Source organism: Paenibacillus lautus, assembly GCF_050482385.1.
Taxonomy (GTDB): Bacteria; Bacillota; Bacilli; order Paenibacillales; family Paenibacillaceae; genus Paenibacillus_AQ; species Paenibacillus_AQ lautus_B.
On the sequence record NZ_JBCNHV010000002.1, the window covers coordinates 115,344 to 157,946 of the forward strand.

Sequence of the window (42,603 nt, forward strand, 5' to 3'; positions counted from 1 at the left end):
ACATGCTGAACGAATTCCGGCGCCATGATAAGCTGTGCGGTTTCGTATTTACGGAATTCCGCGACGTGACAAACGAATTCAACGGCTACTACCGTTTGGATGGAACGGACAAAAAATTCGGGTATGGGGATTTTGTGCCGGGCATGACGATCGCCGACCTGCACACGCCCGACTTCATCGTGATTGACGCACCGCCTTGCCAGACGCTGGAGCAAGGGGCTGAGGCCGTCATACCGCTACTGCGCTCCAGTTATTCGGATCAATACCATGGACAGAAGCTTATTCTGGCTTGGGAATTATCCTATGATCAGCTCGGAACGAAGGTGGTCGCTGATCAAGGGACCTTGGAAGTGGCCTGGGACGGCTACGGTGTTGCGCCACTAACGGAATTGAAGCTCCGCATGCCGAAGACCGATGCGGTTGCGATCCTCGGAGTTCGCCTCGTGAATGCAGCGAACGGTGTAGTAACGCGAAACTTTACGACGTTTGACGTGCGTGGCGGAGAGGGACAGGGGAACGATGGAACGGGTACCAGAACCGTAAGCATCCCGGTTAACACATTCCGTGAGCAAAGCTTCGCCTACATGTGGGAGGCGCTTCAAGGCTCCAAAGTGAATGGCGGCGGAGAGGGCCGATTCGTCTATGAGGTACAGCTGCCGGATCATAACGAACAGCCGCTGATCCGCGATATCGAGATTTTCTTCGAAGCTGGCGCGAAACGCTTATTAGCCAGAAATATCGAGGGTGCGCGGCATCGCACGCACGGAATCGACTTTATGCACGGGGCGTCGGCAGACGTGGAGTATAACCCAAGCACTTACTATATGACGGATGAAGAGCTGCATGAATCCCGTATATCCGTATGGGTGGACGATGTCCAAATCGGCGAGGCTGTGCTCACGGATGATCCTGCCGATAGCCGAGGCGTTCTCTCGTGGCACTATCAGCCGGTCAACAACCTTCTGGAAGAGGCCGGTTCGTACGGATACCTGTGCCAGGCGCAGGTGCCGGGAAGACTCGCGGCTGAGCTTGACCGCAAGCGCAGCTTCAGACTGGAGCTGCGGGCCGAGGAGGGCGGCATCAGTCTGTATGGTCGGAATGCGGGCCGCTATCCGATCGATTTGCTGGTGCGGTGCCGGTGATCATGAAATAAACCATTAATGTAAAGTATAATACGAAGTGGGCTGTCCATTTGTAGTGAATAACTACGTGCCGGGCAGCCCATTTTCTTATGGGGATTTTTCGTCTCGATGGTCCTAAGGTTGGAAATATGGTGTTATCGGATATTCTCGTCTTCTAATGGCATGGGAGCCGTGCAGAGCGAACATACATACAGACCATCAAAGCAATCAAATTCATAAACTCTCTGATTCGTTGTCGACCGACATCCTCCTTATACCATTCTAAAATAGAAATCAAATTAATATATTGAAATCCAATACCTAAAAACACCTCTTGATTATATGAGCAGTGACCACAGCTCAATTTACATGCCTCTCCCATAAACTCAACCACCGATCAAGAATAATCTTGTATAGATGTCAACTGATTTTTCTAACAACTATTTTTCTATACATCCCATTCAGCATGACGGGTTTATCTTCTTCTATACTTAAATTATTATTATTTCTTAGGTATAACTCCTCAAAATTCAATCCAATATCTGTCCCTAAGACTTTAATTAGTGGTCTAAACAACTTTTTTGATATCGAGAGTTTATGGTTACTAGGGGTAAATTTATCGAAAATAACGATCCTTCCTTCTTGTTTTAAAACTCTGCCCATTTCCTGAAAACACTTGTCAGCATCGGGTACTACGGAAAGAATTAGACTTCCAACCACATAGTCAAACGACATATCGTTAAATGCCATATTTTGAGCGTCCATTTCTAAAAACGTAATGCGAGAATTCTTAAATTTCGCTCTTGCTTTTCTCAACATATCTGGTGAAAAATCTATAGCCGTTATATCTAAATCATAATGGTTCAATAACTCTAAATCAGCTCCTGTGCCTACGCCGACAAAAAGTATCTTTTGTGTGTTATTGAAGGGGGTCTCTTGAAATATTTGTTTACGTGCATGGAGAAAAATGTTTGAATTGAAAATTTTATCATAAATAGGTGACCAGATTTTATAAATAATTTTATTCCAATTGTTATTCATTAGTTGGTTCTCCTGAATGTGATTAATGTTACTTCTGACAATCAAGGGGCTAATGCACGTAGCGGAGTTTTCGATATTCCTTTATGTATTCCATGCTTTGATTCATATAACAATTTCACCTAACATTCTTGCATTCACGACGCCGAGAGCCTTAGAGGGCTGCTCTTAGGCTCTCATATGTGTCCCGGCATACGTTTCCTCGCTCTATTCTTCCGGGACCGAGGTTCGCTAGGACCACAGCATGAGTGCGGTGTTATCTGATTTAAATACGCTCTTCGATTAAGCTGCGTTTTTCTTTTAGTATAAGTTTAATGGAATTCGCTTCCGCGGCCATTTGTTTATGTACTGTAATAATGCAATCAAGGCGGGTAAGTTTTTCTCTGAGTTTAATATTATTAGGCTCGTCTTCTAACTGAGCCATAATGGAAAAGAACTGTGGGACCTCCCACACACTTCTTATAGCAGTGCTTAAACAGAATCCATACCTCACTAATCTTATGTCACCCTGCCATCCCATATCTCGCAACCCCTCCAGGTATGCATTATATAAAGAGTTCTGAAACTTCATATATTGGTCAGGCGGAATAATTCCAAGACTCATGTTCACCCCGAATAACTTACCCAAGTCTTCGCCAATACCGGATATACTCATGAACTGCCAGTCGATTAGAACGAGTTGACTTTCGCTCTCTTCTTTTTTAACGAGAAACATATTCATCTGGCTCATGTCTTGATGTGCCAATACTCGCGGCAGCTGTTGGAGCGAGTCAATTGAAGAGTCAATGTTACCGAGCAGATCTTGATACCAAGCCCAAGTACTTCGCACATTGTCTGTAGCTATTCGATTTACATACTCCTCCACATTAGGAGCATACATGCGGCATGCAATCGACCATGATTTGAGCCAAGCCCTGCATATCCACTCATGTTTAGGCATCATTTGTATTCCTTTAAGATAGGCCCCATTAAAACGGCCTAATTGTCGGGCGATATATGAAAATTGCTCAACTGTTTTTGCGTATTCGCCCTTAATATATTCCATCCAGATCCATATGGTACCATCATGTTGTTCTTCAACCAAATAGCTCTCTGCACCATAAATAGAATCAGGAAGTTCTCTTAAAACTCCTGACTCAAATACAAGTGCTTCACGTCTCCAGTAGTTGTGATGTTCAAAGTTATCTTTCTCGGGTGTGTCTGGCTTAATGATTTTTAAGATAACGCACCACGGCTTCAATTCGTTATATAGCTTTACCAACCCATGCAAACGAAATATACCAGAGGTTGTGAAGTTTGGAGTCTTATAACCAGTATTATCACAAGTTATTGACACAAGTTCAGCAGCTGAATTTCCATGTATGGATTCAATACAAGCGTTGATCTGGTCAATCTTATCCTCTATAGGTATGTTGGAATTATTCTTCAATATAATTTCTGAGTGCATTTAATCTATCCCTTTATTTAATTTTTACTTGCATTGATTTTAGATAATGTTTTCTCTACGAATTCACCCATTTCCCACATAGAACCCAATGGACGAATTCGTCTAATATACACATACAGTATATTAGACAAAGAGGAGGTCAATCCTGCTCCATCTCCGATAAGGTTGCTTCAAATGAAAATCAAGCCCTTATAAAAAAGCCAGCGTCATCCGAAGGTTGGATAACGCTGGCTTCTTTTGCCTGCCGTGTGACGAACCTGTTTCACCGCTTCTTCCAGAACAGCTGCAGCGCCATCTTCGCGCACCATAGGGAGAACAGCAGGAACAGCAGCGCCCAGACGAAGGCCGGGAGCACGGTCATGTTGGCCAGGTTGGAGGCGTCGCCCGCTTGCTTGGGCTGGGTCAGCGCCATGGTCAGGAGGGTTAGCGGACCGACCACGGACTCTTCCAGCACGAGAAAGGCGAGCAGCAGGTAGTAGAAATTACGGACCTTCTCGCCAAGGAAATAGAAGATCAGATTCACGATCATAAAAATAATGAGCCACCATAATCCATAGCCGGCGCGAACAAAGAAGAGGATCATAATGAGGGCAAGCACGGTAATGGTGATCAGGCCGGTGTCCTGTTTTTTCTTGGCATAGCCGTAGAACATCAGAATGGCGAATAGGGATGCCGACATATAGCCTGCAAGCGAGACCACAATCGGACTCCAGCCACCAGAAGCCAGCATGGAATAGGTCACGCCGCTGTGATCGGGATTCAGCTCGATGCTGAGCACGCGCCCCGACATCAGTAGGGTCATGACGGCATGCCCCAGCTCATGGATCATCGTATCCAGGATGCGGAACCAGGAAGAGAAGGGGATCAGCCTTGTCAGAATAGCCGCACCCACTAGAAATAACAATGCTTTCAGCCATTTATTCATTCGAAGGTCCTTTCAGCATAAAGTCATTCGCTAGACTATCATTCCGTCCATTATAATACAGATGAGAAACATGTGAAAATCGGTTAGTCCCTATAGGTTAAATGGTATAATTGAAGTTGTGACGGAGGTTCATATTCGATGAAAAACGATAAGCCTAACAACGACAATCACATAGAACATATAAGACATACTACGCTCGTGAATGACCAAGGGATTCGTTTTGCTGAATTTGAGCTGGCCGGCGACGAGCAGGACGTCTCGTTACCGGACAAGCAATCAGATCATCAGGGGCAGGAACCCGTTGATTCTGCTGCCAGAGCGAAGGAATCCCTGATTGTGAAGCCGCAGGAGCCGCTGGATATGAATTGGGGCGAGGACTTCCGCTACGTGACCAAGGAGCAGCAATTCGTGCAAAAGGCAAGGGAGCTCGCATGGCATGTAGAGGGAGAGGCCCCTTTTGTAGCCTTCAAAAGCTATTGGCCGACCTACGACCAGATGGCCAGCGACCAGTTCAAATGGTATTTTTACTGGCGGGAGGAAGTAAGGTCCGGGCGGTACCCGGATACGGACTTATCCTATTTGTTTGTCTATTTTTACGAGCTGATCCATGGCGTGGGCTGGAGCGATCCCCTGCAGGGCTATGCATTGATGGAGCAGGCGTGGACGGCCTACCGGAAGCGTTATGCCAAGCTGGATACGTACCTGCGGGAGTGGCTATATGATTTTATGATCGTGCATGGCCTGGATATGCCGATCCGGGAAACGTATCAGCGCTTCCCGCGCGTCTTGTCCGCTGAGCTGAAGGAGAAGGAATGGAAGCGTCGGTTCTCTCTCCAGCCCGTGGAGCTATCATGGGAGTTGCTGCTGGATTTGCTGGATTATGACGTGGAGAAGAGCCGTTTTTACCAGGAGAATGGCCGCAAGGACCTGGAACAGTACGCCCCGAAGGTGATTGCGCTCGTGGACAGTTACTTAGCCAAAATGAAGGGGCAGCGCTTCATCGACCGCTTTCAGCCACGGCCCCGGCAGGTGAAACGGCATTTATTCCGCAGTGCGGTTTACGATCATGGGTTATACGGGCGAAACGTCGTGCTGACGGTGGTATCCTTAAGCGAATACGCTCCTCTGCGTTCTTATATAACGGGGCTGGTTCGCTTGACTGAGAATAAGCTGCGGGAATTGAGAGGCTTTAAGGGACGGCTGCGCGGCCAGGATGCGGTTGAGCCCGAAGTGAAAGAGATCATTACCCGTTATTTGAAAAAAGAGGTTCAGGAGCAGCTGGATGCCCAGCGCAAACAGGCGATACCGGAGGTTCAGATCGACACGGGGAAGCTGCACAGATTACAGCGGGAGTCGGACCAGGTCCGCGACATGCTGCTTACGGAGGAAGCCGGGCAGCAGGCTGAGGTGATCAACAGCCAGCCGGCACTGGAGCCTGCTTCGTCAGTTGGTGCTTCTTCAGGCCACTCCGAAAGTGCGGGAACAAGCACTAACATGGCTTCGCCTTCCAAAGGCCGGTCCTCCAGAAAATCAGTAGCGAAGAAACCGGACGTGTTCCAGGCGGTGATGGATTTTGATGCGGATCCTTATGAGCTCGACGCCATAGAGGTAAGGGAACAGCTTGACGATGCAGATGTCATCGTTCGTTCCGTGAACACGGAACAACCGGAATCAGAAGCAGCTAACGGAAGGTCTATGGAACCTTCAGGGAGCGCTGATAATCGCTTGATGCAATCCATGGGTTCTCTAGTAGAGCATTCATCTGAAGCTCGGGGTATCCATGTTATGGCCCCGCACGTTGTAGATGAAGATGCCCTTACAGTGATGCCCACAGTAGGAGAGCAGTCGTGGCAATGGGAGGTAGAGGATGAGGAATGGCAGGAACTCGCAGAGCGTCTCAATCCCATCCACCTGGAAGTTCTCCATGCCCTCAGGGCGGGACCGAACCGCTCGGAGCTGCAGCAAATTGCGGAGAAGGCCGGTTCTATGCCGGCGTTATTGCTTGATGAGATCAATGAAACCGCGATGGATACCATCGGTGATCTTCTGATCGATGGAGAGGCCATTGCGGATGATTATATAGATATGCTGGAAACATTAAAGTCCGTGTAATCGGACGGATTGAAATAGACCATATAGATTGAACTAATGAAAAGAAGAAGCTCAACGGAGAAGGCGGAATTATTCTGGAGAAGCGGTAGCGGTCGCCTTTGCACCCGGATTTCAACCATTTTTAATGGATTGATAGAAATCTGGGGGCAACAGCGATCGGAAGAATAATCCGTATTCGTAGTGATGCTCGGGCTGAGAATCTTTAGTTCAACTTATATAGCTCTTTATGTTTTGAGAGATTCTTGTAAGATGCTTGAAAGAGGTGGAACTATGACGGAATTAAAAATACCGAAACGGCTCACAACGGCCCTCGTAAACTCTTTAACGGCAGGGGTTGTGCCGCGGGTGGGGCTTGAGTTCATCGCCGTCGGCCGGAAGCCGGAGGTGGAGTCCATCCTGCGCGATATGGATAATATCGCCGAAGGCGGCGCTGCCTTCCGCCTGATTACGGGCCGCTACGGAAGCGGCAAAAGCTTCCTGCTGCAGATCATCCGCAACTACGCGATGGACCGCGATTTCGTGGTGGCGGATGCGGATCTTTCGCCGGAGCGGCGGCTGGTGGGCACGAAAGGGCAAGGGCTTGCCACTTACCGTGAGCTGATGACCCATCTGTCCACGAGGACGCGTCCGGACGGAGGCGCTCTGGAGGCCATTTTGCAGAAATGGATCGCCGCGATCCAGCAGGACATCATGCAGGAGACGGGTATCCGCCCGGATGATCCTGCCCTGAACGATCGGGTGGAGCTGCAGATATATGCGGTGACAAACGGCATGCAGAATCTGGTGCACGGGTTTGATTTTGCGAAGGTGCTGGCCGCTTACTGGAACGGCTATAAGCTTGGTGACGATGACCGCAAAGGGGCGGCGCTGCGCTGGCTTCGCGGGGAAGTCCCGACGAAGACGGAGGCGCGCAAGGATCTTGGGGTTGGGGTCATTATCGATGACGACAATTGGTACGATTACATGAAGCTGTGGTCCGAGTTTACGGCTGCCATCGGTTATAAGGGATTGCTGCTGTTCATTGACGAAGGGGTTAACCTCTACAAAATCACCAACAGTGTGTCTCGCCAGAGCAATTATGAGAAGCTGCTGACCATGTTCAACGACACGATGCAGGGCAAAGCGGAGCATTTGGGCATCTACATGGGCGGAACGCCGCAGTTTGTCGAGGATGAGCGCCGGGGGCTGTTCAGTTATGACGCGCTGCGATCCCGCCTAATTGACGGGCGTTATGGCAGTGGTTCGCTGAAAACCTACACCTCGCCCATTTTGAAGCTGGACATGCTGTCGTACGAGGAGATTCTTATTCTCCTGCAAAAGCTGCGGGACATCCACGCCCTGCACTTCAAATATGAAGCGCAGTTGACGGATGATCAGCTCATCGCATTCATGCAGACGGCCGTGAATCGGCTGGGGGCTGAGGAACTGCTTACCACCCGCGAGGTGGTGCGGGATTTCATGGATCTGCTGCATACGCTGCATCAGCATCCAGAGGCCACGTTTGAAGAGCTGCTAGGCGAGCGGGCCGCAGCGCAGCCGCAGGGCACAGGGACGAACGATGCCGATTCGGACGATTTGGACGATCTGCTGGCGGAGTTCGAACTATGAGCGTGAATCCCTTTTCCAGACTGGCTCCATTCATTCAGGAGTTTATCTATAAAAAAAGATGGGATACGCTTCGCGAGGCGCAGGTGGAAGCCTGCCGCGTCTTGTTCGATACGCCCAATCATCTGCTGATCGCTTCCGGTACGGCATCGGGCAAGACGGAAGCCGCGTTCTTCCCGGCGTTGACGGAGCTATATAACGAGCCTTCCAGCTCGGTAGGAATTTTGTATATCGGCCCGCTTAAGGCACTGATTAACGACCAATTTGAACGCATCACCGATCTGTTGAAGGAGGGCCAGGTGCCGGTATGGCATTGGCATGGCGATGTGTCCCAGGCCGAGAAAACCAAGCTGATGCAGAAGCCGTCTGGCGTACTTCAGATTACGCCCGAGTCGCTTGAGGGGCTGCTGATGAACCGGCCAAATGCCATCCCGGCGCTGTTCCAGGATTTGCGGTATGTCATCATTGACGAGGTGCACGCCTTTATGGGAGCCGACCGCGGCATTCAGGTGCTGAGCCAGCTGACCCGGATCGAGCGGATGGCTTCCTGTTCGCCTCGCCGCATCGGGTTGTCGGCAACGCTTAGCGACTATGAGACCGCAGCCGGCTGGCTGGGTGCGGGCACGAAGAACGCGGTCGAAGTCATCGCCCCGCAAGGGGGGCGGAAGCTGCGGCTGTCGGTCGAGCATTTCTCCTTCCCCGATGCGCGGGATGAGAAGCAGGCGGAGCAGCTGGAGCTTGCACGCAAAGCCTATTACGACTTCGTGTACGATAACACCCATCTGAAAAAAGCGCTGGTCTTCACGAACAGCCGCTCGGATGCCGAGCTGACCACGCTTGAGCTGCGGCGGATTGCGGCCAAGCGCGAGCAGCGGGATGTCTTCCATGTGCACCATGGAAGCATCTCCGCGATGCTGCGCGAGGAAGCCGAGGCCGCGCTCCGCGAAGGCCCGGGGCCAGCGGTTGCGGCGGCCACCCTGACGCTGGAGCTCGGCATCGATCTCGGCGAGCTGGAGCGGGTGATCCAGCTTGGCGCGCCGTACAGCTGCTCCAGCTTCGTTCAGCGGCTCGGCCGCTCCGGACGGCGCGGGGATCAAGCCTCCGAGATGATGTTCCTCTGTCCGGAGGATGAGGACGAGGAGGCGATGCTGCCTGCGCGCATGCCATGGATGCTGCTCCGGGCCATTGCGGTCATTGAGCTGTATATTCGCGAGAAATGGGTCGAACCGCTGGCCCTGCGGAAGAAGCCGGTGGGCGTGCTTTATCATCAGACGATGAGCACGCTCAAGAGCATGGGCGAGGCTGAGCCGCCGGATCTGGCGCGAGCGGTGCTGACGCTCCCGGCCTTCCGCGGCATCGAGCCGGAGGAATACAAGGAGTTCTTGCAGTATTTGCTCCAGACGGACCATATCCAGCGTACGGAAGAAGGCAGTCTGATCATCGGCCTTGGCGGGGAGAAGATCGTGAACAACTACCGCTTCTATGCGGTGTTTAAGGACGATGAAGAGCATGTCGTATATAACGGGTCGGAGGAAATCGGATCGATTACGACCGTGCCGCCGCCGGGCTACTGCTTCTCGCTCGCGGGCAAGCTGTGGAAGGTGGAGGAAGTCGATACGAAGCATAAGGCCCTGTATGTGAAGTCGGCCAAAGGCAAGGTTGATACGTTGTGGCTTGGCGCAGGCGGTGATGTGCATACCCGCGTGGTGCAGAAGATGCGGGAGGTGCTGGCGGACAGCGCCATCTATCCGTATCTGGCACCGGGTGCGGTGAATCGTCTGGAGCGGGCTCGCCGTCTTGCCCGGGAAAGCGGGCTGCTGAAGCAGGTGGTCCTACCGGCGGGCGGCGATTCCCTGTTCATCCTGCCTTGGGCGGGCAGCAAGCAGTTCCGCACGTTGGAGCGATTGCTGAAGCATAATCTGTCCGAGCGGCTGGCGCTGCGCTCCATCGTGCCGATGGAGCCGTATTACATGGTTGTCGCGGGCAAGGTCGATCATAAGACGCTGATGGAGGAAATTAAGAAGGAATTGATGGATTGTGAGGACGCAGGCTCGCTCCTCGATCCGGATGAGGCCCCGTATCTCGGCAAATATGACGAGTTCGTTCCGCCGAAGCTCGTTCGCACCGCTTTTGCCGCCGATGGACTGGATCTGGAGGGACTGGCTGAGGTACTGGGGATGGCACATGGAGCAGCGGGAAGGGGAGCTATGGATGTGTGACAAGGAAGAAGTACTTCCCGGTGGCAATGTTAACGAAGTCGTACGTATCGGAAATAACGTTCACCGTACTAGAAATTGGAGTTCTTTCGTGCATGATTTGCTTCGACATTTGGATAAGCAGGGCTTTGATGGCGCTCCCAAGTTCATAGGTATTGATCATAGCGGTCGCGAGATCTTGTCCTTTATTCCTGGAGAGGTGCCGGGAAACCAATATCCTGATTTTAAACCCTATATATGGTCCGACCATGCCCTTATCCAGAGTGCAGCGTTGTTGCGGAGTTATCATGACGCCGTACAAGGCTTTGCAACTACTTCAATCCAAACGGAGTCTGAACATAACCCTCAGGCTTCGGGGGAATGGGACGATGAAGTGATCTGTCACAATGATGCCGCTTTGTACAATATCGTGTTTAGAGACGAGGTACCGATTGCGCTGATCGATTTTGATATGGCTGCACCAGGTCCACGAATCTGGGACATCGTTTATATGCTGTACACCTCAGTCCCGCTAGCAAGCTTTGCAATAAATTACACTACAGGGACATCGATACCTTATCGATCGGAATTACATGCTGCGGATCGCACTCACAGAATATCGCTGTTCTTTAAGTCTTATGGTATAGCTCCGCCTCCTAACATGAAAGAATGGACTATAAGACGCATTAAGGCATTATGCGATACACTTACAACCGGTGCGGCACAAGGCAACAAGGCTTACCAGAAAATGATCGATGAGGGGCATGTGGCCCATTACGAAAAAGAGATTCAATTCCTGCAGGCACACTTTGAAGAGTGGTACCGATGAAGGGTACCGCTTTGAAGAGTGCCTGTTTTTTTCATATCCTATCCCCCCAAGGGTTGTTGAGTATAATCGAAAAAATATTTGTAACCCCTTCCAAAAAAGCATTGTGTTCATCTCACATGTATGGTAACTTATGTACATAAAAACGTTTTTATCGCAAAGGAAGAATGGAATGGTTATATGGGTAAAGTAACAATCAAGGATGTGGCAAGAGAAGCCGGAGTCTCCATTTCTACGGTTTCGAATGCATTAAATGATGTAGATGTATTAAACCCGGAGACCAAATCCCATGTGCTGAAGGTGGCAGAGCGGCTCAATTACGTACCTAACCTGAACGGAAAGCTGTTGAAGTCGGGGAAGACCAAGATGTTGGGCTTCTTTACGACAAGCGTGTCAGGGCCTTACTTCTACACACTGGTGGAGTCGATGTCACGGGAATGTGACCGTCTGGGTTATGGTTTGAATGTGTTTGTGACAAAGGATAAACAGGTGATTATGAGCAATATTATGGGCGGCCGGGTGGATGGCGTCATTATTTTCGAAGAGCTGAAGATCGACGATAGAGACATCGCCGCTATGGAGAAGGACAAGATTAAGGCCGTTTTCCTGGATCGCGAGGTTCAGAACGAGACGATGGGCAGCATCATATTCGACTCTTACATAGCCGGTTATGAAGCAACCAAGTACCTGATCAGCCTGGGGCATAAGAAGATCGCCTACATTTCCGGCGTAGATACGATGTTTGACAGCGTGCAGCGGAAGGAAGGATATCTGGCTGCGCTTAGGGAGTGCCAGTTCCCGATCGACGGAGACTACATACTGCAGGGTTATTTTGAGGAAGAAGGTTCCTATAACGCCGTCAAATCGTTTCTTCACTTACACCCCGGGAAAGTACCGGATGCCTTTCTTGCCGGTAATGACGTGAGTGCCATCGGCTGTATTCGGGCTTTGAAGTCCCATGGATACGAGGTTCCGCAGGATGTCAGTGTCGTGGGCTTCGATGATATTGATATCGCGCAGTATTTTACGCCGCCTTTATCGACCGTACGCAATCAGATTGCCAGACAGGGGATTATGGTCGTGGATCATCTGGTGCGCATGATTCAGAAGAAAGAGAAGGGCAAGATTCAGAAGCTTCCAGGGGAGCTGGTCGTTCGCGGCTCCAGTCACGTGAAGATCAATCGGAACGAATCGGTTTAAGTGAAGAAACGGAATTTTTGTATCTGTTTTTTTAAAATGATCATCATATCAGGGTGGTTTTTTCGCCAAAAATAAAAACGTTTTTATTAGGGCTGATTATTTTATCGATTTTATGATCAAAGGAGGCTAAGCAGGTGAGCAAAACAGCTGCAGTTCAGTCAACCGGCACGGGCCCGGTTCAACCAACCGGGAAGAAGCCGTTGGGGCAGAGGGTCAAGGAATTCTTCATTGATTACAAGCGGCAATGGGAGCTTCAATCGATGATCATTCCCGGCGTTATCTTCATGTTTATCTTCTGCTACATCCCGATTTACGGTTTGACGATTGCTTTTAAAAATTACACCGTGATCGATACGCTGGATTCTGCTCCATGGGTTGGCTTCGATAATTTCAAAATTATTTTATCGGATAAGTATTTTTGGGATTCCGTGGTCAATACGCTGGGCATCAGCTTCCTGAAGCTGGCGATCGGTTTTGTCATTCCGATTATTCTGGCCATTATGATTTACGAGGTGGGCATGGGGCGGTTCAAGAAATTCGTCCAAACGGTTTCCTATCTGCCTCACTTTTTGTCCTGGATCGTATTGGGCGGCATGCTCATTACCTGGTTCTCGACATCCGGCCTATTCAACGAAATTTTGCTGAGTCTCGGTTTAATCTCGCAGCCGCAAAATATATTGCTCGACCCGAGCAAGTATTGGTGGATCGCAACTTTATCGGATATATGGAAGGAAGCCGGGTGGGGAACGATTCTGTACTTGGCGATCATGGCTAAGATTGATCCTACCTATTACGAGGCTGCCAAAATTGATGGGGCGAGTCGGCTGAGACAAATCTGGAACATCACCCTGCCGAACATGAAGATGATTATCAGCTTGAATCTGATCCTGACTGTAAGCGGTTTATTGGGATCGAATCTGGATCAGACCCTGGTGCTCATGAATTCGCAGAACCGGGAAAAGGCCGAAGTCATTAACTCGTACGTATACCGGATGGGTATGACGCAAGGCGATTTCTCATATGCCACCGCCGTTGGTTTGGGTGTATCCATCATATCTGTCATTCTGCTTGTTACGGCTAATAAGGTGACCAGTAAATTGAATGATAATCAATCCGTTCTATAGGTCATGCAGAGGGAGGTATTACGGTGAATTTGAAAGCAGCAAAAGGGGATCTCGACAGCAAGATCTTTGATACGATCAACATCATTTTACTGGTTACGTTTACGATCATCATCGTCGTTCCGCTGTGGAACGTGGTTGTTTCATCCTTCAGCTCGGGCAGGTCCCTGGCCGAGGGCGGGTTCATCTTCTGGCCTACCGAATTCTCGCTTGAGAATTATCAGGCCGTGTTCAGGGATGCAAACATATGGAACGCCTTCTTCATCTCAGTGGCCAAAACCGTCATCGGGGTTATCACGCATGTGTTCTTCTGTGCCATGGTGGGTTACGGCTTAAGTAAAAAATACGTCCGCGGTCGCAAATTCTATGTCGCAATGGGTGTCGTCACCATGTTTTTCTCGGGCGGCATGATTCCGACGTACTTGTTGATGAAGGACTTGGGGCTGCTAAACAGCTTCTGGGTTTATATCATTCCGGCTCTATTAAGCTTTTACGATGTCATTATTCTGATGAACTTCTTCCGAAACGTCCCGGATTCGCTGGAAGAGTCGGCAAAGATCGACGGCGGGGGCGACTGGAGAATTTTCTTGAGCATCTTCATTCCTCTCTCCATGCCAGCGATGGCGACAATTGCCTTGTTTAACGGGGTCGGGCAGTGGAACGATTTTATGACCACCAAATTGTATATCACGGACCAAGCGCTCTATCCGTTACAGATGATGCTGTATGAGATTATTGTGCAGTCCCAGACGCAATCGATGCAAAACATCGGGTCCGTCGCGATCCAGACGACCACCAAAGGGGTCCAACTAGCAACCATTGTCGTGACAACGCTGCCAATTGTTGTGATGTATCCAATATTACAGAGATATTTTATCTCCGGCATGATGCTGGGGGCTGTTAAAGAGTAGAGCTGCTGCTCTTAGGGGAGTGGAACAGAAACAAACCTGTACAGGCTAGGGTCTGGAAAGAAAGCGCTTTTATTTAAAGGGAGGGTTACAGGATGTTGAAGAACAAAGCTTTGGGTAAGAAAGGACTTACGCTGATTACGGCACTGATGGCAGTTGTGCTGGTTGTGAGTGGCTGCGGCGGATCTGGCGGGAATTCCGGCTCCAAGAAGGAAAATTGGGTTTCGATCGAGGATCGTTATACACCGAATGCCGAGACGCCGGCTTGGCAGCTTGATAAAAAAGAAGAGACGACCGAGCTTACGTGGTACGTAAATGCGGATTGGTGGAATACGGATTTCGGCAAGGACGTTGTAACTAAAAAAATCAAGGAAGATCTGAACATCAACATCAAGTTCATTACGGGTGACGACACCAAATTGAATACGTTTTTTGCCGGCGGGGAAATGCCGGATCTGATCACAACGTTTGACTCCAACTCCCCGGTTGTGCAGAAGGCGGCGACATGGGCGCTGCCGCTGAACGATCTTGCCGAGAAATATGATCCTTATTTCAATAAGGTAGCGGCGCAGGATACGATCAACTGGTTCCAGTTGAAGGACGGCAAAACGTACGGATATCCGAACTATTCCAATACGCAGGAAGATTATGACAGCGGAAACATTCCGGCTAAAACGGCATTTATCATCCGCAAGGACGTATATGAGGCTATAGGGAAGCCTGCTATGGGAACACCGGAAGAATTCCGAGCTGCTCTCGCGGACATCAAGAAGCAGTTCCCTGCTCTGATTCCACTGGGCTTCAACTCCATCGGCGAAGGCACCGGCTCGCTTGGCGACGTGCTGCAGGATTTCATCGGCGTGCCGCTGGAAGACGAGAACGGCGGCTTTTATAACCGTAACCTGGATGAAGATTATCTGACTTGGGTGAAGGCGTTTAATACCGTATATCGTGACGGAGCCATCAGCGATGACAGCTTTGCCGATGACGGAACGGCTTTTGAAGAGAAGGTCAAAGCAGGCAAATACGCAACGATTATGCTGGACGGTACACCGCAGCAGGGCGGTAACCTGCAAAGCTTCTACAGCAACAACAAAGGGAAAGAGTACATCGCGATTGACGGACCGCAAAGCACGGTCGGACATGCGCCAACCCTGAACCAGTCCGGTATTACAGGTTGGATGATTAGCTTTATTACCAAAAAGAATGCAGATCCTGCCAAATCCATTCAGCTCTTCACGTACCTGTTAAGCGAAGAAGGACAAATGCTGATGAACTATGGGATTGAAGGCGAGACCTACCAAGTGAATGCAGATGAAACGGTAGAATTCCTTCCTGAAGTGAAGGATCTTCAGATGAACAATCCGGATACGTTTAAGAAGGACTATCGAATGGGTGAATTCATGTTCTTCGGCCATGACCGCCACAAAGCGCTGAGCGGAGATGCATTCCCGGATGCCATCAAGCAAATGCAGGAATGGGGTAAAGGCAAGCTGGTACCGCACTTTATTTTGGAGAATATCAACCCGGACCAAGGAACACCGGAAGCGCGCTCTCTGACGGCCATCAATACGAAATGGAATTCGACTCTCGTCAGTATGATCCGTTCGAAGGATGATGCAGCATTTGATAGCCTTTTGAATGAATACAAAAAGTTCCTGAACGATAACAACTGGGATAAAATCGTCGAAGTCCGCAATGAGAAGATGAAGGCGAACAAAGAGAAGCTGGGGCTGAAATAAGTTAACGTTTATGGATGGGAGAGCCCCTTTCTTGACAGGAAAGGGGCTCTTTCCAAGTCAACTTCCAAATATAAGGCGGGATAGGAAAACCACAAGACCATAAGAAACTTGGAGGGAAACAGCATGCTGAACATGACAATCTACCAGTCAAACGGGGAAAAGGAATTATTCGTTAGGAAAGACAAGGAGCAGTTAGCTCCCGGATCAACGGACGCACAGCAGCATACGGTTGTGATCGATGAGGAGCAAACGTTTCAGGAGATGGACGGCTTCGGCGCATCCTTCACGGACTCCGCTGCCTATCTCATTCATCAAGTGCTGGAAACGCAGCAGCGTTCGGAGCTTATGACACGACTGTTCGATCCGAGCGAAGGGATCGGGTTATCCGTACTCCGCCAGCCGATGGGCGCATCCGATTACGCGCGTGACTTCTACAGCTACAATGATATGCCTGAGGGCCAGACGGATATAGAGCTGAACCAGTTCTCCATTGCGCATGACGAGGAAGACATCATTCCTCTCCTGAAAGAAGCGCTGCGATTGAATCCGAATGTCAAGTTGATGGGTTCCCCATGGAGTCCGCCAGGCTGGATGAAGACGAGCGGTTCGATGATCGGCGGAGAGCTGAAGCCGGAATACTATGCGGTGTATGCTAATTATTTTGTGCGTTACATCAAAGAGTATGAAGCCAACAGGCTGTCGATTTATGCGATCACTCCGCAGAATGAGGCATTGTATTCGCCAGGACATTACCCCGGCATGATCATGCTGCCCGAGGCGCAAAGCGAGTTCATCAAGAATCATCTGAAGCCGCAATTCGTGAAGAACGATATCGATACGAAAATTCTCTGTTATGACCATAACTGGGACAAGCCGGAGTACCCGTTGACCGTTTTTGAGCAAGCGGGTGACGCCGTGGATGGCGTCGCTTGGCACTGGTACGGCGGAAAGCCGTTGGCCCAATCCGAAGTGTTCGAGGCATTCCCGGGAAAAGAGGTTCATTTTACAGAAGGATCAGGCGGAGAGTGGATTCCGCCGTTTGAGCAGGCCTTCTCCAATGTGATGCGAACTGGTATCGAGATTCTCCGCAATCACAGTAAATCCTATGTGCTGTGGAATATGGCGCTGGACGAGAAGAACGGTCCTACCGTTCCGGGCTTTGGAAAAAGCACCTGCCGCGGCATTGTCACGGTTAATCAGCAGACGAAGGAGCTTGCCTATACGTTGGATTATTACGCGCTGGCGCATTTTAGTAAGGTGATTCGTCCGAAAGCGGTTCGTATTGCTTCTACCAGCAATGAGTCCATTCGTTCGGTAGCATTCAAGAACACGGACGGCTCGATTGCCATCGTTTTGTTCAACGACAGCGAGAAAGAGGAGATCGCTGCATTGCATATGCAGGAAGCGGAGCAGCTTAACCTCCGCCTTGCACCGAAAAGCGCCGTGTCTGTTTTAATGGAGGCGTAAGTCTGAGGTAACAGTTCATAGGTTGGATAAGGCACCTTATGTCGGCGCCGTTGGCCTTTCGGTCGATGGTTGACTCGGCGGGGGTGCCTTTTCATATATAGAGTTGGTTATTTCATATAGAAACGGTAGAATAATAACAAGAATAAGGTTGACCAAAGAAAATATAGGTGACAATCATGACCATTAAAACGTTATTTATTGCTCCGTATCCCGCTATGAGCCATTTAATAGAAGAATGCCGGAAGGAAGAGCCGGAGCTGGAAGTCCGAGTCGAGGTCGGCAATTTGCTAGAAGCGGTTCCTCTGGCAAAGGAAGGAGAACGCCTGGGATATGACGTGATCATTAGCCGGGGCGGTACGGCCAAGCTGATCGAACCCGAGGTGAGCATACCCGTTATCGACGTCCATGTTTCAGGCTATGATATGCTGCGCGTGCTTACCTTGGCCAATCATTTTCCAGGTAAAAAAGCCATTGTGGGCTTCTCCAATATTACGCTTGGAGCCAAAGCCATTACTGATGTGCTGGATATTGAGGTTGATGTGTTCACGGTAGAGAAGGCGGAAGAGGTAGACCGGCTTCTGGAGGATCTGAAGGCGAAGGGCTTCGAATTAATCATGGGTGATGTGGTAACGATAGAGGCAGCAACCAAGCACCATTTGGAAGGGATTCTGATCCAATCCGGGCGCGAGGCTATCTTTGATGCGTTTCAAAAGGCCAAATCTGCATTTCGGTTACATGAACGGACGCAGTGGGAAATATCCTTTTTGCAAGCACTGCTGGAGGAAACGGCCGCGAACCTTGCCGTATTGGATGCTGAGGGGCAGGTTGTATATGAACAGTGGCCGGATTACGGTTCCTGTCCGCTCCAGGTGGAAGGTTTACAAGCCGATCTTCGGCTAAACCGGGAGACGGAAGCCTCCATCCTGATTCAGGATGACGGAACCCGGAAGCTGAAACAGAAGAGGACGCTGAAAGTAATACAGGGGAAACGGTACTACCTGTACACTTTTTCCGAGGTGAAGCAGAATGGGGAGGCCGCAGGCTATCATGTCGAGGCGGTGACCCAATTGCCGATGATGATATCGCAAAGCGAGGCGATGCGCGATTGCCTGCAGCGGATCGAGGACCATCTGGACAGCCGTGCCCTGATTCTGATCGGCGAAGCCGGAACAGGCAAGCAGCTGCTCTCCCGGTATATTCATTACCGAAAGAACGAAGAAGGTCTATATGTTCGGCTTACCGGAAAGCAGGCCATGGCCTTGTTAGAAAAAGACGAAAAAGAAGCTTGGGACAGCGATATCCGCACACTGTACATCCATAGATTGGATGCGATCGCTCCACAAGATATGACGGATTTGAAGCAGTGGATGAACGAGATGAAGGACCGGGGATTCACGATCATTCTCTCGCTGGAAGAGGATGATTCGAATTATCATCCCCTCCTGCTGGATGAGGAGGCGTCAAGGATCGCCGTGCCGGCTCTGCGCGAGCGCAAGGACGACATCAAGCCGTTGGTGACTTATTATATTGCATCCTATCATGGAACGCTAGGGACTTCACCGATCAAGATCAAGGATGAGGCGATTCTCCTGCTGACCCAGTACGATTGGCCGGGCAACGTGTCGGAACTGAAAATCCTGCTCCAGGACGCAGTGACGGAGGAGAAAGGCTACGTAATCGGCAAGCAGCTCATTTCCCGGCTTCTAGCCAAGAAGGAAGAACATCCGTCAGCGGCGATGAGTCCTGAGTTTCTTCGCGGTACGCTGGATGAGATCGAGAAGAGGATCATCGACGCAATTATGGAGGAAGAACAATTTAATCAGACGAAGGTTGCGGAACGGCTGGGTATCAACCGTTCGACCCTGTGGAGAAAGCTGAAACAATAGTTTCAGCTTTTTTTGATTTGCGATCAATAGATCCCTCCGTTTCGGCAGATATTAGGGGAGTAGGAATATATTTCAACAAGCTAGAGGTAACAAAGTTATTGATTGTTTAAATTTGCAACAATTAATCTTTAATTTGTTGCAAATTTAATTGAATGCACTTACAATAAATCCTGCAAGCGATTTCAATATGAAATCACTGTTTAATATTGAAACAATTATTAGAGGGGTGTTACAATAATGAAGATTAAAGCGACGTTGGATCGGATTCCTGGAGGTATGATGGTAGTTCCGTTGCTTATTGCAGCAGTAATCAATACCTTTGCACCGGATTTACTCCGGATCGGGAATTTCACGGAGTCTTTATTTGTAAACGGTTCAAGTACATTGATTGCACTGTTCCTCCTCTGTACGGGAGCACAGATTAACGTCAAGTCCTTTGGTGTTTCCGTCGGAAAAGGGGCCACGCTGCTTGTAACGAAGTGGGTGGTCGGCGCAGCGTTTGGTCTCATTGCTTACCTGTTTGCCGGAGAGAACGGATTGTGGCTGGGTCTGGCTCCAATTGCCGTCATTGCGGCGATGACCAATAGTAATGGGGGATTGTTCGTAGCCTTGGTAGGCCAATACGGCAGCAAGGAAGATCGAGCTGCATATTCGCTGCTAGCCCTGAATGACGGACCTTTCCTCACGATGGTGGCCTTATCGATCTTCGGCGCCATGGGATTCGTGGACGGCATGTTCTCCTTCGTGTCCTTCATCTCGGTTCTCCTTCCGATTATTGTAGGGATGGTGCTGGGTAATCTGGATGAAGAGATGCGCAAGTTTTTGGACAAAGGCAGCTCCATGCTGATCCCGTTCTTTGCATTTGCGCTCGGAATGGGCATTGACTTCGGAGCGATTGTGGATGGTGGCTTGTCAGGTATCATTCTTGGACTGCTGACGGTTTTCGTTACAGGTACCGCAGGGTACTTTGTGTTTAAAGCGTTGAAATGGAATCCGATCGTGGGAGCGGCGGAAGGCTCCACAGCCGGTAATGCCGTGGCTACACCTGCAGCGATCGGGGCGGCGAATGCATCCTTTGCGGCATTTACCGATATCGCGACGGTGCAGGTTGCGGCGTCCGTGGTAACGACCGCCATCCTGCTTCCTTTATATGTCGGATTTTTAGTGAAGCGTCTAGAGAAGAAAGGGCACTCATTTGATACAAATACAGCAGATGCCGAATCATAGAAGGTGTGATGAAATGTGATAAAACAAATTGGAATCATCGCGGACGATCTGACCGGTGCGAATGACTCGGGCGTACAATTGGCGAAGAAGGGACTGGTTTCCACCGTCGTGTTCGATCATCGCCATTACCGTCAGGACACCCGTACCGAAGTGTTGATTGTGGATACGGATAGCAGGGCGAAACGCAGCGCGGATGCCTATGAAGCGGCGTACGAAGCCGCTCAATTCCTTGAAGAACAGGGCTGCCGCCACATCTACAAGAAGCTGGATTCGACCTTGCGCGGGAATGTTGCAGAGGAATTGCGGGCGGTGCAGAAGGTGTTCCGGCCGGATCTGGTGCTGATCGCCCCGGCTTTTCCCAAAATGAACCGTACAACGGTTCAGGGACATCACTATGTTCAAGGTGTCCTGATCACTGAGACAGAGTTTGCCAAGGATCCCAAAACGCCCGTAACGGAAAGTTATATCCCGAAGCTGCTGCAGAAGGAAGGAGAGCCTGAGGCGGTGCTGGTTTCATCAAGTCAAGTGCGGCAGCCCGCGGCGCAATTTCTGCCATGGCTCCAATCCAAGCTAGCGGAAGGTCAAACCTGGTTTGTATGCGATAGTGAGACGGAAGCGGATTTACAGGCGATATCGGCATTATTTTCACAGCTGGACAAGAAGATTCTATGGGCTGGTTCTGCCGGATTAATCGAATACTTGCCGGAGGCGCTGTCCCTGACTTCCTTGGAGGAGGGCAGCCGAGACTGGGCCCAGGCGGATAAGGCGCTGATCGTATCAGGAAGCTTGTCCCAAACAACCCGGCGGCAGCTTCGTACCGTCGAAGATATGCCCGACTCGTTGATGCTGGAGATCGACCCGGCCGCGCTGATTCGCGAAACTTACGATACAGAGGATGTCCTGCAGCAAATCGCTCAGGATATGGACAAGCGCTACTTGGTCCTGTACGTGGACGCTTCGGAAGAAAACCGCAGACTTGCAAAAGAAGCAGGGGATGAGCGGGGATTATCTTCAACCGAGGTAAGCGAAGCAATCTCGCTGGGACTTGGAAGAATGACAAAAGCCATTCTACAGGCATACGCCGAGATCCAAGGGTTGGTATTAACCGGCGGTGATACGGCTAAGGCTATCTGTATGGAACTTGGAATGGGAGAAATGCAGCTGTATTCGGAAGTAGAGCCTGGCCTGCCGTTCGGAAGGCTTCAGGGCATGGAGAAAGGTTACTGGACCGTCACCAAAGCCGGGGGCTTCGGAAATGATCAATCCCTGGCAGATTCCTTGAACTATATAACAAATAAGAAAAAGGTGAGAACATGAGCCAGCATAAACCGGTTATCGGGATTACAATGGGAGACGCCGCAGGCGTAGGTCCTGAAATTATACTCAAGAGCCTCATGAATGAGGAGATGTATCATATCAGTCATCCGGTTGTGATCGGGGACGTGAAGATATTGGAGCGGGCAAAGTCCTTTGTGGACAGTGACTTGGCGATCGAAGCGATTACTGCCGATGAGCTGGAGCAGGTGGACTACCGTTTTGGAACGGTTCATGTGCTTGATCTGGATTTGCTGCCGGCGGACTTGCCGATTGGACGAGTTGCCCCGGAAGCCGGACACGCCGCGTTTAAATTTTTGGAGACGGCCATCGAATTGGCGAAGGACCATAAAATCCAGGCCATATGCACCGCTCCGCTGAATAAGGAAGCCCTGCATAAAGGGGGCCATAAATATCCGGGCCATACGGAGATTCTGGCAGATTTGACTGGAACCACGGACTACTCCATGATGCTGTCCGCGCCGAATCTGAAGGTCATTCACGTAACGACCCATGTCGGCATCATCGACGCCGTCCGTTCGATAAATCCGGAGCGTGTATACCATGTCATTAAGCTTGCTCATGAGACACTGCAGAAGTCCGGCATCGCCGCTCCGAGGATTGCCGTTTGCGGAATCAATCCTCATGCGGGCGAGAACGGATTGTTCGGATATGGCGAAGAGGAAGAGAAGGTCATACCGGGCGTCGAGAAGGCGCAGGCGGAAGGAATCCAGGTCGTAGGCCCGTTGCCGGCCGATACGCTGTTCTTCCGGACGGTTCGTGGTGACTTTGACATCGTAGTGGCTATGTATCACGATCAGGGGCATGGTCCCGTCAAAGTGCTCGGCTTGGATGCAGGCGTCAACATTACCGTTGGCCTTCCGATTATCCGCACCAGCGTCGATCACGGTACGGCGTTCGACATTGCCGGTCAAGGCACCGCCGACGAGAAAAGCCTGATGGAAGCGATCCGTCAGGCGGCGGAGCTGGCGCCTAAAGCCTAATGATGTTGTTGATGGGCGGGTATAGCGGCCGCCATTACCTTTTTAATCGAAGTGACAGCAGATGATTCCGCAGGAATCAAGCTGTCCATGACAAAAAGATGACTCCACCTGTGGGGTCATCTTTTTTTTATTGTACCTCAAGTCTGATTGCTGTAACGGAATTCGTTCCTCATGACTGGGATAGTCCAAACACGTAAGACTCCAGGAACGCTTTCAGCTGATTGAAGGATTCAGGTCTTGCACTGTATTTATATCGCTCATTCGGCATTTTGAAATGCATGCGCAGAAGGCCTGCTGTTTTAAGCAGAGATAGATGATAGTGCAGGTTGCTCTTTGAAAGGCCGGTCTTCTGCTGCAATTCGGTAAACGTAACGGGGCCTTTAGCCAGGATGTGAAGCAACACCAGTCGCTTCTCATCAGCCAACCCCTTGGTCATCCGCAGCAGCTGACTGGTGGGTGTATCCTCGTCCACCTGCTCATCGTCTACGGCATAGCTAATGATGAGCTGTTGGTTGCTCACGTAGTCCATCCGGTTTAACGGCTTGATGTGATAGGTGGGGATGAGAAGAATGGCACTATATTCGTCTTCAGGATCGAGCGCGATTCCGCTTGTTGCATCATCGATCAGATCAATGTAGGGATGCACCCGGCTCAGCTGCTCCATGCGGGCAGCCGAGCGCCCCAGCAAGTCGTGAATTTCCGGCTTGATGCTGTAGGTACGGTGCCACTCCGACATGATCTCATGGCTGAGATCCCGGAAAGTTTTAAGTCCCATATGAAATCCTTCTTCCAGATAAGGCGCCAGGATTTCATATAGTTGGCCTTCTCCCAAATCGGCAAACCAGGAAAGAAACCTCTCGATGTTGTCTTTTTCCGGGCTGTCTACGATAACCAGGTGCAGATAAGCAATAGTCTCGCCCAGATCCAGTTCTTCGAGCTTATCCATAAAAGATGCAGGCAGCTTCTTCTGCATTTCCTTCCTCAACTTATTTTCTAGATCATGCATTTGATTTTTATTATCTGTATATGCAAACAAGCTGTTTACCAGCTCGTGAACAGGCGAATAGTCAACTCTGATAACGGTCATGATCATTCTCTCCTTCAAGTACATATCACTCTATTTTTATGATACCACATCCTGGGTAAAATAAATATTGAACTTTTATTTTGTTCATATATAATTGAACTTAAATAAATAGTTCAAAAAAATATGAACAAACGGAAAATAAAAGGAGAGACTGTAGATGATCAGTTGGTTTGTTGCAGAATATCTCATGAGGCAGCAGCAGATGGAAGTGGATCGAACGGCTAGAGAGTCGTGGAAATATGGTCATGACCCGGTAAAATTGGTGGGCACGCATCTTCCCGAAGAAGAGACGACCATTGCAACCAGTCACGAAAAGGACGTGAAGTTAAACTAAGGGGAATAAGGAAGAACTGATAAACCTACGAGGAAACGGAGCTGGAACCGATGAACTTTCTTTCGGAGAATCGTTTAAGCGAGTGCGTGGTGCAGGCGCCTGAATCGACGATAAATAGCGAGGAGAACCATGACGAACTGTTGTCTGCTGTGCTTACTCTGCCTGAAACTCTGAGACAGCCGATGTATTTGTATTATTACGAGGATTTCAATACCCTGGAAATTGCCGAAGTGCTCCAAATTGAGCCTGAAAATGTACGGAACCGAATGAGCAGAGCCCGCAAGAAGCTTAAAATGATGCTGGGTAAGAAGTTTGGAGCGATACGGGACGGCCGGGAAAGGGCAAGAAAAGTTCCGCATCCCTCCCCTTGACTTCATCCGTGAAGTTCGGGTATGATTTTTCGCCAATATGAAAAACTCGGACAACAGCAATGAAGAGAAAGGGTGTTTTCGTAACGTCTTGGAATAGAATGGCCGGCTGCCGCGAAAAATCGCGGCTTTTTTTGTATAACAGTAGAAGCATCGTACCCGAGACTCAATGAGCAATGAATGGACCTTTAGTCCGTTTAGCTCAAAATGTATCTTTAGTAATGCTTTTTATAATTTGAAGATTAGAGAACTAGTAGTATCGAAATCAGACGATAGGTCCCATGGAGGGTGAAATTGGTATAATATGGCTGTTTTTTTCGCGTGGGAAGGACATATGTAGAAGGATGTCGTATTCCCCACAGGCATAAATATTTATTGTCGGTTACCGTGGGGCAAGTCTTTTTTGATTAGCGTTTTGAATGGCGTACCTTTCATGGTAACTCGCAAACCAAACTATCTGAATGAGAGGGGTGATCATCCGTGTACAACTAACAGCTTGAAACGAATCAAGGACATCTGCTGGGTCCTGGGCGACAGACAGCAAACAGCTCTGTTTCATTTGCTACATAGGCCTCCTTCATGTTCCTGTGTTTGCACTGGCTGACGCTTTGGTTCATTGATCAATTAACGCGTTACATAATAATGCTAAAGGAGACCTCGTTATATACACATGCGAAGTAATTCTTAAAGAAATCATGCAGAATTTTGAAAAAGGTTAGAGGAATGGGTGGAAACGTCGAATTGTGCGGTTATCGGTATAAACAACAAGGCAGGAAGTCAGTTGTCTTTTTTTTAACTTACGATCAGCAACATCATGCCTTTTACCGCGCACCCGCCATGCTGCAGCCTTCACGGTTCGCAATATGGATGTATAGGTTTATCAAGGGATGAATTAATGATTTGACAGCATCGGAACGGCTCCAAAGCCTTTCCGTTGAAGATAGGGAGGAAACCATGAAAAGAAAACCGATAATCAGTCGGCGTTTTAAGTATTTGATGGCGGTTTTCATCATTTTGTTTGGTCAGATTTTGCCTTTATTCCCTCAACATGCAGAGGCTGCTACAGGTAAATGGCTGAATTTTAAATTTGATGGATTCCCCGAAGATACTTTCAATCAATCGTTTACCGTGAATGGTGCTGCCGAAGTGCCCCAAGGGCAGAATTTTATTCGATTAACACCGGCGACTACACAACAAAGTGGATCCGTATTTAACAATACCGCACTTTGCCCTAGAGACAACTACTCATTTAGTACAGCCTTTTCATTTCAAATGAGTAATACCAGTCCTGATGGTCCAAGTGACGGATTGACCTTTACCATCCAGGCTGGCAGGACCAGTCAGCATGCAGAAGGAGGCGGGCTGGGCTACTATGGCATAACTCCGAGTTTTGCCGTTAAATATGATACTTTTCTAAACACCGTTTATCAGGATCCTTCTGCAAACTATGTTGGACTTGCGGTAAATGGGACGGTAACCAATGATGAACCAGGTTGGTTTACCGATTTAAACTCGTATAATACGGCAAATAACACCAACTATGTGTTATCTAACGGAACCCAGTACTATACGTGGATCGATTATGATGGTTCATCTCAGAATGTTCAGGTTCGCCTTAGCACTTCGCCGGATCGGGCAAGTTCCCAGGTCATATTAGATGTCAATGGCATAGATCTTAATACGATATTTGGCGGACAATCGTTTTATGCCGGTTTTACGGGATCAACAGGGTCCCCGAATTACGAGACTCATGATATCCATAGCTGGTATTTTGTAAATGAGCACGCACCGATCGAAACTCTCGATCCGCAAAATGATTACGAACTTAACCAGCCACCAACCGCTCCGAATGATACAAAAACTACGGCGGTTAACACCCCCGTTTCCGGACAAGTAACCGGTACGGACCCGAATGGAGATCCTTTGGAATATAACAAAGGTACGGATCCGGGGAACGGGGCGGTCACGGTTAAAGCGGACGGAACCTGGACATATACTCCAATGCAAGATTTTATCGGTAAGGATAACTTTACCGTCATTGTTAATGACGGCAAATGTGCCAAGACCGAGGCTACGGTTACTGTCGATGTATTGAACACGATTCCGTCGACGAATCAACCTCCTGTTGTTTCGGATGATCGAGTGACAACGGAGAAAGATACTCCCGTTTCGGGTAACGTGGATGGCACGGACCCGGATGGAGATCCTTTAACGTATATCAAGGGGACGGATCCGGGGAATGGGACAGTTACGGTTGATCCAAACGGAAAATGGACCTATACGCCGAATCCGTACTTCGTCGGTGAGGATAGCTTCACCGTCATTGTTGATGACGGCAATGGCGGTATGACCGAGGTTACGATTATCGTTGATGTGACGGACCCAACAGCTCCGCCTAATGCGTGTGGAGTTAGAGTCGCATTGATCAACGGAAGTTTTGAGGAACCGCCTGGACCGGGTTCGAATGGTACCTTCGCATACTCTGCAGATGAAGTTCCAGGATGGAAGACTACTGATACATGGATTGAAATATGGGACTATGCTGCAGGGTACCCTGCTCCTTATGTACAACAACATGTTCCTCCTGTGGATGGTAATCGATATGCAGAAATAAATGCTGCTGTGAACGGCATGTTATATCAAGATGTAAAGACTACACCAGGGCAGACAATCTATTGGAGACTTTCACACATAGGTCTAAACGGAATTGATAAGATGCAGCTTCGTATTGGTCCGACAACAGCCAATCCCTATGATACCTCAATCATACAACAGATGTCTGATGACAATACGGCATGGGGAACTTACACGGGTTCCTATACGGTTCCGGCAGGACAAACAATGACACGGTTCGGTTTTGAAGCCGTTTCGACATCAAATGGATCAATAGGACACGGCAATCATCTGGATGATATCTTCCTGGGTACAGGGCCATGTGGAATTGTGACCAAGTCTGTGGATCCATCGCAAGATGTTCAAGTGGGTGATGTACTCACTTATACCGTAAACTTTAAGAATGCTGGCGGAGATGTTGCTGAACGCGTCGTGTTAGAAGATCGGATCCCTGAAGGAACCGAGTATGTTCCTGGATCTTTGGAGATCATCGCTGGCCCGAATACGGGATCGCTGACCGATGCAGGCGGCGACGATCAGGGCGAATTCGATTCAGCCGCTAACAAGGTTGTCGTTCGCTTAGGAACGGGTGCATCAGAACAAGACGGTGGAAGATTCCCGAATACGGATGTTCTACCTGATGGCTCGACCATTCAATTCAAGGTCAAAGTGCTGCCTGACTATAACGGCAAACAGGTAACCAACAAGGCTACTGCTAGCTATGATAATTTGTTGAACAACACAACCGAGACACGTGAATCTAACGAAGTCGGTAATCAAGTCGAGCAGAATCAACCTCCAATTGTGTCTGATGATAACAAGACTACGGAGAAAGATGCACCTGTTTCGGGTGTTGTGGATGCAACGGACCCGGATGGAGATCATTTGGAGTATTCCAAAGGCGAGGATCCTAAGAACGGGACCGTCACGGTGGATCCAAACGGAAGTTGGACCTATACTCCAGATCCGGATTTTGTCGGTGAAGATAGCTTCACCGTCATCGTGGAGGACGGCAAGGGAGGCAAAACCGAGGTTACGGTTATTGTGGATGTGACGGACCCAGCAGCTCCGCCGCCTAATGTTTGTGGTACGAGTATGGCGTTGCTCAACGGAAGTTTTGAGCAAGGCGCTGTCAGTGGAACTGCTGTTAATGCTTCAGGACTCTACTATTATGAATCCGAGGTACCTGGCTGGAAGACCACGGATGATGCCACCGGTCAGCATGTTATTGAGCTATGGGACTGGTCGCGGAATAACCCTTCGGTTGTAAAGAACTGGCCAAAACCACCTGATGGTGGGAAATGGGCAGAATTAAATGCTTTTGATAACGGAATGCTGTACCAGGATGTGAAGACAACACCAGGACAAACCATCTATTGGCGCCTATCGCATATGGGGCGTCAAGGGATTGACACGATGCAGCTTCGTATTGGGGCAGCAACGGCTAACCCTTACGATACCGTCGTCCAAGAACAAATAACGGATGGAAACACTGCTTGGGGAACCTATACGGGTACTTATACAGTCCCAGCAGGACAAAAAGTAACCCGCTTCGGTTTCGAGGCAGTGAGTACAGCTGGCGGAAACATAGGAGCAGGCAACTTCATCGATGACATCTTCCTTGGCACTGCGCCTTGTGTGACAGCCAACAAGACTGCATCTCCACAGGAAGTGAATGCAGGCGATGAAGTCACCTATGAGATTCAGATCAAGAACGAAGGCGGAGACATCGCCGCCGATGCGAGCGTGACGGATCTGATCCCGAAAGGCACAGAATATGTTCCTGGTTCGATGAAATTGATCCAAGGCTCGACAACCAAGGATCTGACAGATGCAGCCGATACCGATGAGGGTCACTTTGACGGCAGCCAGGTCAGCATTCAGTTAGGAAACCTAGCAAATACGAGCCAATTGGCAAATGGCGTTACCATGCAATTTAAAGTCAAGGTTTTAGCGAGCGCCGCCAATCAGCAAATTAAGAACAAAGCTCAAATCAGCTACCATAACTTACTAACAGGCGATACGGAACAAAAGGAATCGAACGAAACCACAACACCGGTCCGTTTCAATCCTCCTGTTCTGGAGTCCAACAAAACGGCAGTCCTTCAAACGAAGGCAACCGGAAACACGGATGCCGATCACCCTGAAGTGGGAGATACGCTTCGGTACACGATTCAGGCACGGAATACGGCCCTTAACAGCTTCGTCAGCAGTCTTGTTATCTCGGACGATATACCGGCCGGACTGCAATATGTACCGGGCAGCATGAAGGTGGACGGCTCTTCCGTAACGGATACCGAAGGAGATGATGACGGCGGTTTATTCACCGACGGCCAGGTCATCGGCCTATTCGGGGATATCACGGATACGGCTTGGCACACGCTTGAATTCGATGTGATCATCGAGTCTGGTCAAGCTGGCAAAAATATTCGCAATATCGCTGTCGCTGGCGGCGAGAATGTCAGCACGCCGAGCCAAGCCGAGGAAGAAGTTAAGGTCTATCCACGCCATCCGGTTCTGGAATCGGAAAAGACGGCTGCGAACCTGGATGCAGGCAAGACCACATTTGAGGTCGGTGATACGGTTGCTTACACCATTCGGACAAGAACAGTGACGAGCGACACGTATATATCGAATTTGAAAATTACGGATACCTTGCCGGCAGGACTGGAATACGTACCGAGTACTTTAAAAGTGGATGGAAAATCTGTCACCGATGAGGAAGGTGACGATAACGGTCATGTTGTAACCGGCGCCGTTTACGGCGGATTCGGCGACATCTGGGATAAGGAATGGCATGAGCTTACATTCCATGCGAAGATCCAAACCGGACAAGCCGGCAAAGATATTCGAAATATGGCATCAGTCAGCGGTGACAATTTCGACGAACCGAGTATGCCGGAAGAAGAAATCAAAATCTATCCGCGAAAACCGGTCATCGTATCGGAGAAGTCTGCAACGAACCTCGAAGCGGGCAAGAATACGTTTGAAGTCGGCGATACCGCTATCTATTCGATACGGACAAGAACGGTAATAGGCGATACGTATATGGCCAACCTGGTGATATCCGATACGCTGCCGGCAGGCTTGGAATATATTCCGGGCAGTTTGAAGGTCGACGGCGTTTCGGTCACTGATGATAAGGATAGCGACAAAGGCCATTATGCTTCAGGTCAGGTCGTCGGTCATTTTGGTGATGTTCGGGATACGAAGTGGCATACGCTGGAGTTCCGGGCGAAGATCGTAGCAACCGCCGGGGAGTCGATTAGAAATACCGGAGAGATTACCGGGGACAACATCGATCAGCCGAGTCGGCCAACGGATGAAATTGTCGTTGAGGAAGGCGATATTCCGCCGGTGTACCCACCGGTTGATCCGCCAGTCGATCCACCAGTCAATCCACCGGTAGATCCAGATCCACCGGTCACACCGCCTGTAACACCACCCGTTGTAACTCCGCCTTTACCTGTTATCGAGTCACGCAAAACGTCAAGGGATATCAATGGAGGAAGCATAGCGGTCGGCGATACGATGGAGTATACGATCTCCGCACGCAATACCGTTTCCGGCAGCTATGTATCAAACCTCGTGATTGCTGATATCCTTCCGGAAGGGCTGGCATATGTATCAGGCAGCCTGAGGGTGGACGGTGTTTCCGTCACCGACAACGCAGATGGCGATAAAGGCCAGTATGTTAACGGCAAAGTAAGCGGTAACTTTGGACGGATTGCCGATACCGAATGGCATACGATTGAATTCAAGGCAACCGTCAAGGCGGGACAAACCGGTAAAGCGATTGAAAACATCGGTGAGGTCACAGGTGATAATGTGACGAGTCCGGAGAAGCCATCGAATGTCATCGAAGTGACGGACAACGAGAACCATGATGGTAACAATCCGAACCCGGGTGGAACCGGAGATTCGAACGAAGACTCGGACGAAGATTCTAGCGGGAACTCGAATGAGGACTCGAATGGAGACGCCAACGGGGATTCGAATACCGGGGCACAAACACCGGAAGATCATAACGATTCAACATTAGGCGTATCGGATTCGACTCCACGAGATCCGGCTCAATCCGGAGATCAGGCAACGAACGGGCCTAATGGAAATAAATTACCGAATACGGCTACGAATATGTACAGCTACATGCTAGCCGGAGCTATTATGCTTCTTGCAGGTTTGCTTCTGCTCAGAAGAAAAAAAGCATAGGCTAAAAAAGCTGCCCCCCAAGTGAATTAAACTTGAGGGGCAGTTTTTTAGTGTATAAGTATTCTTTTAGAGGGATAAGGTCATTGTAGACGTAAGATTTAGTCCCTCAGAGAGGAATACACTTCTTCGGCTATCGAGACTTTCTCGACAGCCATATTATGTCCAGTTCTCACTCTTACTCAGCGCACCATCTCTAATAGAGCCAAAGTGCATGAGCGCTTTTTTCGTACAGAGTGAGTAAAAACGACACAAAGGAAGAAAATACTGCAAAAATGAAACTTAAGACCCGGGTTGGCTTTTACTATACACCCACTTGACTTCATCCGTGGCTTTCGGGTATGATTTCCAGTAACTTGAATATCGTTAGACAAAAGCAATGAAGAGAAAGAGTACCTTGGCGACGTCTTTGAACAGAGAGCCCCGGCCGGTGAAAAGGGGTAAGGAAAGAACCTAGGGAATATGGTCTCTGAGCTGTGCACCGAAACCCGGTAAGGGTTGTAGGCTGTGCCGGATCCCGCACCCGTTAACGTGCTAGGGTATACACGCGATACATGGCGCCGTACCCGAAGAGGTGAATGCCGCAAGGCATGAATGAAATTGGGTGGTACCACGTGAGCGGCAAGCTCTCGTCCCTTTTGGGATGAGGGCTTTTTTTGTTGTCCAAAAAAAGGAGGATGATTGACATGACGAACATTTTTATCGGCGGTGCCTGGCCTTATGCTAACGGGTCCTTACATTTGGGGAGGCTTGCAAGCCTCTTGCCCGGCGACGTGTTGGCACGTTATTTCCGCGCGAAAGGCGATCAAGTCCTGTACGTATCCGGCAGCGATTGCCATGGAACGCCAGTGGCGGTTCAAGCCATTCAGGAAGGCGTGGCTCCCGGGGACATTGCGGATCGGTATCATGGGGAGTTCGTGGATTGCTTTAAACGGCTGGGTTTCTCCTACGACTTATACACGCGAACCGATCAGGCGTTTCATCATACGGTGGTGCAAGAGCTGTTTCTGAAGCTGCTGGACAACGGCCATTTGTATCGAAAAACCATGCAGCAAACGTATTGCGAGACCGATCAGCGCTTTCTGCCGGACCGCTATGTGGAAGGGGACTGTCCCGTCTGCGGCAGCAGGGCCCGCGGGGATCAGTGCGACGCCTGCTCAACGATACTTGATCCGTCCGACCTGACGAACAGGACCTGCAAAATCTGCGGAAACCCTCCGGTGGAGCGTCCTACTGAGCATTTATACGTATCGCTGTCGCATTTTCAGGGTGAGCTGACCGATGACTTGAATAACGCCCAAGGCTGGCGGGACAATGCGGTGCAGTTGACCCGAAGATACCTGGAGGAAGGGCTTCAGGATCGGGCCGCTACAAGGGACCTGACCTGGGGCGTGGATGTGCCTGTTCCGGGATTTGAGGATAAGAAAATCTATGTCTGGATCGAAGCGGTGAGCGGCTATTTATCCGCCAGCAAGCAATGGGCCGCGGAAACGGGCGGCGACTGGGAATCCTTTTGGCTCAAGGGGATGAATGAGATTACGGCTTACTATGTTCATGGGAAGGATAATATTCCGTTCCATACGCTGATCTGGCCGGCGCTGCTGAAGGGGGCCCGTAACCTGCATTTGCCGGACCGAATCATATCTTGCGAGTACATGACACTGGAAGGGAAGAAGTTCTCGACCAGTCGGAATTGGGCCATATGGGTGCCGGATTTGTTAAGCCGTTATCAGCCGGACTCCATTCGTTACTTTCTCATTGCGAATGGCCCCGAGAAGCGGGATACGGATTTCTCCTGGAGGGAGTTCATTCACAGCCACAATGGCGAGTTGCTTGGCGCATTTGGGAATTTCGTCAACCGTACCTTGGTGTTTGTAAATAAATCGTTTGAGGGGAAAGTGCCCGAGGGCTGCATATCTGAAGAGTGGCAGAGCAGGGTTGAGGCATTGTACCGCGAGGCCGGGGCGCTCATTGAGGGTGGGCGACTGAAGGAAGCGTTGGAACTGATCTTTAGCGCAGTGCGCCTGGCGAACAAATATTTTGATGAGCGGAAGCCGTGGATTCAGGTCAAGGAGGATCGCGAAGCCTGCGGAACAACGCTGAATACCTGCGTTCAGATCATAGCCAATTTGGCGAATCTGCTGCAGCCGTTTATTCCGTTCTCTTGCAATAGGGTACGAGGCTTTCTCTCGCTGGAGCAGCCCGCATGGGAATGGTGCCATGTTCCGGCTGGGAGGCTGATCCATGACGTAGAGCTTTTGTTTGCGCGAATCGATACCAGCCGGATTGAGGAGGAGACGCGCAGGCTGGAGGAGTTATCCGTAAGGGAGTAATTGATTTAAGTGGCTAAGATTCCACTGACCCAAGGAGTGAGTAGTAAGTGATCAAGGAATGTAGTGGATCCAGACTCGAGTAGCAAGTAATCAGAGGTCTAGAGGATAAAAGAAGCAAGGGGTTTAAGTGGTCGAAGGAGCAAAGGGGTTAAGCGATCCAAGGAGCAAGTGATTAAGGGGGCCGTTAGCGAGTGTCAAAGAAGAGGAGGCTGACCCGATGGTCCATTGAGACTGAGTACGGACTGCGATTTTGAGGACTGTGGTTCCGCTATTTCGTTGTTTCTTGGCATTTCCTAGGGTCATGCGGACAGGAGATCCGCTATCGCAAGATATTTCGGGAATAATCCGTGAACATATTACATTAACGGATCCTGTGTCCGCATAATCTCAAAAACAGCTCAATATTAGCAAATAACGGATCCAGTGTCCGCATGATAATCCCGTATCCGTACGGAGGACTCGAAAAAGAATCAGTTTTCGGCAAGAAGAGCACCCATCCCCACCCATCCGAACGATGTCGCTCAAGCCGTATAAACCCGAGAGTGTTTCGAGAGTTTACCGGCTGAAACGCGCAAATAGATGTAAGAGGAGCCTCCATCAAGACGAAAAGAGGAGCCCCAGCGTGAAAGCTGCGGGCTCCTCTTCATTACAGTAAAGGCATACGTGTCATATTCACCGGATTAGTTATCCGTTTCATGAATCCAATCCGTTAATATGGCATCAAAAAGCTCGGGCTCTTCAAACATCGGATTATGGCCGCTCTTTTCAAAAATGACCTTCTTCACGTGTTCCTGTGAGCCGTCTACAGCATCCCAGAGTGATACGGGACTGACCAAATAGTCGTACCGTCCAAGACCGATGAGGACGGGCTTGGCAACCTCTTTCAGCGAATCGATCAGATTGAGCCGCGCGAAGGCTTCTCCCCATAAATGATCCATGACGGGCATGCTGGTGAAGACCCCTTCCCACATCGATGCCGCATCATAGGCATAGTCATAGAAGCTGTGCGCTCCCATTCGGATGCACATATGGGCAAAACGACGTTCTGGCTCTCTCTGGATATCCCCCTCCAGCAGGGATATATCCGCTTCAAACTGCCGTTTCCGTTCTGGGCTTGCCGTTTCATTAAAAAAAGCGATGCTCTGCTGCTGCCGCTCCGGGCTATTGGTCGGGGCCGTGTTCAGCAGGACCACCTTCCGGACATGTTGCGGGTATTTTTTGGCATACTCCAGCGCCATGAAGGCGTGGCCCGAATGCCCCAATATAATAAAATCCTCCAGTCCCAGCGTTTGTCTTGCCGTTTCGATATCATCCAGAACCTTATCCAGCGCATAGTCTTCCGGCTCCAGTGTCCGAGGGGGCTCCACAAAGCCTCGATGGTCCAGGAAAATCAGTTGAAATGAAGTGTAGAGTTGTTCCGAAAACAAGCGGGGGTAGTAAATACTGCTTCCCACCACCAAAATGGGCTTGCCGTTTCCACAAATGGAAACATTCAATGCAAATCCTTCGCTCATTACCGTACTCTGTATACTCATGTTTATCGTCCTCGTTTCGTTTTTATTTTAATCGCACCAGCCCCTTTCCTGTTGGGATTCCATTACATTCTCCATAGAACGTTCCAGCATTCTATATCACCTCGATTAGCGTTCGTTCAAGCTCAGTATAGCACCAGACATGGGTTAGGTCGACAGCCATCCAAGCATGCCCCGGACCCCAGACCACGCACCATTTACCCAAGGAGCAGTACCCGCGTTGTGGCATCTGAGTGTGCTGCTATGAATAAGCGTGGTACACAGTTCTAAGCCGGTATTCTGAAGCTTCTCTATCCAGCGGTATTCCGAATTGTCAGGGCAAGTGCAGGATAGTCTGCGGCAATCGCGTCCCTGCGCTCGATGATGCGATTAAATTCAAAGGCAGAGCTGAATAATTCCGGCTCGGGCTTGAATGTCACGCTGGTGCCCGTCTCCTGAGTCGTGCCGACGATCAGAAGCCCGGTCTGCGGAATGCCGTGCCTGTACTCCTGCCGGTATATGTTACCATCACGGCGAATTTCCACGGTCAGATGCTTGGAGAGGGCATTGACCACGGCGATGCTGATGCCTTTCTCTGCACCGGGGACCAGAAAGTGTGCGCTTGCATTCAACCGATGGACATCGGTTAGTATCGACTGCACAACAGGGATGTCGGAATTCGGAAGGGCCTGCACGGGAATGCCTCTCCCGTTATCGGTAACCGATACGCTGCCATCTTCATGCAGGAATATGCTAATCTGATCGCCATACCCGTTCGTATGCTCCAAAATCGAATTTTCCACCACCGCCCAGAGCAGCTGATGAATATCGAAGCCATGCGAGCTCCCGAAATACATCCCCGCATTGTTACGGGTTTCGCTCATCTCCAGGTAATCGCTTGTATCGAGCAAATCGCCTGCAGCAGACAGCAGCAGCAGGAAGGGCAGGCTCCGATGCTTAGGAAGAGCGTAGCGGCCTCCCTGCTCCTGCACGAGCAGATCCGCGCCGAGCAGCGCTTTGAGATGGTGATATAGCTGACCCGTCGTTCCCATATTCAACCGTTCTACCAGCTCGGAACCGGATAGGGGCTCTGCCATGACGGCCTTTAAAATATCCAGGCGCTGTTTGTTGCCCAGTGCTGCGAGGATTTTGGCCGCCTTCTCGGTGTTCATGTCCAGCAATTGATCCATTCGCCGTTTCTGCGGCTCCCAGCGGATGCTTTGTCCTTTCAGGTGCACTTGCCCAGAATAGAAGACGGAGCCAGCTTCGGGGTTTGCTTCATTTATAGTAGGTGCTGTTGCAATCTCTTGGCGGTGTTGATTTGATGCGGATGCAGGTTTTCGTTCTATAAGAGCCTGATAGACAAGCTCCTGCAACTCCGCCATTTGATTCTTTAAGACATCCATCTCTTGTACCAGGTCACGTGTCATGGGGAATCATCAACCTCACTTTATCAATATTATGTTATTACGTAATTATTATATTACGTAATTATAATATTGTACACCCATTTTCAGGAAATTACTGTCTGAAAAAGCAACTTGTTTGTCTATAGTTGTTTTTTCTCTGTTGTTGGCAATCCGGTTGTCTTACAATGAACGCAAAGGCGGGTGACATTCATTTGGTTGAAAGAATTATACGAAATTTTAAGCAGGGCGATATGCCTCTGCTAGGGGAGCTGTATCAGGCGGTATCCGCAGCGGATGCGCTGTTCTGGTGGGTGGGTGACCAGGAGAATTGGGGTAACGTGTTTTGTGCATTCGAAGATGGGAAGATGGTGGCCAAGGGACAGGTCGACATTATTAACGTGATCCCGCCTGGATGTGCGCCTAACTGCAAGCATCACATTTATGTGAATCTTAAGGCTGTACCGCAGCGGGAACGGGATTATGATCTGTTAGGTGAAATGTATAAAGTGCTCTATGAACGTGCCCTTGTGTTAAAGAGGACACTGCCAGAGACATACGGGACGTATTTGTGCGTGGGCAACTATGCCCATGAGATCGGCAACAATACTTTCTTTACAGAGGAAATCGGATTTCAGCCGCTGGAGAAGCTGTATTCCATGGAGCGGTCGCTTGAGGAGCCTATTCCTGCCTTGCCGTTAGATGAACGCTATCGCTATCGATTGTGGAAGATGGAGTCTGCGGAAGAGGAAGAGATGTATCTAATGCTCGAGGCTGAGGTTTGGCCGGAAGCGCCGCTGGGGCTTGAACGATTACGGGAATATAAAGGGCATCCCAACTGGACTGCGATAAATGTCCTGGAAGGGGACACGATAATAGGCAGTACCATGGCATGGCTGGAAGAGGGAAACGTCGGTGTGATTGAAGATGTGTTTGTGAGAGAACCGTGGAGACAACGGGGAATCGCCAAATATCTGCTCTACCGTGCCATGTCCTATCTTCAGGTTCATGGATCTGCTTCGGTAAAACTTGAAGTGAAGGCAGCCAATGAGACGGCGTTGTCACTCTATCAGTCGGTTGGCTTTGCCAAAGACCAAGAGGAGCACCGATTTTATCTGCCTCTGCAGTAGGAAGGCCACTAATACAAACCACGTCAATAACGAATCCTAATCTGGCCTCTGGGTCAGGGACACTTTTAAAAAAGAGGATTCCGGCTTAGGCAGCAGACAAAAGATGATTCCTGTATTGCACAGGGGTCATCTTTTTTAATCTCCATTGGTATCTGTGGTTATTGTAATAGCGGATAGGATATATCGATCAATCTCTTGCTGTAATTCACTTAAAGATGAACAACTGCGACTCCTTACATGATCCTTCATGTGTCCAAAAAACGATTCTTGCGGAGCATTGTCCCAGCAGTTTCCTCGTCTAGAGATCGATTGGCCAAGTCTATTCTCCTTGGTACTCGTCCTTCGATAGCGACTTTAATTATGACTTTCATGCTACGCTGGGCGAATCCGTCGCCCCGATCGAATACAACTACATGACCAAGGACGAGCTTTTTCAGAAGGGCGTACCCCTTGATTCCGTACAGTCAATGGAAGTGCCGGGCTTTAGTACCTTACTTCGCGATGGTAAAAGAATTTCTCACACGTATATTTGAACGGGGATTTTGCAAATCCAAAGAGCGACTTTAAATCAGCATTATATAGAGCGAAATGGTTTAGTTCGTCTATATATTGAACCTGGAAGCAGATGGAACCGAATTTTTTGGAATCCTCGAACTAAAATGAGTTTAATATCGCAGTTGACGTTTGTTGGAAAATGTTCTAGCATAAAATCATAAAATTGATTGACTGGGTCAGTCAAAAATTGAAAAACCTTCCCAGTCGACAGAGTGTTTTACAGCTTCATTATTCACGTATCATTAATTCCACCTCTGTTGTTTTTGCTAATTATAGGGGGAGTTATAAATAAAGGAGATGTAAATGAAAAATCAAAAAGCGCTTATTCAGAAGGGGATAAATTATGATGTAGGTACTAACTTTAGCCCCGGTTCTAGAACAAGGGAATGGCGAAAAGATTTGATGGAACAAGAGATCCGAGTGATACGTAATCAGTTGCACTGTAATTCAATTCAGATTTATGGCACCGATATTGACAGACTGATTGAGTGTGCAACGACCGCATTAGAGAACGGCCTTCACGTATGGCTCCAGCCTCGGCTGGTAGAAGGAAATCAGGAAGAAACATTAGCTCATTTGTCGGAAGTCGCACGGACAGCCGAACAAATGCGAAAGAAATATCAGAAAATCGATCTAAGCTTAGGCTGTGAGCTCTCAATCTTTTCCTCCGGCATTATGCCTGGCAGTAATCATGCTGAGAGGGCTTCGAAGTTAAGGACGATGTGGTGGTTGGTCCCTTGGTATAATAAAAAATTGAACGACTATCTCAGAAAAGCTTGTGCAGTTGTCAGGTCCAGCTTCAATGGTAAAATAAGTTACGGAGCAGCGCTCTGGGAACAGGTTGATTGGAAGGAGTTCGACATAATCGGTTTGAACCTATACAAGCTAGCGTTCAATGAATCGAAATATGTGAAAAATTTAAGGAAATTCCATCGACACAATAAACCGATAGTCATTTTTGAATTCGGATGCGGCTCCTTCGAGGGTGCGGATAAAAAGGGGCCAGAAAGTCACGAAATCATTGATTGGAGTACTCCTGTTCCTAAAATTAAAGGCGGTATTATAAGAAGCGAGAGAGTGCAGGCCGATTATATTAAAGAACTACTTACAATATATAAAACTGAGAATATCTACGGAGCATTCGTTTATGATTATATTATGCCCAACAAACCGTTTTCTCCTAACCCGCAGTATGATTTAGATATGGGAAGCTACGGCATTGTGAAGGTCTACCCGGAGGATTCTGAAAAACCATATTCGAGTGGATTCTGGGAGCCTAAAGAAGCCTTTTATGAGATTGCCAAGTTTTACAGAACCAATTAGCAGTCACCCTTTAGTAAGAAACGTTAGTCATAGGAATCCTATTTAAGTTAGAAATTAGTTGTATCAATTTACAATAAAAATCTAGAAAAGGGTTTGATAATGAATGGCACCTTCTGACAAAGAGAATCAGCATCTTCGCGATATGCGTAGGGAACAGATCTTGGATGCCGCGGTGAAGGTTTTTTCTCGGCGAGGCGTTATTGGCACGAAAATGAGTATGATTGCTGAAGTAGCCGGTCTCAGTCACGGTCTTCTATACCACTATTTCAAATCTAAAGACCAACTTTTCACTACGCTTGTTGAATTTGCAATGGAACAATCACATTCAACAATGATGTACGTATATCAACTTCCAGGGTCACCAATCGAAAAAATAAAAACATTGACAGAACTTATATTTCGTGAAGGTAACTCAGCTTATTTTATGCTAATTCATCAGGCGCGTACGTCAGATGGCGTTCCTGAGAGTGCTAAGGAGCTTATTCAACGGCATTCCATAAAAACATATGTCGATCAACTACTTCCATTATTTGAAGAAGGGCAGCGAGTGGGCGAAATAGCAGACGGCGATCCACAAGAACTAATTTCTTGTTATTTAACGGTCATTTCTGGACTTATGCTACTGGATACACAAGTGAATGGAGACTATAGTAAACCCGATATTGACATCCTTTTGCGGATCATAACTGTTTCTCGATAGATATTAAGTCAAGAAGGAACGGCATATTTTGAAGACAAGACAACCGAAAGCGATAGCACGATGATTGGGTATAGTATGGCCAGCAGCAGAAGGACAACCGACCCGATAATAATATAGAGGCAGCGGCCTCAGTATGTTCCGGGATATCATCTACCGACAGGGGCTGTCGGCCTCTTCTTCTGTCCGAATCGGACAGGGACGCCGAAAAACTGTTTTTACAACAGAAGGCTCATTCTCGTTGAAATGCTTCTTGCTCATGTCGTCATCCTCCCCAAGGTACACTACAGTATACAAAAAGCTACCCACAGTCTGGGCACTTTTTTCTAAGTGTCCAGACTATGGGTACCAGTGTATTTTGACGTGGTCTTTTTCTATATAAAATGAGGAGTTAAGAGGTCGATTCTTGCCCGCCTGTCACATTCGGATTAGCATCCAGAATGCCTTCCGTGACGCTCCACAGCTTCGGCAGGAACCGAAGAACCTCGTCGGCCCGCTGCAGCAGGTCATCGGTGGACGTTATGCCGAGATCCGCAAGGATGGCATCAAAAGCAGGGGCGTACTGCTCTTGAAATTCAGGAGTCCCGTCGACTTCCAATATGTTGTGGCAGCGAGCGAAGGTGGCCACCATCCAGAAGACGGCTTCCCTATGGCTTCCGCTTAGGATCAGCTCGCGGCTCCCGTCAATGGCAATCGGCCTGGCATCCGGCGTAATGTCACTGCTGAAGAAGAAGGGGGTCTTCGCAATCGCAGCAGCGGCATCGAAGGTGCGGGCCAGTCCATTAAGATGATGGAGCGCTTGTTCGGCACTCATGTCTTTACAGCCCAGCAGCCGTAACAGTTCCTCGTAGATTTCCACTTGGTCATATTCCTTGAGCACATCGCGAACCGCCGCATAGCGGAGCCTGACCGTGGGGTTGCGAAGAGCGGCGACCAGGAGCATATGGGTGGTTACGCCGGTAGGAAACAGCCAGGAGGTAACCTGCCGATGCCAAGGGGCAGAAGGATCTATGGATCGGAGTCCGGTTATGATACGTTCGCGCACGTTCTCACAGCGGCGGGTGACCCATATCCGGTCGGCAAAATGACGCGAAACCTCCGTCTGCAGCTTGCGCAGCTGCCCGGTCGGATCGGACATCAGGGTATCTACACGGAAGCTGCCCGCAAGATGGTATGACGTTAATACTTGCTCGGGCGAGGCGAGGTCCCGCCAGGACAGATAGGTGGCTTCGATCAAAGCGTCCTGATAGATAAACTTTCCCAGCTTAAGAGGGGGCTCCGCATCCTGGGTAACAACAACGACGTCAATGTCTGAGGACGGAGCCATCTCTGCCTCATCCGGCTTTCCGACCGTGGAGCCGCTGAAATAGGCACCCATAAATCCAGGCTCCCTGCTGGCATGCTGCAAGACCCAATCCGTCGCCGCTGCGCGTGCTGATCCAACGTTCATAACCTTTTTTCCTCCTCTACTTGCATGGTGTCTAACATAATTAAAAAAACATCCTGTTTCTCACTACATTATATGGACTTCGCTTCTAATATACAACGCTTACAAGAGGACTTGAGCCTTCATGTTGATGGTAAAGACGGGTTTACAGAAGAAGAGAAAATGATACTGGTCCAAGAGATTCGAAAGGGCTTGGCCAATATAAATTAAAAGTTAATGCGGGGGCGTACCCGTATGAAACCGAAACGGACATTCTCACATCGCTAAAGCTTCAGCGATAGAGGAATGTCCGTTTTTTTGGTCTTTTAGAGGTTGTTCAAAAAGTCCGCTTTTGATAAGAAAACCTCTATCGAGGCCACTTCAAGGATGAGCGACCGCGATGCATAGGTAGGTTTTCTTGCGATATAGAATTTCATCAGCGTAGCAAGATAACTTATAAATTCTATATCTAA

29 protein-coding genes, 1 pseudogene and 1 other annotated feature (1 of these 31 cut by a window edge) are annotated in these 42,603 nt (G+C 49.3%); of the genes and pseudogenes, 22 read left to right on the plus strand and 8 right to left on the minus strand.

All coding sequences use genetic code 11. The features are described from left to right. Window positions 1-1,142, plus strand: partial view of a glycoside hydrolase family 2 protein gene (locus ABEW73_RS05360; protein WP_430162225.1) — the 3' portion only. Its footprint begins 1,648 nt before the window's first position; 1,142 of the gene's 2,790 nt are visible here — the last part of the coding sequence; its start codon lies beyond the left edge, outside the window; it ends in the stop codon at window positions 1,140-1,142. A 399-nt stretch (window positions 1,143-1,541) separates the two neighbouring features. Here the strand turns inward: ABEW73_RS05360 and ABEW73_RS05365 are convergent, their stop codons facing one another. The 3 genes from ABEW73_RS05365 to ABEW73_RS05375 all read right to left on the minus strand — a co-directional run bounded on the left by ABEW73_RS05365 (window position 1,542) and on the right by ABEW73_RS05375 (window position 4,531). After that, window positions 1,542-2,162, minus strand: a complete 621-nt coding sequence (locus ABEW73_RS05365) for a class I SAM-dependent methyltransferase (protein ID WP_430162227.1) — start codon at window positions 2,160-2,162, stop codon at window positions 1,542-1,544. A gap of 262 nt (window positions 2,163-2,424) precedes the next feature. Beyond that, a complete protein-coding gene (locus ABEW73_RS05370) occupies window positions 2,425-3,606 on the minus strand; it encodes a phosphotransferase (protein WP_430162229.1) in 1,182 nt (393 codons plus the stop codon). A 262-nt stretch (window positions 3,607-3,868) separates the two neighbouring features. After that, window positions 3,869-4,531: a M50 family metallopeptidase gene (locus ABEW73_RS05375; protein WP_430162231.1), complete on the minus strand. Its 663-nt coding sequence runs from the start codon at window positions 4,529-4,531 to the stop codon at window positions 3,869-3,871. 138 nt (window positions 4,532-4,669) lie between these two features. Between ABEW73_RS05375 and ABEW73_RS05380 the strand changes: the two genes are divergently transcribed. The 13 genes from ABEW73_RS05380 (at window position 4,670) to pdxA (ending at window position 23,138) form a co-directional block, all read left to right on the plus strand. Next, window positions 4,670-6,643 carry a TerB N-terminal domain-containing protein gene (locus ABEW73_RS05380; RefSeq protein WP_430162233.1) on the plus strand — a complete coding sequence of 658 codons (1,974 nt, stop codon included), beginning with the start codon at window positions 4,670-4,672 and terminating at the stop codon, window positions 6,641-6,643. A 270-nt stretch (window positions 6,644-6,913) separates the two neighbouring features. Further along, a complete protein-coding gene (locus ABEW73_RS05385; RefSeq protein ID WP_430162235.1) occupies window positions 6,914-8,251 on the plus strand; it encodes an ATP-binding protein in 1,338 nt (445 codons plus the stop codon). Next, the gene (locus ABEW73_RS05390) at window positions 8,248-10,467 is read left to right on the plus strand and encodes a DEAD/DEAH box helicase (RefSeq protein ID WP_430162237.1); all 2,220 of its coding nucleotides are present in this window, start codon (window positions 8,248-8,250) and stop codon (window positions 10,465-10,467) included. Before ABEW73_RS05385 ends, ABEW73_RS05390 begins: the two co-directional genes overlap by 4 nt. Beyond that, window positions 10,460-11,272: a phosphotransferase gene (locus ABEW73_RS05395; protein ID WP_430163014.1), complete on the plus strand. Its 813-nt coding sequence runs from the start codon at window positions 10,460-10,462 to the stop codon at window positions 11,270-11,272. Before ABEW73_RS05390 ends, ABEW73_RS05395 begins: the two co-directional genes overlap by 8 nt. Window positions 11,273-11,449: 177 nt before the next feature. Next, window positions 11,450-12,469 carry a LacI family DNA-binding transcriptional regulator gene (locus ABEW73_RS05400; protein ID WP_430162239.1) on the plus strand — a complete coding sequence of 340 codons (1,020 nt, stop codon included), beginning with the start codon at window positions 11,450-11,452 and terminating at the stop codon, window positions 12,467-12,469. A gap of 134 nt (window positions 12,470-12,603) precedes the next feature. Beyond that, window positions 12,604-13,593 carry an ABC transporter permease gene (locus ABEW73_RS05405; protein WP_430162241.1) on the plus strand — a complete coding sequence of 330 codons (990 nt, stop codon included), beginning with the start codon at window positions 12,604-12,606 and terminating at the stop codon, window positions 13,591-13,593. Window positions 13,594-13,616: 23 nt separating this feature from the next. Further along, entirely contained in the window at window positions 13,617-14,501 is an 885-nt protein-coding gene (locus ABEW73_RS05410; protein ID WP_430162243.1) for a carbohydrate ABC transporter permease, read from the plus strand. Between the two features lie 92 nt (window positions 14,502-14,593). Beyond that, window positions 14,594-16,240 (plus strand): sugar ABC transporter substrate-binding protein, encoded by a 1,647-nt coding sequence (locus ABEW73_RS05415; RefSeq protein ID WP_430162245.1) that lies wholly within the window; start codon window positions 14,594-14,596, stop codon window positions 16,238-16,240. A 123-nt stretch (window positions 16,241-16,363) separates the two neighbouring features. Then, entirely contained in the window at window positions 16,364-17,707 is a 1,344-nt protein-coding gene (locus tag ABEW73_RS05420; RefSeq protein ID WP_430162247.1) for a glycoside hydrolase family 30 protein, read from the plus strand. A 176-nt stretch (window positions 17,708-17,883) separates the two neighbouring features. Then, window positions 17,884-19,593, plus strand: a complete 1,710-nt coding sequence (locus ABEW73_RS05425) for a PrpR N-terminal domain-containing protein (protein ID WP_430162249.1) — start codon at window positions 17,884-17,886, stop codon at window positions 19,591-19,593. A gap of 237 nt (window positions 19,594-19,830) precedes the next feature. Then, window positions 19,831-20,820, plus strand: coding sequence for a 2-keto-3-deoxygluconate permease (locus ABEW73_RS05430; RefSeq protein WP_071219527.1), 990 nt, complete (start codon window positions 19,831-19,833; stop codon window positions 20,818-20,820). A 15-nt stretch (window positions 20,821-20,835) separates the two neighbouring features. Next, window positions 20,836-22,137 carry a four-carbon acid sugar kinase family protein gene (locus ABEW73_RS05435; RefSeq protein ID WP_430162251.1) on the plus strand — a complete coding sequence of 434 codons (1,302 nt, stop codon included), beginning with the start codon at window positions 20,836-20,838 and terminating at the stop codon, window positions 22,135-22,137. Continuing rightward, entirely contained in the window at window positions 22,134-23,138 is a 1,005-nt protein-coding gene (gene pdxA, locus ABEW73_RS05440; protein ID WP_430162253.1) for a 4-hydroxythreonine-4-phosphate dehydrogenase PdxA, read from the plus strand. Before ABEW73_RS05435 ends, pdxA begins: the two co-directional genes overlap by 4 nt. A gap of 169 nt (window positions 23,139-23,307) precedes the next feature. Here pdxA and ABEW73_RS05445 read toward each other — a convergent pair whose 3' ends face one another. Next, window positions 23,308-24,225, minus strand: a complete 918-nt coding sequence (locus ABEW73_RS05445) for an ArsR/SmtB family transcription factor (protein WP_430162255.1) — start codon at window positions 24,223-24,225, stop codon at window positions 23,308-23,310. Window positions 24,226-24,382: 157 nt separating this feature from the next. Here ABEW73_RS05445 and ABEW73_RS05450 point away from each other — a divergent pair, with 157 nt between their 5' ends. The 4 genes from ABEW73_RS05450 (at window position 24,383) to metG (ending at window position 34,082) form a co-directional block, all read left to right on the plus strand. Continuing rightward, window positions 24,383-24,559 (plus strand): hypothetical protein, encoded by a 177-nt coding sequence (locus ABEW73_RS05450; protein WP_430162257.1) that lies wholly within the window; start codon window positions 24,383-24,385, stop codon window positions 24,557-24,559. 50 nt (window positions 24,560-24,609) lie between these two features. Further along, window positions 24,610-24,930 (plus strand): RNA polymerase sigma factor, encoded by a 321-nt coding sequence (locus tag ABEW73_RS05455; protein ID WP_430162259.1) that lies wholly within the window; start codon window positions 24,610-24,612, stop codon window positions 24,928-24,930. 951 nt (window positions 24,931-25,881) lie between these two features. Continuing rightward, a complete protein-coding gene (locus ABEW73_RS05460) occupies window positions 25,882-31,752 on the plus strand; it encodes an Ig-like domain-containing protein (protein WP_430162261.1) in 5,871 nt (1,956 codons plus the stop codon). Window positions 31,753-32,119: 367 nt separating this feature from the next. After that, window positions 32,120-32,389 (plus strand) — a binding site (T-box leader). 46 nt (window positions 32,390-32,435) lie between these two features. Then, a complete protein-coding gene (gene metG / locus ABEW73_RS05465; RefSeq protein WP_430162263.1) occupies window positions 32,436-34,082 on the plus strand; it encodes a methionine--tRNA ligase in 1,647 nt (548 codons plus the stop codon). A 680-nt stretch (window positions 34,083-34,762) separates the two neighbouring features. Here metG and ABEW73_RS05470 read toward each other — a convergent pair. Both ABEW73_RS05470 and ABEW73_RS05475 read right to left on the minus strand, forming a co-directional pair. Next, on the minus strand, window positions 34,763-35,617 hold the full coding sequence (locus ABEW73_RS05470; protein ID WP_430162265.1) for an alpha/beta fold hydrolase: 855 nt from the start codon (window positions 35,615-35,617) through the stop codon (window positions 34,763-34,765). Window positions 35,618-35,904: 287 nt separating this feature from the next. After that, window positions 35,905-37,023, minus strand: coding sequence for an ATP-binding protein (locus tag ABEW73_RS05475; RefSeq protein ID WP_430162267.1), 1,119 nt, complete (start codon window positions 37,021-37,023; stop codon window positions 35,905-35,907). Between the two features lie 230 nt (window positions 37,024-37,253). On the opposite strand from ABEW73_RS05475, the gene ABEW73_RS05480 reads away from it, so the two are divergent. Continuing rightward, complete coding sequence (locus tag ABEW73_RS05480; RefSeq protein ID WP_430163017.1) at window positions 37,254-38,129, plus strand: GNAT family N-acetyltransferase; 876 nt, start codon at window positions 37,254-37,256, stop codon at window positions 38,127-38,129. A gap of 85 nt (window positions 38,130-38,214) precedes the next feature. Here the strand turns inward: ABEW73_RS05480 and ABEW73_RS05485 are convergent. Next, window positions 38,215-38,459 (minus strand): annotated as a pseudogene (locus tag ABEW73_RS05485) (IS3 family transposase); the annotation flags it as partial. 47 nt (window positions 38,460-38,506) lie between these two features. Here ABEW73_RS05485 and ABEW73_RS05490 point away from each other — a divergent pair. From ABEW73_RS05490 to ABEW73_RS05500, 3 genes are all read left to right on the plus strand, one after another. Then, window positions 38,507-38,662, plus strand: a complete 156-nt coding sequence (locus tag ABEW73_RS05490; RefSeq protein ID WP_430163020.1) for a hypothetical protein — start codon at window positions 38,507-38,509, stop codon at window positions 38,660-38,662. A gap of 325 nt (window positions 38,663-38,987) precedes the next feature. Further along, on the plus strand, window positions 38,988-40,007 hold the full coding sequence (locus ABEW73_RS05495) for a hypothetical protein (protein WP_430162269.1): 1,020 nt from the start codon (window positions 38,988-38,990) through the stop codon (window positions 40,005-40,007). Window positions 40,008-40,110: 103 nt separating this feature from the next. Then, a complete protein-coding gene (locus ABEW73_RS05500; RefSeq protein WP_430162271.1) occupies window positions 40,111-40,707 on the plus strand; it encodes a TetR/AcrR family transcriptional regulator in 597 nt (198 codons plus the stop codon). Between the two features lie 388 nt (window positions 40,708-41,095). Here ABEW73_RS05500 and ABEW73_RS05505 read toward each other — a convergent pair whose 3' ends face one another. Beyond that, window positions 41,096-42,154 (minus strand): hypothetical protein, encoded by a 1,059-nt coding sequence (locus ABEW73_RS05505; RefSeq protein ID WP_430162273.1) that lies wholly within the window; start codon window positions 42,152-42,154, stop codon window positions 41,096-41,098. Between the last annotated feature and the right edge of the window lie 449 nt (window positions 42,155-42,603).

Bases quoted from the DNA above. Each gene is read 5' to 3' on its own strand.
- ABEW73_RS05505 (WP_430162273.1), bottom strand. From the start codon at position 42,154: ATGAACGTTGGATCAGCACGCGCAGCGGCGACGGATTGGGTCTTGCAG.
- ABEW73_RS05395 (WP_430163014.1), top strand. From the start codon at position 10,460: ATGTGTGACAAGGAAGAAGTACTTCCCGGTGGCAATGTTAACGAAGTC.
- ABEW73_RS05415 (WP_430162245.1), top strand. From the start codon at position 14,594: ATGTTGAAGAACAAAGCTTTGGGTAAGAAAGGACTTACGCTGATTACG.
- ABEW73_RS05380 (WP_430162233.1), top strand. From the start codon at position 4,670: ATGAAAAACGATAAGCCTAACAACGACAATCACATAGAACATATAAGA.
- ABEW73_RS05460 (WP_430162261.1), top strand. From the start codon at position 25,882: ATGAAAAGAAAACCGATAATCAGTCGGCGTTTTAAGTATTTGATGGCG.
- ABEW73_RS05475 (WP_430162267.1), bottom strand. From the start codon at position 37,023: ATGACACGTGACCTGGTACAAGAGATGGATGTCTTAAAGAATCAAATG.
- ABEW73_RS05445 (WP_430162255.1), bottom strand. From the start codon at position 24,225: ATGACCGTTATCAGAGTTGACTATTCGCCTGTTCACGAGCTGGTAAAC.
- ABEW73_RS05450 (WP_430162257.1), top strand. From the start codon at position 24,383: ATGATCAGTTGGTTTGTTGCAGAATATCTCATGAGGCAGCAGCAGATG.
- ABEW73_RS05425 (WP_430162249.1), top strand. From the start codon at position 17,884: ATGACCATTAAAACGTTATTTATTGCTCCGTATCCCGCTATGAGCCAT.
- ABEW73_RS05365 (WP_430162227.1), bottom strand. From the start codon at position 2,162: ATGAATAACAATTGGAATAAAATTATTTATAAAATCTGGTCACCTATT.
- ABEW73_RS05480 (WP_430163017.1), top strand. From the start codon at position 37,254: ATGCCTCTGCTAGGGGAGCTGTATCAGGCGGTATCCGCAGCGGATGCG.
- ABEW73_RS05370 (WP_430162229.1), bottom strand. From the start codon at position 3,606: ATGCACTCAGAAATTATATTGAAGAATAATTCCAACATACCTATAGAG.
- ABEW73_RS05390 (WP_430162237.1), top strand. From the start codon at position 8,248: ATGAGCGTGAATCCCTTTTCCAGACTGGCTCCATTCATTCAGGAGTTT.
- ABEW73_RS05430 (WP_071219527.1), top strand. From the start codon at position 19,831: ATGAAGATTAAAGCGACGTTGGATCGGATTCCTGGAGGTATGATGGTA.
- ABEW73_RS05455 (WP_430162259.1), top strand. From the start codon at position 24,610: ATGAACTTTCTTTCGGAGAATCGTTTAAGCGAGTGCGTGGTGCAGGCG.
- ABEW73_RS05375 (WP_430162231.1), bottom strand. From the start codon at position 4,531: ATGAATAAATGGCTGAAAGCATTGTTATTTCTAGTGGGTGCGGCTATT.
- ABEW73_RS05385 (WP_430162235.1), top strand. From the start codon at position 6,914: ATGACGGAATTAAAAATACCGAAACGGCTCACAACGGCCCTCGTAAAC.
- metG (WP_430162263.1), top strand. From the start codon at position 32,436: ATGACGAACATTTTTATCGGCGGTGCCTGGCCTTATGCTAACGGGTCC.
- pdxA (WP_430162253.1), top strand. From the start codon at position 22,134: ATGAGCCAGCATAAACCGGTTATCGGGATTACAATGGGAGACGCCGCA.
- ABEW73_RS05495 (WP_430162269.1), top strand. From the start codon at position 38,988: ATGAAAAATCAAAAAGCGCTTATTCAGAAGGGGATAAATTATGATGTA.
- ABEW73_RS05420 (WP_430162247.1), top strand. From the start codon at position 16,364: ATGCTGAACATGACAATCTACCAGTCAAACGGGGAAAAGGAATTATTC.
- ABEW73_RS05500 (WP_430162271.1), top strand. From the start codon at position 40,111: ATGGCACCTTCTGACAAAGAGAATCAGCATCTTCGCGATATGCGTAGG.
- ABEW73_RS05400 (WP_430162239.1), top strand. From the start codon at position 11,450: ATGGGTAAAGTAACAATCAAGGATGTGGCAAGAGAAGCCGGAGTCTCC.
- ABEW73_RS05470 (WP_430162265.1), bottom strand. From the start codon at position 35,617: ATGAGTATACAGAGTACGGTAATGAGCGAAGGATTTGCATTGAATGTT.